The 57671-nt window shown below is 73.8% G+C and carries 48 protein-coding genes, 1 pseudogene and 1 riboswitch (2 of these 50 cut by a window edge); of the genes and pseudogenes, 31 read left to right on the top strand and 18 right to left on the bottom strand.

Annotated elements, in window-relative coordinates; all coding sequences use genetic code 11:
• Both AC067U_RS21840 and AC067U_RS21835 read right to left on the bottom strand, forming a co-directional pair.
• Window positions 1-1276, bottom strand: partial view of a hypothetical protein gene (locus AC067U_RS21840; protein WP_478831416.1) — the 5' portion only. 371 nt of this gene lie to the left of the window's left edge; 1276 of the gene's 1647 nt are visible here — the first part of the coding sequence; the start codon lies at window positions 1274-1276; the stop codon falls past the left edge of the window.
• A gap of 444 nt (window positions 1277-1720) precedes the next feature.
• Window positions 1721-2026: pseudogene (locus AC067U_RS21835) on the bottom strand (chorismate mutase); the annotation flags it as partial.
• Between the two features lie 289 nt (window positions 2027-2315).
• Between AC067U_RS21835 and guaA the strand changes: the two are divergent.
• The 4 genes from guaA to AC067U_RS21815 all read left to right on the top strand — a co-directional run bounded on the left by guaA (window position 2316) and on the right by AC067U_RS21815 (window position 6739).
• Window positions 2316-3896 (top strand): glutamine-hydrolyzing GMP synthase, encoded by a 1581-nt coding sequence (gene guaA, locus AC067U_RS21830; protein WP_478831415.1) that lies wholly within the window; start codon window positions 2316-2318, stop codon window positions 3894-3896.
• Window positions 3897-3976: 80 nt separating this feature from the next.
• Window positions 3977-4867 (top strand): class II aldolase/adducin family protein, encoded by an 891-nt coding sequence (locus AC067U_RS21825; RefSeq protein WP_478831638.1) that lies wholly within the window; start codon window positions 3977-3979, stop codon window positions 4865-4867.
• Between the two features lie 102 nt (window positions 4868-4969).
• On the top strand, window positions 4970-6235 hold the full coding sequence (locus AC067U_RS21820; RefSeq protein ID WP_478831414.1) for a hypothetical protein: 1266 nt from the start codon (window positions 4970-4972) through the stop codon (window positions 6233-6235).
• A gap of 24 nt (window positions 6236-6259) precedes the next feature.
• Complete coding sequence (locus AC067U_RS21815) at window positions 6260-6739, top strand: DoxX family protein (protein WP_478831413.1); 480 nt, start codon at window positions 6260-6262, stop codon at window positions 6737-6739.
• Here AC067U_RS21815 and AC067U_RS21810 read toward each other — a convergent pair.
• Complete coding sequence (locus AC067U_RS21810; RefSeq protein WP_478831412.1) at window positions 6685-6909, bottom strand: hypothetical protein; 225 nt, start codon at window positions 6907-6909, stop codon at window positions 6685-6687. The genes AC067U_RS21815 and AC067U_RS21810 overlap by 55 nt on opposite strands.
• On the bottom strand, window positions 6896-8206 hold the full coding sequence (locus AC067U_RS21805) for a PspC domain-containing protein (RefSeq protein ID WP_478831411.1): 1311 nt from the start codon (window positions 8204-8206) through the stop codon (window positions 6896-6898). The genes AC067U_RS21810 and AC067U_RS21805 overlap by 14 nt, the downstream gene beginning before the upstream one ends.
• Before the next feature lie 141 nt (window positions 8207-8347).
• Between AC067U_RS21805 and AC067U_RS21800 the strand changes: the two genes are divergently transcribed.
• Entirely contained in the window at window positions 8348-9646 is a 1299-nt protein-coding gene (locus tag AC067U_RS21800) for an ATP-binding protein (RefSeq protein WP_478831410.1), read from the top strand.
• A gap of 13 nt (window positions 9647-9659) precedes the next feature.
• On the top strand, window positions 9660-10343 hold the full coding sequence (locus AC067U_RS21795) for a LuxR C-terminal-related transcriptional regulator (RefSeq protein ID WP_478831409.1): 684 nt from the start codon (window positions 9660-9662) through the stop codon (window positions 10341-10343).
• A 58-nt stretch (window positions 10344-10401) separates the two neighbouring features.
• Here AC067U_RS21795 and AC067U_RS21790 read toward each other — a convergent pair whose 3' ends face one another.
• From AC067U_RS21790 to AC067U_RS21780, 3 genes are all read right to left on the bottom strand, one after another.
• Window positions 10402-10989, bottom strand: coding sequence for a hypothetical protein (locus tag AC067U_RS21790; protein ID WP_478831408.1), 588 nt, complete (start codon window positions 10987-10989; stop codon window positions 10402-10404).
• A 56-nt stretch (window positions 10990-11045) separates the two neighbouring features.
• Entirely contained in the window at window positions 11046-12143 is a 1098-nt protein-coding gene (locus AC067U_RS21785) for a C40 family peptidase (protein WP_478831407.1), read from the bottom strand.
• 118 nt (window positions 12144-12261) lie between these two features.
• Window positions 12262-12615, bottom strand: coding sequence for a hypothetical protein (locus tag AC067U_RS21780; RefSeq protein WP_478831406.1), 354 nt, complete (start codon window positions 12613-12615; stop codon window positions 12262-12264).
• A gap of 140 nt (window positions 12616-12755) precedes the next feature.
• Between AC067U_RS21780 and pcrA the strand changes: the two genes are divergently transcribed.
• On the top strand, window positions 12756-15245 hold the full coding sequence (pcrA, locus tag AC067U_RS21775) for a DNA helicase PcrA (protein WP_478831405.1): 2490 nt from the start codon (window positions 12756-12758) through the stop codon (window positions 15243-15245).
• Window positions 15246-15342: 97 nt separating this feature from the next.
• On the opposite strand, the gene AC067U_RS21770 is transcribed toward pcrA, so the two are convergent.
• Together AC067U_RS21770 and AC067U_RS21765 are read right to left on the bottom strand one after the other, a co-directional pair.
• Complete coding sequence (locus AC067U_RS21770; protein WP_478831404.1) at window positions 15343-17013, bottom strand: M23 family metallopeptidase; 1671 nt, start codon at window positions 17011-17013, stop codon at window positions 15343-15345.
• A 222-nt stretch (window positions 17014-17235) separates the two neighbouring features.
• On the bottom strand, window positions 17236-18036 hold the full coding sequence (locus AC067U_RS21765; RefSeq protein WP_478831403.1) for an esterase/lipase family protein: 801 nt from the start codon (window positions 18034-18036) through the stop codon (window positions 17236-17238).
• 197 nt (window positions 18037-18233) lie between these two features.
• Between AC067U_RS21765 and AC067U_RS21760 the strand changes: the two genes are divergently transcribed.
• A complete protein-coding gene (locus AC067U_RS21760) occupies window positions 18234-18641 on the top strand; it encodes a cobalamin B12-binding domain-containing protein (protein WP_478831402.1) in 408 nt (135 codons plus the stop codon).
• 48 nt (window positions 18642-18689) lie between these two features.
• Here the strand turns inward: AC067U_RS21760 and AC067U_RS21755 are convergent, their stop codons facing one another.
• A complete protein-coding gene (locus AC067U_RS21755) occupies window positions 18690-20246 on the bottom strand; it encodes a DUF5691 domain-containing protein (protein WP_478831637.1) in 1557 nt (518 codons plus the stop codon).
• A 221-nt stretch (window positions 20247-20467) separates the two neighbouring features.
• The gene (locus AC067U_RS21750; protein ID WP_478831401.1) at window positions 20468-21805 is read right to left on the bottom strand and encodes an SWIM zinc finger family protein; all 1338 of its coding nucleotides are present in this window, start codon (window positions 21803-21805) and stop codon (window positions 20468-20470) included.
• 134 nt (window positions 21806-21939) lie between these two features.
• On the opposite strand from AC067U_RS21750, the gene AC067U_RS21745 reads away from it, so the two are divergent.
• From AC067U_RS21745 to sucD, 5 genes are all read left to right on the top strand, one after another.
• Window positions 21940-23046, top strand: a complete 1107-nt coding sequence (locus AC067U_RS21745) for an ATP-binding protein (RefSeq protein ID WP_478831400.1) — start codon at window positions 21940-21942, stop codon at window positions 23044-23046.
• Window positions 23043-25385, top strand: a complete 2343-nt coding sequence (locus tag AC067U_RS21740; protein ID WP_478831399.1) for a DUF5682 family protein — start codon at window positions 23043-23045, stop codon at window positions 25383-25385. The genes AC067U_RS21745 and AC067U_RS21740 overlap by 4 nt, the downstream gene beginning before the upstream one ends.
• A 188-nt stretch (window positions 25386-25573) precedes the next feature.
• Complete coding sequence (locus AC067U_RS21735) at window positions 25574-26983, top strand: VWA domain-containing protein (protein WP_478831636.1); 1410 nt, start codon at window positions 25574-25576, stop codon at window positions 26981-26983.
• A gap of 212 nt (window positions 26984-27195) precedes the next feature.
• Entirely contained in the window at window positions 27196-28377 is a 1182-nt protein-coding gene (gene sucC / locus AC067U_RS21730) for an ADP-forming succinate--CoA ligase subunit beta (RefSeq protein WP_478831398.1), read from the top strand.
• 23 nt (window positions 28378-28400) lie between these two features.
• Window positions 28401-29285: a succinate--CoA ligase subunit alpha gene (gene sucD / locus AC067U_RS21725; RefSeq protein WP_478831397.1), complete on the top strand. Its 885-nt coding sequence runs from the start codon at window positions 28401-28403 to the stop codon at window positions 29283-29285.
• A gap of 91 nt (window positions 29286-29376) precedes the next feature.
• On the opposite strand, the gene AC067U_RS21720 is transcribed toward sucD, so the two are convergent.
• Window positions 29377-30960: a helix-turn-helix domain-containing protein gene (locus AC067U_RS21720; protein ID WP_478831396.1), complete on the bottom strand. Its 1584-nt coding sequence runs from the start codon at window positions 30958-30960 to the stop codon at window positions 29377-29379.
• Window positions 30961-31070: 110 nt separating this feature from the next.
• Here AC067U_RS21720 and AC067U_RS21715 point away from each other — a divergent pair, with 110 nt between their 5' ends.
• The gene (locus AC067U_RS21715; protein WP_478831395.1) at window positions 31071-33191 is read left to right on the top strand and encodes a cell division protein PerM; all 2121 of its coding nucleotides are present in this window, start codon (window positions 31071-31073) and stop codon (window positions 33189-33191) included.
• A gap of 827 nt (window positions 33192-34018) precedes the next feature.
• On the opposite strand, the gene AC067U_RS21710 is transcribed toward AC067U_RS21715, so the two are convergent.
• On the bottom strand, window positions 34019-34633 hold the full coding sequence (locus AC067U_RS21710) for a hypothetical protein (protein ID WP_478831394.1): 615 nt from the start codon (window positions 34631-34633) through the stop codon (window positions 34019-34021).
• Between the two features lie 219 nt (window positions 34634-34852).
• On the opposite strand from AC067U_RS21710, the gene purN reads away from it, so the two are divergent.
• Together purN and purH are read left to right on the top strand one after the other, a co-directional pair.
• Window positions 34853-35476 (top strand): phosphoribosylglycinamide formyltransferase, encoded by a 624-nt coding sequence (gene purN, locus AC067U_RS21705; protein WP_478831393.1) that lies wholly within the window; start codon window positions 34853-34855, stop codon window positions 35474-35476.
• Window positions 35473-37038, top strand: a complete 1566-nt coding sequence (gene purH, locus AC067U_RS21700) for a bifunctional phosphoribosylaminoimidazolecarboxamide formyltransferase/IMP cyclohydrolase (RefSeq protein ID WP_478831392.1) — start codon at window positions 35473-35475, stop codon at window positions 37036-37038. The genes purN and purH overlap by 4 nt, the downstream gene beginning before the upstream one ends.
• A 110-nt stretch (window positions 37039-37148) precedes the next feature.
• Here purH and AC067U_RS21695 read toward each other — a convergent pair whose 3' ends face one another.
• On the bottom strand, window positions 37149-37790 hold the full coding sequence (locus AC067U_RS21695; RefSeq protein ID WP_478831391.1) for a hypothetical protein: 642 nt from the start codon (window positions 37788-37790) through the stop codon (window positions 37149-37151).
• Window positions 37791-38062: 272 nt separating this feature from the next.
• Between AC067U_RS21695 and AC067U_RS21690 the strand changes: the two genes are divergently transcribed.
• The 6 genes from AC067U_RS21690 (at window position 38063) to AC067U_RS21665 (ending at window position 44294) form a co-directional block, all read left to right on the top strand.
• Window positions 38063-38923 (top strand): bifunctional methylenetetrahydrofolate dehydrogenase/methenyltetrahydrofolate cyclohydrolase, encoded by an 861-nt coding sequence (locus tag AC067U_RS21690; protein WP_478831390.1) that lies wholly within the window; start codon window positions 38063-38065, stop codon window positions 38921-38923.
• Window positions 38924-38939: 16 nt separating this feature from the next.
• Window positions 38940-39344 (top strand): DUF3017 domain-containing protein, encoded by a 405-nt coding sequence (locus tag AC067U_RS21685; protein ID WP_478831389.1) that lies wholly within the window; start codon window positions 38940-38942, stop codon window positions 39342-39344.
• A 296-nt stretch (window positions 39345-39640) separates the two neighbouring features.
• Window positions 39641-40630 carry a malate dehydrogenase gene (locus AC067U_RS21680; RefSeq protein ID WP_478831388.1) on the top strand — a complete coding sequence of 330 codons (990 nt, stop codon included), beginning with the start codon at window positions 39641-39643 and terminating at the stop codon, window positions 40628-40630.
• 117 nt (window positions 40631-40747) lie between these two features.
• Window positions 40748-42544 (top strand): hypothetical protein, encoded by a 1797-nt coding sequence (locus AC067U_RS21675; RefSeq protein WP_478831387.1) that lies wholly within the window; start codon window positions 40748-40750, stop codon window positions 42542-42544.
• A gap of 22 nt (window positions 42545-42566) precedes the next feature.
• On the top strand, window positions 42567-42965 hold the full coding sequence (locus AC067U_RS21670; RefSeq protein ID WP_478831386.1) for a hypothetical protein: 399 nt from the start codon (window positions 42567-42569) through the stop codon (window positions 42963-42965).
• Window positions 42966-43361: 396 nt separating this feature from the next.
• Window positions 43362-44294 carry a hypothetical protein gene (locus tag AC067U_RS21665; protein WP_478831385.1) on the top strand — a complete coding sequence of 311 codons (933 nt, stop codon included), beginning with the start codon at window positions 43362-43364 and terminating at the stop codon, window positions 44292-44294.
• A 17-nt stretch (window positions 44295-44311) separates the two neighbouring features.
• On the opposite strand, the gene AC067U_RS21660 is transcribed toward AC067U_RS21665, so the two are convergent.
• Window positions 44312-44764 carry a carboxymuconolactone decarboxylase family protein gene (locus tag AC067U_RS21660; RefSeq protein WP_478831635.1) on the bottom strand — a complete coding sequence of 151 codons (453 nt, stop codon included), beginning with the start codon at window positions 44762-44764 and terminating at the stop codon, window positions 44312-44314.
• A 151-nt stretch (window positions 44765-44915) separates the two neighbouring features.
• On the opposite strand from AC067U_RS21660, the gene pdxR reads away from it, so the two are divergent.
• Entirely contained in the window at window positions 44916-46319 is a 1404-nt protein-coding gene (pdxR, locus tag AC067U_RS21655) for a MocR-like pyridoxine biosynthesis transcription factor PdxR (protein ID WP_478831384.1), read from the top strand.
• Between the two features lie 997 nt (window positions 46320-47316).
• Here the strand turns inward: pdxR and AC067U_RS21650 are convergent.
• Complete coding sequence (locus tag AC067U_RS21650) at window positions 47317-48171, bottom strand: DMT family transporter (protein ID WP_478831634.1); 855 nt, start codon at window positions 48169-48171, stop codon at window positions 47317-47319.
• Between the two features lie 126 nt (window positions 48172-48297).
• Between AC067U_RS21650 and AC067U_RS21645 the strand changes: the two genes are divergently transcribed.
• Entirely contained in the window at window positions 48298-48639 is a 342-nt protein-coding gene (locus tag AC067U_RS21645) for a hypothetical protein (protein ID WP_478831383.1), read from the top strand.
• 58 nt (window positions 48640-48697) lie between these two features.
• The gene (locus tag AC067U_RS21640; RefSeq protein ID WP_478831382.1) at window positions 48698-49903 is read left to right on the top strand and encodes a glutathionylspermidine synthase family protein; all 1206 of its coding nucleotides are present in this window, start codon (window positions 48698-48700) and stop codon (window positions 49901-49903) included.
• A 104-nt stretch (window positions 49904-50007) separates the two neighbouring features.
• Here AC067U_RS21640 and rocD read toward each other — a convergent pair whose 3' ends face one another.
• Window positions 50008-51213 carry an ornithine--oxo-acid transaminase gene (rocD, locus tag AC067U_RS21635; RefSeq protein ID WP_478831381.1) on the bottom strand — a complete coding sequence of 402 codons (1206 nt, stop codon included), beginning with the start codon at window positions 51211-51213 and terminating at the stop codon, window positions 50008-50010.
• Between the two features lie 121 nt (window positions 51214-51334).
• Window positions 51335-51425: riboswitch (ZMP/ZTP riboswitch) on the top strand.
• 36 nt (window positions 51426-51461) lie between these two features.
• Here rocD and AC067U_RS21630 point away from each other — a divergent pair.
• From AC067U_RS21630 to AC067U_RS21615, 4 genes are all read left to right on the top strand, one after another.
• Window positions 51462-52739, top strand: coding sequence for a serine hydroxymethyltransferase (locus tag AC067U_RS21630; protein WP_478831380.1), 1278 nt, complete (start codon window positions 51462-51464; stop codon window positions 52737-52739).
• A 155-nt stretch (window positions 52740-52894) separates the two neighbouring features.
• Window positions 52895-53908, top strand: coding sequence for a tryptophan--tRNA ligase (trpS, locus tag AC067U_RS21625; protein ID WP_478831379.1), 1014 nt, complete (start codon window positions 52895-52897; stop codon window positions 53906-53908).
• 172 nt (window positions 53909-54080) lie between these two features.
• Window positions 54081-54668, top strand: coding sequence for a 2'-5' RNA ligase family protein (locus AC067U_RS21620; RefSeq protein WP_478831378.1), 588 nt, complete (start codon window positions 54081-54083; stop codon window positions 54666-54668).
• A gap of 136 nt (window positions 54669-54804) precedes the next feature.
• Entirely contained in the window at window positions 54805-55734 is a 930-nt protein-coding gene (locus AC067U_RS21615; RefSeq protein WP_478831377.1) for a YihY/virulence factor BrkB family protein, read from the top strand.
• Here AC067U_RS21615 and AC067U_RS21610 read toward each other — a convergent pair.
• Window positions 55685-56935 (bottom strand): D-alanyl-D-alanine carboxypeptidase family protein, encoded by a 1251-nt coding sequence (locus AC067U_RS21610; RefSeq protein ID WP_478831633.1) that lies wholly within the window; start codon window positions 56933-56935, stop codon window positions 55685-55687. The two genes, AC067U_RS21615 and AC067U_RS21610, sit on opposite strands and share 50 nt — an antisense overlap.
• A gap of 130 nt (window positions 56936-57065) precedes the next feature.
• Between AC067U_RS21610 and AC067U_RS21605 the strand changes: the two genes are divergently transcribed.
• A complete protein-coding gene (locus AC067U_RS21605) occupies window positions 57066-57338 on the top strand; it encodes an SCO4848 family membrane protein (RefSeq protein ID WP_478831376.1) in 273 nt (90 codons plus the stop codon).
• Window positions 57338-57671: the 5' end (the start) of a metallophosphoesterase gene (locus AC067U_RS21600; protein WP_478831375.1), read on the top strand. The gene runs 1142 nt beyond the window's last position; the window shows 334 of its 1476 coding nt (coding positions 1-334); the start codon lies at window positions 57338-57340; the stop codon falls past the right edge of the window. The genes AC067U_RS21605 and AC067U_RS21600 overlap by 1 nt, the downstream gene beginning before the upstream one ends.

Here is a 57671-nt window from a genome sequence, read left to right as displayed (position 1 = left end):
CCGTGAGCGAGCCCTTGGCGCCGTCGACCACCTTGTCGATCTTCAGCTCGAACGGGAAGTCGATCTTCCGTTCCCAGAAGAGCCGCTGGCCGCTCTCGCAGATGTACCGGGAGGCCGGGGCGGTGCCGGCGTACGGCGCACCCTCCTCGTCGACGGCCCGGCAGCTGTCCGGGACCTTGCCCGCCGAGACTCCCTGCGGCAGCCGCACGTCGAAGGAGGCACCGGGGAACGTCCGGTTGTCGATCTGGTTGTCGTACGGGTTCTCCATCCACCCCGGACCGTAGTTGCGGAAGCCCAGCGGGACCCGCACCGTCTCTCCGGGCCTGCCGGTGACGGCCGTGTCCTCGACCGCCAGGTCGGCCGAGTTGGCGACGGTGATCCGCTCGCGGTGGAAGTTGTCGCCGGGGGTGAGGTCGGGGGAGCGCAGGGTGCCGGAGGCCGGGCGCGGGACGAGCTTCAGCTTCGCCTTCGGCCGCTGCGGGATGTCGTACTCCATGTGATGGCCGACCTGGTAGAACAGGTGCTCCCGGAAGGCCCCCGAGTTGGCCGTGATGCCCAGCGGGGTCCCGGGTGACACCTCGTAGGTGGTCCCCGGCAGGAACTCGCCCTCCACCTGGCAGACCACCCGCCACTTCTCGTTGCGGCAGTTGCCGTAGTCGCCGTCCAGGGTCATGCCGTGCGACGTGTAGACGCCGAACTCGATCGCCTTCAGCGGCACCGTGCCGGCGTTCCTGATGACGGGCCGGATCTGCTGCCGCTCGCCGACCGCCGGGTCGGTCTTGAGCGGGAGCTTCTCCAGCGCGAGGTCGGTCCCGTTCACGGTGACCGTGGCCGTGGCGGGCGCGATGGTGCCGGCGGCCGTCCGGCCGGTCATCGTGATCCTGCCGGTCTCGTTGCCCCGCGTGCCCTTGGCGGCCGTGACCTCCAGGGAGACCACCTCGGGGCCGACGGCCCCCTTCTTCGCACAGACCACGGCGGCCTCGCCCAGGACGCAGCCCTTGTTGGCGGGCACGGCGGGCAGCGCGACGTCGGCGATGCCCTTGATCGTGCTCAGGTCCACCCGGTACGCGGCGTCGACGGGACGGCCGGTGTCTCCGCCGTGCACCCGGAAGTCGACGCGCATCGGGGTCGGCTTCCCGGCCTCCGAGTACGGACTCAGGAACAGCTCGTCGTAGGGGGTGTACAGACGGTAGTCGTACCCCGTGGCCCCGGCGGGCACTGCTGCTCCGGCGGCGATCAGTCCGACGCCGGCCAACAGTGAGAGTCGCTTTCTCATGCCCTGCGAGACCGGCGGCATTGCAGCGGAGTTGCATGTTCCGCTGTGTGATCGAGGACACACCCGGTGATCGTGCGATGCGGCACAACCATCGGGGCCGACCGCTGGTCACCTAGGTGCGATCGGCGGGGACCGCGCTCGGAGGGGGAGCGCGGTCCCGGCCCTGACCGCACCGTGGACCCCGGGGGGAGTCCGCCGCGGACCCCGGGGGGAGTCCGCGGAAGGTGACGGAACGGCCGGCCCCGGGCGTCCCCGGAGCCGGCCGTCCTTCATGAGGTGACCGGGCTGCTGTCCCCTGCCGTCCGGTCACGCGCCGCAGCGAGGTCCCACGACGCACGCTCCACGGGTCGTACGTCTCATCGCTCCGGCGGAGCCACGCGTGACACCCTCACCAACGAAGGCGCCGTGGGGCGGTCACGGTCCGGACGGGTGACGAACAGGCGCTCAGACCCGGCCGCGGCACAGCTCCAGCATGGTCATCGCGAGCGAGGTGCCCGGCTTGCCCAGGGCCTCGCTCCAGTGGCCGAGCACCTCCATCTCGCGGGACAGGTGCACCCGGCGGCCGCCGGAGGAGATCCGGGCCTCCTGGATCACGGCGGACACGGCCATCCGCTCCTGGATCAGCCCGATGATCCGGTCGTCGATCGAGTCGATCCGGGCACGGGAGTCGGCGATCAGCTGCTCGGGGGCGGTGGTGGCTGCGGTCATCGGTCTCTCCTGTGGTGTCGGTTGTGTCTGGGGTGTCGGTGTGTTCGGGGGTGTCCGACAGGAGGGGCGGAACGCGAGAGCGCCCCGGTCCTGTCGGACCGGGGCGCTCTGCGAAGTCTGCGGCTCAGGCGAGCATCACGCGGACCCATGGCGACCGGACCGACCGGTGCCATAGGTAAAGAGGAAGCCCACCTGCTTGCGCATGGAACGGATTATTACCGTGCTGCCGGCCCCGGGCCAAGCAGGTTCGGATGGTGAGACGAATCGGGCCACCCGTCCCCCGTTAGAATCGACAACACACAACACCCTCTTTCCGCCGGAAGGCCGCCCCGTGCCAGTCGCATCCCCCGCCGCACCGGACGTCGTCCTCGTTGTCGACTTCGGCGCGCAGTACGCCCAGCTCATCGCCCGCCGCGTCCGTGAGGCCCGGGTCTACAGCGAGATCGTGCCCAGCACGATGCCCGTGGCCGAGATGCTGGCCAAGAACCCCAAGGCGATCATCCTCTCCGGCGGCCCGTCGTCCGTGTACGAAGAGGGCGCCCCGCAGCTCGACCGCGCCATTTTCGAGGCCGGGGTCCCGGTCTTCGGCATGTGCTACGGCTTCCAGCTGATGGCCACCACCCTCGGCGGCACCGTGGACAACACCGGTGCCCGCGAGTACGGCCGCACCCCGCTGACCGTCACCAAGCCGGGTTCCACCCTGTTCGAGGGCACCCCCGAGCACCAGTCGGTGTGGATGTCCCACGGCGACGCCTGCTCCGCCGCCCCCGAGGGCTTCACCGTCACCGCCTCCACGAACGTCGTGCCCGTCGCCGCCTTCGAGAACGACGAGAAGAAGCTGTACGGCGTGCAGTACCACCCCGAGGTGATGCACTCCACGCACGGCCAGCAGATCCTGGAGCACTTCCTCTACCGCGGCGCCGGCCTGGCCCCCAGCTGGACCACCGGCTCCATCGTCGAAGAGCAGATCGCGGCCATCCGCGAGCAGGTCGGCGACAAGCGCGCCATCTGCGGCCTGTCCGGCGGCGTGGACTCCGCGGTCGCCGCGGCCCTGGTCCAGAAGGCCATCGGGTCCCAGCTGACCTGCGTGTACGTCGACCACGGCCTGATGCGCAAGGGCGAGACCGAGCAGGTCGAGAAGGACTTCGTCGCCGCGACCGGCGTGCAGCTCAAGGTCGTCGACGCGCAGGAGCGCTTCCTCGACGCGCTCAAGGGCGTCTCCGACCCCGAAGAGAAGCGGAAGATCATCGGCCGCGAGTTCATCCGGGTCTTCGAGCAGGCCCAGGCCGAGATCATCGCCGAGGCCCCGCACGAGACCCCGGTGGAGTTCCTGGTCCAGGGCACCCTGTACCCGGACATCGTGGAGTCCGGCGGTGGCACCGGCACCGCGAACATCAAGTCGCACCACAACGTGGGCGGCCTCCCCGAGGACCTGGAGTTCCAGCTCGTCGAGCCGCTGCGCCAGCTGTTCAAGGACGAGGTCCGCATGGTCGGCCAGGAGCTCGGCCTGCCCGAGGAGATCGTCCAGCGCCAGCCGTTCCCCGGCCCGGGCCTGGGCATCCGCATCGTCGGCGAGGTCACCAAGGACCGCCTGGACCTGCTGCGCGAGGCCGACGCCATCGCCCGCGAGGAGCTGACCTCGGCCGGTCTGGACCGCGAGATCTGGCAGTGCCCGGTCGTGCTGCTCGCCGACGTCCGCAGCGTGGGCGTCCAGGGCGACGGCCGCACCTACGGCCACCCGATCGTGCTGCGCCCGGTGTCCTCCGAGGACGCCATGACCGCGGACTGGACGCGCATGCCGTACGAGGTCCTCGCCCGGATCTCCACCCGGATCACCAACGAGGTCCCCGACGTGAACCGCGTGGTGCTGGACTGCACCAGCAAGCCGCCGGGCACGATCGAGTGGGAGTGACGCCGGAGTAGCCCTCCCGCGCCGCCGCACGCACCGCGGAAGCCGCCGTCCCCTCGCGGGGCGGCGGCTTCGCCGTTCCTCTGGTCACTTGCGCCCCCCGCCGGTACCTTGCGCGGGCCACGCCGACCGAGGAGGGGACCATGCCCGACCAGCCCGAGCCGGTGCCCGAGGAGCGACTGGCCTTCGACCTGCCGCCCGTGTCCGGCACCCCCGCCGAGGAGCGCGAGCACCGCAGGCGGAGGCTCGCCGGGGCGCTGCGCGTGTTCGGGCGGCTCGGGTACGAGGACGGGGTCGAAGGGCACATCACCGCCCGCGACCCGGAGTACGAGGACTGCTACTGGGTCAACCCCTTCGGGCGGGCCTTCGCCACGCTGACCGCCGACGACCTGCTGCTCGTGGACGGGGACGGCCGGGTGCTGCGGGGCGGGCGGCGGGTCAACCAGGCCGCCTTCGCCGCGCACGCGGCCGTGCACCGGGCCCGGCCCGAGGTGGTGGCCGTGGCCCACGCCCCCACCCCGTACGGCCGGGCGCTCGCCGCCCTCGGCGAGCTCCTCGCCCCCATCGGCCCGGAGTCCTGCGCCTTCTACGAGGACCACGCCCTGCTCGACCAGTACACGCACCTGGCCGGCGACCCCGAGGAGTGCCGCCGGATCGCGTTCGCGCTCGGCCCCCGCAAGGCCCTGATCCTCCGCAACCGCGGACTGCTCACCGTCGGCACCTCGGTGGACGCGGCCGCCTGGTGGACGCTGGCCATGGACCGGGCCGCCCGGGTGCAGCTGCTCGCGCGCGCGGCGGGGAAGCCGGTGCTCATCGACCACCGCAGCGCGGTCGCCGGCCGCGAGCGGTTCGGCACCGACCTGGCGGCCTGGGTGAGCTTCCAGCCGCTCCGCCGACCGGACGGCACGGACGTCCCGGACGACGCGCAGGACACGCGGGACAAGCGCGACACGCCGAGGGCGTCAACATCATGAACGGTTAATCACCTGCTCTGACATCGTGCGCAATCCGGAGCACTGCCGCAGTGGTGCACAATTCGCAGGCACTGCACCGTAGTTCAGAGAGGCGGCACGTTCGTGGCTGTCCAAGAGATCCACCGAACCACCCACGGCGGCGGCTGCACCTGCGACGACTGCCCGCACGGAGCGCGCGAGGGACACCGCCGCGCGGTCGAGGCCTTCCTGGAGAAGCGGGACGGGTTCGCCGCCGGCCAGGGCCTGCCCGCCGCCGTGGCCCGCTCGGCCGGCGCCTCCCGCCAGTGGGTCTCCGACGAGCTGACGCTGTCCGCCCGTACGGTCGCCGACCGGGGCCGTGAGGCCGGGCACTCCTGGCTGTACCTGCTGTCCCGGCGGGCCGTGCTCGCCGTGTGGATCGCCGCCGGGGTGCTGCTGCTGGTGCAGGTGGGCACCGCGCTGGGCACCGGCTGGTCCACCGCCCGCACCGCCGGGCTGCTGGCCGCGCTGGTGCTGGCCGCGCTGCTGACCGTCGCGGCCCGCGCCCAGACCCTGCGCGGCGGGCTGATCGCCCCGCTGGTCGGCGAGGACAACCGGCTGTCCACCTCCAAGACGGTGCCCTGCGCCTGGCTGCTGCTGATCGCGTTCGCCGCGCTGCTGCCCGCGCTCCGGCTGGCCGCCTCCGGGCCCGGTGCGGAACGGGCCGCCCTGGCCGAGGGCCTGGGCCTGTGGCGGGCCCTGCCGCTGCTGGCCGTGCTGGCGCTGACCTCGGGCGTGGCCGTGCTGGTGCGCCGGGTGGTGTCGTTGCGGATCATGCGGCAGCGGCTGCAGAAGCTGCCCGCCGACCGGCCGCGCGGGGTGGACCTGCTGACCGACGACGCGGGCCGGGGCAGCCTGCCCGACGCGCAGTACGTGCTGGTCTCCACCGTGGTGCTGGCCTACGCGGCCGTGTCACTGGCCCGGTTCCCCGACCGGCTGCCCCGGCTGCCGTGGGCGCTGGCCCTGCTGGTGGCCCTGTCGGCCACGGTGTACCTGGCCGCGAAGTACGCCGAGGGCAACCGCCCCCTCATCCTGTCGGTGGTACGGACGCGGGAGCCGGGGGACCTGGACGGCGCGGTGCGCACCGGCGACGACATCGAGATCCGGGGCGTGGGCTTCGTGCCGCCCGGCGCGCAGACCCCCGAGATGCTGGCCCGGCTGGTGGTGCGGATCGGCGCCGTCCACGTGCACGTACCGCTGGTGCCGGTCGCGGGCGGCTTCAGCAACCCCGCCGACACGGTGCTCATCGTGCCGGTGCCGGCCGAGGTGGAACCGGGCAGCACCCCGGTGCAGGTGGTCACCGCGGCCGGGGTGGAGTCCAACTGCTGCGTCATCGAGATCGCCGAATGACCGGCCCCGGGGTATGCATGGGGTGTGATCCCCACTGACCTCAGGGAGCGGGCCGCCCGCCACGCACTGCTGCCCCTGCGCCTCTTCCTCGGCGTCACCTTCGTCTACGCGGGCCTGGACAAGCTGACCGATCCCGCGTTCCTGTCCGACTCCGGGACCGGGTCGATCGGCGACCTGATGCGCGGGGTGCGGGACACCTCGGCGGTGCCGGGGCTGGTGGACCTGGCCCTGAAGTCCCCGGTCGGCTTCGCCGTGGTGCTGGCGATCGGGGAGCTCCTGGTCGGACTGGGCACGCTGGCCGGGCTGCTGGCCCGGATCGCGGCCCTCGGCGGGGCGCTGATCTCGCTCAGCCTGTGGCTCACGGTGAGCTGGCAGGTCACCCCGTACTACTACGGCAACGACCTGATCTACCTGATGGCGTGGCTGCCCCTGGTGCTGGCCGGAGCGGGCTACCCGTCGCTGGACGAGCTGATCCGGTCCCGCCGGTCCCGCCGTACCGCGTAGGTGACCAGGCCCAGCAGGGCCGCCAGGGACAGCCCGCCCATGGTCATGGGTACCACCACCCACCAGGCGAGGTCGGCCTCCCCGGTCGCGTCGAGCAGGTAGAGCAGGCCGGCGGTGAGCAGGACCAGGCCCGCGACCATCCGCCCCGGCTGGAACTCATGACGTCGCACGGGCCACCTCCACCTGTCCCACACCCGCGGTCAGGTGCAGCTCGATCGTTCCGCCGGCCTCGGTGCCGGGGGCCGGCGGCAGGGTCGCCGTCCGGTGCTGGTCGCGCACTCCCTCGATGCGGTCGGCGCGGTCGCCGGGCAGCTGCACGTCGCCGACCCGGACCGTGACGTCCGCCTCGGCGGTGACCTCGCGGGGCAGGATCACCTTGAGCCGGCCCGCCTTGATGGAGGCGTTCACGCCGAGGGTGGTGCCCTTGGCCACGTCCAGCCGGCTCAGGTCCAGGGTGGCCAGGCCGGTGCCCGCCGCGTACGAGGGCTGCACCTGGGCCACGGCCGCGGGCCGCCAGTCGACCCTCCGGAAATCGGTGCCGATGTCCCGGGGGAGGGCGGCGGACGCACCGAGCAGCGCCGCGGTCACCAGGGCCATCAGGACGGTGCCCAGGCCGGTGCGGCCGAACAGCGAGCTCACCAGCAGACCGAGGCCGAACACCGCGAGCGCGCAGGCCAGCCCGAACTGCAGGGCGTGGCCGAGCGGTTCGCCCTGCCAGTTCGCCGCGGTGCCCGCGACGCCCGCGATCAGCGCCGCGCCGAACACGTGCCCGGCGAGGCGGGTGCGCGGTCCCCGCCGCATCCGGCCCGGGCCCTCGCCCCGTGGGCCGTGCGGGCCGCCCGAACCCGGCGGCGGCGCGTCGGCGGGCTCCCCCGCGTCCGGCCCCCACAGGTAGCCGGTGCCCGGGGCCCCGGTCTTCACCAGCGGGTCCCGCCACCAGGAGGGACCGCCCGGGACGGGTGGCGCCTGCGCTTCCGGCGGGACGTCGACCCGCGGCCGGTCCCCGGCCGGCTCCGCCTCGGAGGTGCCCGGGGCGGGAGCCTGCCGGCGGCGCTGCGACCAGTGCGCGGCGCCCGCGACCGCCAGGATGACCAGCACCGAGAAGCCGCCGATGCCGCCGTTGTCCAGCATCGTCAGGAACAGCGCGCAGCCGACCAGGGCGGCCAGCACGGCCGCCAGGGTGCCGGCCTCGATCCGGCCGGTGAGCAGCTTCTTCGCCTCGCTGTCCTCGTCGCCCTCCATGGGCACGAACAGCCAGGCGAAGCCGTAGAAGACCAGGCCCAGGCCGCCGGTGAGGGCGAGCACGCCGAGCACGATCCGGAAGATCACCGGGTCGAGGTCGAAGTGCCGGCCCAGGCCGCCGCAGACGCCCGCCAGCACCTTGTCGCGCTTGGCGCGGCGCAGCGGCGGGCGGTCGGCGGCCGGGTCCCGGTCCGTCGGCGGGGAGTCCTGGGCGGCTGGGTTCATGCGTCCATGGTGACGGGCCCTCCGGGGGCCCGGTATCCGGCCCTACCCTGGCAGAACCCTGAGAATCCCCCGAGGGGGAGCCCGCCAAAACCGGGGGCTTACCCGATGTGCCGCGGGCCGTGCGCGTGTGACGATCGGGGCATGCCAGCAGTCGCCGCACCACCCGGAACCCCGCACGCCCCCGAGGAAGGGGAGCAGCCCGCGCGCAAGCTGTACCGCAGCGCCGACGGGCGGATGCTCGGCGGGGTCGCGCGCGGCCTCGCCGGGCACCTGGGGCTGCCCGTGCTGTGGGTCCGGCTGGCCTTCTTCGGCCTGTTCGTCTTCGGCGACGGGCTGGGCGTCCTGCTCTACGCCGCGTTCTGGGTGTTCGTGCCGCTCGGGGTCGGCGGCAAGCCCGCCGGCCGTTCCTTCTTCGAGACGCTGCCCGACGGCCGGCGCCGCCTGCGCACCCCGGACAAGGGACAGGTCCTCGCGCTGGTGGTGCTCGCCGCGGGCGTCGCGGCCTTCGGGGCCAAGGTGCAGGCCGGCGGCGACTCCGGCCGCTACCTGTGGCCCACACTGCTGGTCGGCGCCGGTGTGGTGCTGGTGTGGCGGCAGGCCGACAACGCCCGCCGCGCCCACTGGACGCCCGCCGGCGGGCGGAACGCCCGGCTGCTCCAGGCCGGCCGGGCCCTCGCCGGGGTCGCACTGGTCGGCGTCGGCCTGACCGTCTTCATCGTCGCGCGCGGGTCCGCCGCCCAGCTGGGCAACGTACTGACCGCGGCCCTCGCCGTCCTCGTCGGCATCGCGCTGCTCGCCGGACCGTGGCTGATCCGGATGACCCAGGACCTCTCCGAGGAACGCCTGATGCGCATCCGCGCCCAGGAGCGCGCCGAGGTGGCCGCCCACGTGCACGACTCCGTCCTGCACACCCTCACCCTGATCCAGCGGAACGCGGAGGACGTGGGCGAGGTGCGCCGGCTGGCCCGGGCGCAGGAGCGGGAGCTGCGGAACTGGCTGTACAAGCCGGAGGGCACCGGCAAGGACGAGGCGGAGGAGCCGGCCACCCTGGCGGAGGCCGTGAAGAAGACGGCGGCCGCGGTCGAGGACCACCACGGGGTCCCGATCGAGGTCGTGGTCGTCGGCGACTGCCCGCTCGACGAGAAGCTGGGCGCGCAGGTGCAGGCCGCGCGCGAGGCGATGGTGAACGCGGCCAAGTACGGTGGCGAGGGTGGGCCGGTGCAGGTCTTCGCGGAGGTGGAGGGGCGGACGGTGTTCGTGTCCGTACGGGACCGGGGGCCGGGCTTCGACGTCGACGCGGTGCCCGGTGACCGGATGGGCGTACGAGAATCGATCATCGGCCGGATGCAGCGCAACGGCGGGACCGCCCGGCTGCGGTCCGCGGCGGGCGGCGGTACGGAAGTCGAGCTGGAGATGGAGAGGGCGGCGAGCGCGCAATGACCGAGGAGACGCGATGACCGAGGAGAACGGCCAGGGCCGGCACGTGCGGGTGGTGCTCGTCGACGACCACCGCATGTTCCGCACGGGCGTGCAGGCGGAGATCGGCGAGACCGCCCGGACCGGGGTCGAGGTGGTCGGGGAGGCCGCCGACGTGGACCAGGCGGTCACCGTGATCACGGCCACCCGGCCCGAGGTGGTGCTGCTGGACGTGCACCTGCCGGGCGGCGGCGGGGTCGAGGTGCTGCGGCGCTGCGCCCCGCTGATGGCGGCGGCCGAGAACCCGGTGCGGTTCCTGGCGCTGTCGGTCTCGGACGCGGCCGAGGACGTCATCGGCGTGATCCGGGGCGGGGCCCGCGGTTACGTCACCAAGACGATCACCGGCACGGACCTGGTCGACTCGGTCTTCCGGGTGCAGGACGGGGACGCGGTGTTCTCCCCGCGGCTGGCCGGGTTCGTGCTGGACGCGTTCGCGTCCACGGACGCCCCGCCGGTGGACGAGGACCTGGACCGGCTGACCCAGCGCGAGCGGGAGGTGCTGCGGCTGATCGCGCGCGGGTACGCGTACAAGGAGATCGCCAAGCAGCTGTTCATCTCCGTGAAGACGGTCGAGTCGCACGTCTCGGCGGTGCTGCGCAAGCTCCAGCTCTCCAACCGGCACGAGCTGACGAGGTGGGCCACGGCCCGGCGCCTGGTGTGAGTCGTCCCGCGGCCCGGCGGCACCGCGGCCCGGCGGTTGACCGGGCCGCGGGCCCCGGTCAGTCGCGGGTGAGGGTCCCGTTGTCCGGGAAGCCGCGCATGGTCAGCTTCGCGGTGCGGTCGTCGGTCCGGCGCAGCGTCACCCGGCTGGTGTCGGAACAGCCTGCGCCCTGCCGTTTCTGGACGACGATGTCATCAGCGACGATCACCCGGTCCTGGGGCGTGTCCGATATCAGCACCCAGTTGGACTTGCAGTGCAGCGTCACGTACTCGGCCTTGCCGATGATCTCCTCGACGCGGCCCCCCGACAGGGTCAGGACCATCGTGTAATCCCCGTTCGGGCTGTCGATCGTGCCGCGCCAGGTGCCCTTCCAGGCGGCGTCCATGGCGGGCGGGGCCGTCGGAGTGGGTGTCGGTGTCGCAGTCGGCGTCGTGGTGGCCGTGACGGTGATGGTGGCGGTGGGTGCCGGGCTGCCCCCGGCGTCGCCGTCCGATCCGGTGGCGAGGCCGGTGACGGTCGCGGCGGCGGCCGCGCCGACGAGCAGGCCGACGACCAGCCAGATCCATCCGGGCGGGCTTTTGGCGGGTGCGGGTGCGGGTGCGGGCTCGGGCTCGGAGGCCGGTTCGGGCAACGCGGGTGTGGACATGGTCGGTTCCCCCCTGGAGACAGGGCAGGGAATCTACCCGCCGCGCCCGTGCGCGGCTACGCGGGACGGGCGGCGCCCGCCCAGGGCATGGAGTCGACCGGGGCGACCCGGACCGTGGAGCCGGGCCGGGGGGCGTGGATCATCTGCCCGTTGCCGATGTAGAGCCCCACGTGGGTGACGCCGGGATAGAAGAAGACCAGGTCGCCGGGGGCCAGCTGGCTCTTCGTGATCCGCCGGCCGGCGTTGATCTGGGTGTACGTCGTGCGGGGCAGCGAGACCCCGGCCGAGCGCCAGGCGGCCTGGGTGAGGCCCGAGCAGTCGAAGGAGCCGGGGCCCGTCGACCCCCAGACGTACGGCTTGCCGATCGCCCCGTACGCGAAGGAGACGGCCCGGGCCGCTCGGGAAGCGTCGGCGGCCGGGACGGGCCGGGCGGCCGGGGCGGACGCGGTGGTCTTCGCCGAGCCGCTGCCGGGGCCGCTGCCGGGGCCCTGCGGTGCGGCGGCGGGGCCGGAGGCGGGGTCCATGGCCTCGTAGCGGGCCCGCTCCTCGGCGGTGAGCCGGTCCAGCAGGCGGCGCGCGGCCTCGAGCTTGCCCTCGACGGTCCGCTTGTGGCGGGCGAGCTCGGCCTGCTGCCCGCGGAGCTCGGCGAGGCGGCCCGCGGCCTCGGTGCGGAGCCGGCCGACCTCGTCGAGCCGGCTGCGCACGGTGGCGAGGTCCGCGGCGCTGCGGTCCCCGGCCCGGTCCAGCAGGGCCGCACGCTCCAGGTACTCCTGCGGGTCGTCGGAGAGGGCCAGCTGCACGGCAGGGCCGAGGGCGCCGCTGCGGTACTGGGAGGCGGCGAGCGAGCCGAGGGCGTTGCGGGCGGTGTTCAGCCGGTCGGTCGTCCGGGCGGTCCGGTCGCGCAGCTCGTCGAGGGACCGCTGGGCCCGGTCGGCCTTCTCCTTCGCCCCGTTGTACTGCTCGGCCGCGGCCTCGGCCTCCTCGTAGAGCCGGTCCACCCGCTCCTTGACCTGGGCCGGGGTGGGCCGGGGCTCCGCTGCCGAGGAACCTTCGAACGCGGTCGCGGTGGCAGCGCCCGCCAGGGCGAGGGTGGCGGCCTTCCGGACGGTGCCGCCGGAGAGCGGGCGCTGCCTGGGCTTTCGATGACTGGCCACGTCACGCGTCCTTCCGTCGTCCCGTTCGTCTTGGGGGAGGACGCTAAACCCGTAGGTAACGGGCAGATGACGAGATGACCCGAAGTGACCGGATGTGATTGATCAGGGATGCGATTGATCAGGTCCAGAGAACGGCGATGAAGATATTGGCGATGGTCAGTCCGCCGACCGCACCGAACAGTCCCTTGTCCACCTGCTCCTCGTCCCGCTTCACGTAGACGAGCGCGAGGATCACGAACAGGACGGCCAGCTTCACGCCGATCTTGATGTTGTTGACGGGGTTGCCGTCCATCTCGTTGAAGCCGACCAGTAGTACGCCGGTCACCAGCATGGTCAGCGCGCCGTGCAGCATCGCGGGTGAGAAGCGGGCGGTGCCCGCGCCCATCGCCTTCATCTGGGTCAGGAAGCCGCCGAGCAGCGCGGCGATGCCGATGATGTGGAGGCCGACGAAGGCGTTGGTGAGTACGTCCATGCGCCCGAGCGTACGGGGGCCCCTTCCGGGCCCGGGAGGCGGTCCGGTTCAGGCGGTCCGGCTCCCTGCGCACCGTCCTCGTGCCCGATTTTTCGGCGCGGGAACCGGCTGTCGGCCCGGAGCCCTAAACTCGTAAAGCGATGAGCAGCCTCTTTGACGACAGCTTCCTGGCGGACCTCACTCCCTCCGATGAGGAGCCGCCCCCGCCGCCCGAGGACTACGCGTCCGCCCCGGAGGCGGGCGCGGACGACCTCTTCGAGGGCCACTTCGACGCGCCCATGAGCGGTGACCGGTACTACCGGGACGGCTCGGAGAAGCCGGTCATCGACCCGGCCACGCTGCTGGACGGGCTCAACGAACAGCAGCGCGCCGCCGTGGTGCACGCCGGTGCCCCGCTGCTCATCGTGGCCGGTGCCGGCTCCGGCAAGACCCGGGTGCTCACCCACCGCATCGGGCACCTGCTGGCCGCCCGCAACGTCCACCCCGGCCAGATCCTGGCGATCACCTTCACCAACAAGGCCGCCGGCGAGATGAAGGAGCGCGTCGAGGGCCTGGTCGGCCCCCGCGCCGGCGCCATGTGGGTGTCCACCTTCCACAGCGCCTGCGTGCGCATCCTGCGCCGCGAGTCCAAGAGGCTCGGTTTCACCTCGTCCTTCTCGATCTACGACGCGGCCGACTCCAAGCGTCTGATGGCCCTGGTCTGCCGCGACCTGGACCTGGACCCGAAGCGGTTCCCGCCGAAGTCCTTCAGCGCCAAGATCTCCAACCTGAAGAACGAGCTGATCGACGCCGAGGCCTTCGCCGACCAGGCCGCCGACGGCTTCGAGAAGACGCTCGCCCAGGCGTACGGGATGTACCAGTCGCGCCTGCGCGAGGCCAACGCGCTCGACTTCGACGACATCATCATGACCACGGTGCACCTGCTCCAGGCGTTCCCGGACGTCGCCGAGCACTACCGGCGCCGCTTCCGGCACGTGCTGGTGGACGAGTACCAGGACACCAACCACGCCCAGTACACGCTGGTGCGCGAGCTGGTCGGGGCGGGCTACCCGGACCTCCCGCCGGCCGAGCTGTGCGTCGTCGGTGACGCCGACCAGTCGATCTACGCCTTCCGCGGCGCGACCATCCGCAACATCCTCCAGTTCGAGGAGGACTACGCGGACGCGACCACGATCCTGCTGGAGCAGAACTACCGCTCCACCCAGACGATCCTCTCCGCGGCCAACGCGGTCATCGAGCGCAACGAGAACCGCCGCGCCAAGAACCTGTGGACGGACGCCGGCACGGGCGTCGGCATCACCGGCTACGTCGCCGACACCGAGCACGACGAGGCGCAGTTCGTCGCCGACGAGATCGACCGCCTCACCGACGCGGGCGACGCGAAGGCGGGCGACGTCGCCGTCTTCTACCGGACCAACGCCCAGTCCCGCGTCTTCGAAGAGATCTTCATCCGGGTCGGCCTGCCCTACAAGGTCGTCGGCGGCGTCCGCTTCTACGAGCGCAAGGAGGTCCGGGACGTCCTGGCCTACCTGCGCGTGCTGGCCAACCCCGAGGACAACGTCCCGCTGCGCCGCATCCTCAACGTGCCCAAGCGCGGCATCGGCGAACGCGCCGAGGCGATGATCGACGCGCTGGCCTCCCGCGAGCGGATCACCTTCCCGCAGGCGCTGCGGCGGGTGGACGAGGCGTACGGGATGGCCGCCCGGTCCACCAACGCGGTCAAGCGCTTCAACGCGCTGATGGAGGAGCTGCGGACGATCGCCGAATCGGGCGCCGGCCCCGCGGTGGTCCTGGAGGCCGTCCTGGAGCGCACCGGGTACCTGGCCGAGCTCCAGGCCTCCACGGACCCGCAGGACGAGACCCGCATCGAGAACCTCCAGGAACTCGCCGCCGTGGCCCTGGAGTTCGAGCAGGCCCGTGGCGAGGACAACCCCGGCACCCTGGCCGAGTTCCTGGAGCAGGTCGCCCTCGTCGCCGACTCCGACCAGATCCCCGACGAGGACGAGGAGGGCACCGGCGTCATCACGCTGATGACCCTCCACACCGCCAAGGGCCTGGAGTTCCCGGTGGTCTTCCTGACCGGCATGGAGGACGGGGTCTTCCCGCACATGCGGGCCCTGGGCCAGACCAAGGAGCTGGAGGAGGAGCGGCGGCTCGCCTACGTCGGCATCACGCGGGCGCGCGAGCGGCTGTACCTGACCCGGTCGAGCATGCGCAGCGCCTGGGGCACCCCCTCCTACAACCCGCCCTCGCGGTTCCTGGAGGAGATCCCCGACCAGTACCTGTCGTGGAAGCGGACGGGCCCGGTGCAGAAGCCGGCCGGCCCGCTGCGCGGCAGCGCCGGTGCCGGCGGCCGGGGTGGCGGGAAGGCCACGTTCGGGACCTCGCCGGAAGCGTTCCTGTCCTCCTCGCGCGCGAAGTCCGGCCCGTCCGGCTTCGCCACGCGCCGGACGGCCGACAAGCCGGTGATCTCGCTGGCGGTGGGGGACCGGGTCACCCACGACCAGTTCGGCCTGGGCACGGTCATGGAGGTCCGGGGAGCGGGCGCGGACGCGCAGGCGACGATCGACTTCGGGGACGCCAAGCCGAAGCGGCTGCTGCTGCGTTACGCGCCGGTGGAGAAGCTCTAGCGGGGCGGACGTACGAGGAGCGGCTCCCGCCGGGAGCCGCTCTCCTGGTGTGAGCCGCTCTCTTGGCGTGAGCCGCTCTCCTGGTGTGGGAGGCCCGTCAGTTGGGGTTCAGGCCGTGCTTGCGGAGCCAGGCGGACGGGTCGATCGGTCCGCCGCCACCGGGCCGGACCTCGAAGTGGAGGTGCGGGCCGGTGGAGTTGCCCGAGTTGCCCGAATACGCGATGACGTCACCGGCCTTGACCTTGCCAGACCGGATCTTGGTGCTGCTGAGGTGGCAGTACCAGGTCTCGGTGCCGTCGGGCGAGGTCACTATGGCCATGTTGCCGTAGGCGCTGTTGTACTGGGTGCGGACGACACCGTCGGTCGCGGCCATCACCGGAGTCCCGTAGGAGACCGGGAAGTCGATGCCGGTGTGCACGGACATCCACATGCCGCCGGCCTGCCCGAACCCGGCGCTGAGGCCGTGCTGTTTGACCGGGACCGCGAACTTGGGGCGGAGGGCCTCCTTGCGGGCCGCTTCCTCCGCCGCCTTCTTGCGGGCCTCCTCCTGGGCCACCCGCAGGTCGATGCGTTCCTGGGTGCGGCTGGCGCGGTCCGCGAAGTCCCCGGCGTCCGCGCTGAGCGCGGTGAGCTGGGTGTCGAGCTTGTTGTTCACGGCGACCGGCTTGACCGAGGACGGGTCGGCGGCGGCCAGCGTGGTGACGTCCTCGGCCGGCTTCTCGCCGCCGGTCAGACCGCCCACGGAGGCGGCCGCGACGCCCGCGACGCCCATCACGCAGACGGAGGGCACGGCCACGGTCAGCAGGGCGGAACGCTTCGCCGGGGTCCGGCGGCGGTTCGCCGCGGCGGCCTTGGCGTTGCCGGCCTTGGCGTTGGCCGTCTTGGGGTTGCCCTTGGCGGTGTTCCGGGAGCCGCCCTTGCCGGCGGCACGGCGCGCGGCGCGCGGTCCGGGGTCCGGGTCGGCGTCGGACTGGCGCGGCATGGCCTGCGTCTCGGCGGCGTGCACGGCCTCGTCGAATTCGCCCGATTCACCGGCCTGGTCGGCCTCGTCGGGGGACAGCGCCGCGTCCTGCGCGTCCTGCCCGTCCAGGTCGTCCTGTTCGGGGGTGACCACCTCGAACACGGCGGTGGGCTGCGGCTGCTCGTACCCGCCGGCGTACTGCGCGGACTGGTCGGCGGAGTAGTCGGCGGAATAGTCCGCGGTTTGCGGGGCCGCGTACTCCGTGCCGTACTCGACGGCGTACTCGGCCTGGGCCTGGTAGGCGTCGGTGTTCGAGACCGTGTAGGGGTCGCTGAACCCGGTGCCGTACTGGGTGCCGTACGCGGTGCCGTACTCCGTCCCGTACTCCGTGCCGTACGTGAACTGCTGCGGCAGTTCCTCCTGTACGACGGTGTTCCAGGCGGTCGCGTCGTAGGCGCCGGTCTCCGCGGCGTAGCCGGGCATCGCCCACTGGCCGGAGGCGTCGTAGGCGTAGGCCGTCTGCTGGTAGTCGGCTGCGGCGGGGGCCGCGTACCCCCACTGGCCCGTGGTGTCACCGGGCGCGGCCTGGTTCGGGATGGCTGCGGTCCAGGCGGTGGTGTCGTAGGTGCCGGTCGCCGTGCCGTAGGGGTCGTACGAGGTGAACCCGCCGGCGTATCCACCGCTCTGATCGAAGCCCTGAGCCTGCGCTTCAAAGGTGCCGTAGCTCAGATCACCGGCGAAAGTGGTGGTGGAAAGGCCGTCGTACCCGGGATCCGGGTAGTGGCCCGACGATGGGCGGTCGTTCACCAACTTCTCTTTCGCCTCGGCGGTGGGGGGCCTGGGTGGCCGGGGCTTGATGGGACCCCGGGGGGAAGCAGTGGCGTGACTGTACCCGGCGGTTCGCGGCGACGACAATCTTCGGCGGGTTTCCACCTTTCAGGAACCGGGCATTCGGCCGCCTTTCGGTCGCGCTGAGGGAGAGCCTTGGCCTTGAGTTCGAAATTCGTTCGACTTGCAGGGGGTTCTCGTTTACGCGACCGAAGCGGTGCCGGGGAGGCCCGGAAGCCCCCGGGCGGGCCCGTCGAGGACCTGCCGGACGGCGGAGATGACCGCCGGGTGGGCCGGGAGCGCGAGATGTCCGATGCCGGTGACCTGCACGTTCACCGCGTGCAGGTCCGGGTGCTCGATACGGGCGGTGCCGGTGGGGACCATGAGCGCGTCGAACTCGCTCCAGAACGCCACGAATCGGGTCCGGCAGCCCGGTGCGGGTGCACGCAACTCCGACATCACCGGCGAGTCGGGGCGCATCTGGCGGACCATCGGGTGCACGTCCATGAAGGGGGCGACCGCGGTGCCCGAGTGCGGGGTACCCAGCGTGACCAGGGTGCGGACGCGCGCGTCGCCGCCGAGGCACTGCACGTAGTACCGCGCGACCAGCCCGCCGAGGCTGTGCCCGACCAGGTCCACCCGCTCGTGCCCGGTGCGCGCGCAGAGCTCCTCGACCCGGCGGCCCAGCCGGCGGGCGGCCGTCCGCAGGTCCCGGGTGAGCGGCGAGTAGTCGTACGTCTCCACCCGGCGCAGCCCGTGCGCTCCGAGGGAGCGCCGCGGCAGGACGAAGACCGAGCGGTTGTCCGCGAACCCGTGCAGCAGCAGGGCCGGCGGGCGCTGCCCGGGATCCGCCGACGCCGCCGGCGGTGGTTCCTCCCGCATCCCGGCGGGGTAGAGGAGCAGGTGGCCGGCGAGCACGATCAGCTCGAGCGCGGCGGCCCGGAGCGCGGCCCCCGAGACGGGGCCGGAAGCGGGAACGATCAGTGCGAGCGGCAGCCCCATCGACGCCCTCCCCCGATGACGGACGCCTTCCCCGATGCCTTGCCGGCGGCGCCACGGTGCCGTGCGGCCGGCGGCACGACGGCGCCCGCGCCCCCCGTACGGTGCTTGCTCTCTGTGATTTCCCCCTCGTGGTTGACCGCGAAACGGTGTCGTGCGGGATGCTGTACTTAACGTTCGTTCACTCAGGAGGCAGTGCGATGGGTGTGACCGGTCCGATCCGTGTGGTGGTGGCCAAGCCGGGTCTCGACGGCCATGACCGCGGGGCCAAGGTGATCGCGCGCGCTCTGCGCGACGCCGGCATGGAGGTCATCTACACGGGCCTGCACCAGACGCCCGAGCAGATCGTGGACACCGCCATCCAGGAGGACGCGGACGCGATCGGTCTGTCCATCCTCTCCGGCGCCCACAACACGCTGTTCGCGCGCGTGCTGGAACTGCTGAAGGAGCGGGACGCCGAGGACATCAAGGTGTTCGGCGGCGGGATCATCCCGGAGGACGACATCGCGCCGCTGAAGGCCAAGGGCGTCGCTGCGATCTTCACCCCGGGTGCGACCACCACCTCCATCGTGGACTGGGTCCGCGAGAACGTCCGCTCCGCGGCCTGACCCCGGCCGCCGCGCAGCGTGTACCCGCGCCCCGACCCCGCCCAGGGGTCAGGGCGCGGCCGCCAGTTCGGCCAGCATCGCCTGGCGAAGCCGCAACGTCGCGGTGAGCCGCGCGAAGGCCTCCGCCCAGTACGCAGCACCCCCCTCCCCTTCCGCGACAGGTGCGTCCGCCACTTCCAGACGGCAGGCCTCCGCAGGATCGAGGCAGCGCTCCGCCAGCCCCATCACCCCGCTGAAGCTCCACGGATAGCTGCCCGCGTCCCGCGCCGACCGCAGCGCGTCGACCACGGCCCGGCCCAGTTCCTCCGCCCACGGCACCTCGCACACCCCGAGCAGCTGGAACGCCTCTGACAAGCCGTGGGCCCGGATGAACTCCGCGACCCACGCGGCCCGTTCGGCCGGGTCCAGGGTCTCCAGCAGCCTGGCCCGCTCCGCCAGCGAGGCCGTGCCCGGCCCGGCGGCCGGCGGTGCGGCGGCCGAGCCCAGCAGAGCCCGTGACCACTCCGGATCGCGCTGCCGCACGGCCGCCCGGCACCACCCCGCGTGCAGTTCCTCCGCCCAGCCCTCGGCCACCGGCGCGGCCACGATCCCGGCCGGGTCCAGGCCGCCGAAGCGCTCCCGCCAGCACGACAGCGGAGCCGCCTCCACCAGCTGGCCCAGCCACCAGGCACGCTCACCGCGCCCCGCCGGCGGCCGCCGGACCACGCCGTCCCGCTCCATGCCGGCATCGCACTCGGCGGGCGGCACCACACCGTCCGGGCCCACACAGGCCAGGGCCCGCTCCGCCATCCGTCCAGCCAGCGCCGAGCCCGGCAGTGCCGACAGCAGCTCCGCGGCGAGCACCCGTACGTTCCGGCTGCGGTCGCCCAGCGCCTCTTCCAGGAAGGGCTCGTCCGCCTCGGACAGGCCCGGCCGCAGTGAGTCCAGGAACATCAGCCGGTCCTCGGCCCGTTCGGCGGTCCAGCCGCCCGCCAGCAACGCCCGCCCGGCCGCCGGGTCGTGCGCCCGTACCGAACCCAGCAGGGCCGCCCGTTCGGCGAACAGCCCCTCCTGCCACAGCCGTTCCACCTCGGCGGTGTCCCCGGGATCGGGCAGTCCTCCGCCGCCCGCGCCGCCGCGCAGCGCGAACCGCCAGTCCGGGTTGAGCCGGGCCAGCCAGCGGCCCCGCGGGCCCGCCAGGGCCAGCGCCTGCGGGCGCAGGTCCGTCCGTGCCCGGGCGGCGTCCAGCAGGGCCGGAAGGTGGGCCGCGGGGGCCCGGTAGCCCAGCCGGCCGGCTGCGGCCAGCCATTGGGGGAGCAGCTCGGTCAGGTCCGGCGCGGCCCCCCGGCGCCCGCCGCCCGCGCCGGCCCGGCCCGCCAGCAGCTGCGCCAGCCGGCGCCGCGCCGGTTCGGGCGGCTCGGGCCGCGGATCCTCCACCGCCGGTTCCGGCCCTGCGCCCGCCCGGGCCGGCCGGAGTCCGGCCCGGCGGCGCAGCGCCTGCACCGCGGCGGCGTCCAGCAGTGCCTCGGGCGGACCGGCCTGTCTGCGGTCGGTGCCCAGCAGCGCGGTGCCGACCAGCTCCGCCCAGTCCGCGTCGGCGAACGTGCCGCCCGTGTCCCCGTCCATGTACCGGCCCGTGTCCCCGCCCATGTCCCCGCCCGTGTCCCCGTCCATGTCCCCGCCCCCGTGTCTGCTTCTGCCCGGGCCCGCGCCCGCGCCCGCACCTGCACCTGCGTACGCGCCTCCGCCTCTGCCCGTGTCCACGGGCCCGGTGACCGCCGCCATTCGCTCCCCCTCCCTCGTCTTCCCGTCCGTCATGCGTCAGGTCGCGTGGTTGTCGTTGTGCCTCACGACAGCGATACGGGCTCACCCGTCCTCTCGTCCCAGGCGGTCAGCGGGGTGAACCCCCGGTGGCCGCACTCTCCGAACACCGTCACCGGCCCGCCCCCGGACAGGGCTGCCAGCTGCCACAGCCCCGCCCGAGGCCGCCCTCCTGAGGTCCGTACCGGCAGCGCGTCCTTGCCGTCCGCGTCCGCCAGCTGCCAGCCGAGCTCTCCGGGCACCGGCACGACCGGGCCCAGCACCACCGGCCAGGACTCCAGCCAGGGGTCCTCCCGCAGCGCCGCCCCGTACCCGTCCAGTGCGGCGGCCGCGGCCACCCCGGCGGGCGGCCGGGGCGGTGTCACCGGGGCCGCGAACCGCTCGCCGAGGTCGGCCCGCAGCCCGGCCGAGCCGGGCCGGAACCGGGCCTCCGCGTCCAGCACCAGCCCCACCGGCAGCGCCAGTCGGGGCGGCCGGCCGGGCGGTCCGTAGTCCAGCACCAGGGCGGTGCGGCCGCTCCGCAGACCGCGCAGCCATATCCGCCGCGTGGTCAGCCGGCCGTCCGCCGAGACCGAGTCGTACTGCGCGAGCACCAGCCAGTGGTCCCTGACCGCGGCCGCCCCCTCCGCGGTCGCGGTCAGGCCCACCCTCGTCCGGACCGTGGCGGCCAGCGGCTCCGGCAGCCCGGACACCCCCAGCCAGGCCCGGTCCAGCAGGTGCAGCAGCGCGCACTCCTCCAGCATCCGGCCCGGCCAGCCCGCGCCGGAGCTCGATATCGTGCCCAACTCCCTCACCCGGGCGGCCAGTCCGGGTGCCTGCGCGTCGACCATCCGGGCCGCCGTCTCCTCCCACGGCCTGTATCCCGCCTGCTCCTGTCCGGCGAGGCCGCCGCGCAGCAGGTCGGCGAGCCGCTGCTCCAGCTCGGTGACGCCGGCGCCGATCCGGGCCGCCCGCCGCCCGGCCCGCTTCCGGGCCGCCTCCGCGTCCACCGGCTTCGCGGGTTCGCAGGCCGCGGCCGCCTTCGCCGCCCGTGCCGTGAGCCACGCCGCCGCCCAGTCGGGCGCTTCGGCGGTCTCGCCCGGACCTTCCGCCGCCCACAGCAGCAGCAGTCCCAGCGCGTGCTTGCACGGGAACTTCCGGCTGGGGCAGGAGCACGAGTACGCCGGTCCGCCCAGGTCCACCACCGTCCGGTACGGCGTCCTGCCGCTGCCCTTGCACAGCCCCCACACCACACCGGAAGCGGAACCTCCGGTCTGCGACCACGGACCCGCTCCGCCCAGCTCGGCCCCCGCCTTCCGTGATGCTTCGTCAGGAGCCAGAGCCAGTACCTGTTCCGCCGTCGGGCGGACCCCCTGCCCATTCATGGGAACCACCGTAGGGAACCCCACTGACAATCGCCCTGACCTGCAACAACGGTATGAGCAAGGGGTGTTGTCAGTGCGGTGGTGCACGGTGGTCGCAGCAGTCGGAAGCGGCTGCCGAGCCTGGAGGGGGATCCATGAGCACGCCCGACAACGGCACCGGAGCCGAGGTACTGCGACCGCACGCCGAGGACGCCTTCGCGGTGGAACTGAAAGCCCTGGCGGCACACGACGACCGGATCCGTCCGCCGCGCTGGAAGCTCTCCCCGTGGGCCGTCGCCACCTACCTCCTCGGCGGCACGCTCGACGACGGCACCGTGATCACCCCCAAGTACGTGGGCCCCCGCCGGATCGTCGAGGTGGCCGTCAGCACCCTGGCCACCGACCGCGCCCTGCTCCTGCTGGGCGTCCCCGGTACCGCCAAGACCTGGGTGTCGGAGCACCTCGCCGCAGCCGTCAGCGGAGACTCCACCCTGCTCGTCCAGGGCACCGCGGGCACCCCCGAGGAGGCCATCCGCTACGGCTGGAACTACGCCCGGCTGCTCGCCCACGGCCCCAGCCGCGAGGCCCTGGTCCCCAGCCCGGTCATGCGCGCCATGGCCGAGGGGATGACCGCCCGGGTCGAGGAGCTCACCCGCATCCCGGCCGACGTCCAGGACACCCTGATCACCGTCCTCTCCGAGAAGGTCCTGCCCATACCGGAGCTCGGGGAGGAGGTGCAGGCGGTCCGCGGCTTCAACCTCATCGCCACCGCCAACGACCGCGACCGGGGGGTCAACGAGCTCTCCAGCGCCCTGCGCCGCCGGTTCAACACGGTGGTCCTGCCGCTGCCCGGCACCGCCGAGGCCGAGGTGGACATCGTGGCCCGCCGGGTCGGGCAGCTGGGCCGCGCCCTGGACCTGCCGCAGGCCCCCGAGGGCCTCGACGAGATCCGCCGGGTGGTCACCGTCTTCCGGGAGCTGCGCGAGGGCGTCACCGGTGACGGCCGGACGAAGGTGAAGTCGCCGAGCGGCACCCTGTCCACCGCCGAGGCCATCTCCGTGGTCACCAGCGGCCTCTCCCTGGCCGCCCACTTCGGCGACGGGGTGCTGCGGCCCTCCGATGTGGCCGCCGGCATCCTCGGCGCCGTGGTCCGCGACCCGGCGGCCGACCGGACCGTCTGGCAGGAGTACCTGGAGACCGTCGTCCGCGAGCGGGACGGCTGGAAGGACTTCTACCGCGCCTGCCGCGAGGTGACCGCATGAGCTCCGCGGGAGCCGGGGCGGGCCCGGTGCTCCTCGGGGTGCGGCACCACGGGCCGGGCTCCGCCCGGGCGGTGCGGGCCGCACTGGACGCGGCCCGTCCGTCGGCCGTGCTGATCGAGGGCCCGCCCGAGGGGGACGCCCTGCTGCCACTGGCCGCCGACCCCGGCATGCGACCGCCGGTCGCCCTGCTGGCGCACGCGGCCGAGGACCCCGGCCGGGCCGCGTTCTGGCCGCTGGCCGCGTTCTCCCCGGAGTGGGTCGCCCTCCGCTGGGCCCAGGACGCCGGGGTGCCGGTCCGGTTCATCGACCTGCCCGCCGCGCACACACTGGCCGACGGCCCCGGCCCCGCCGACGACGCGGTGGAAGAGGGGTCCGTACGCCTGGACCCCCTGGCCGTGCTGGCCGAAGTGGCCGGGTACGACGACCCCGAGCGCTGGTGGGAGGACGTGGTCGAACACCGCGGCGCCCAGTCCGGCACTCCCGCCGGAACACCCGCCGACGCACTCGCCCCCTTCGAGGCGATCGCCGAGGCGATGGCGGCACTGCGCGAGGCCGCGGGCGACGGCGGCCACCACCGGGACCTGGTGCGCGAGGCGTACATGCGGCAGAAGATGCGCGCCGCCCGGCGGGAGTTCGGCACCGGATTCGCCGTGGTCTGCGGGGCCTGGCACGTCCCCGCGCTGCGCGCCCGGACCACCGTGGCCGCCGACCGGGCGCTGCTGGCCGGACTGCCCAAGGCGAAGGTGGAGACCGCCTGGGTGCCCTGGACCCACCGCCGGCTCGCCCGGGCCGGCGGATACGGGGCGGGCATCACCTCCCCCGGCTGGTACGCGCACCTGTTCGCCGCACCGGACCGGCCCGTCGAGCGCTGGCTGACCAAGGTGGCCGGCCTGCTGCGCGCGGAGGACCGGCAGGTGTCCCCGGGCCATGTGATCGAGGCGGTCCGGCTGGCCGGGACGCTGGCCGCGGTGCGCGGCCGTCCGCTGCCCGGCCTCTCGGAGACCATGGACGCGGTCCGGGCGGTCCTGTGCGAGGGCTCGGACGTGCCGCTCGCCCTCGTCGAGGAGCGGCTGGTCGTCGGGGACGCCCTCGGCGAGGTGCCGGACACCGCGCCGGCCGTCCCGCTGCAGCGGGACCTGACCCGGCAGCAGCGCTCGTTGCGGCTCAAGCCGGAGGCGCAGGAGCGGGAGCTCGAACTCGACCTCCGCAAGGACACCGACGCGGACCGGAGCAGGCTGCTGCACCGGCTGCGCCTGCTGGGCATCGGCTGGGGCACGCCCACGGCCTCCCGGGGCAGCACCGGGACCTTCCGCGAGACCTGGCGGCTGTGCTGGCAGCCGGAACTCTCGGTGCGGGTGGCCGAGGCAGGCGTCTGGGGGACCACGGTGGCGGCCGCCGCCACCGCCCGGGCCGAGGCCGACGCGGCCGCCGCCGGAGAGCTCGGCGAGGTCACCTCGCTCGCCGAGCAGTGCCTGCTCGCCGGGCTGTCCGAGGCCCTGCCGGCCGTCCTGGCGGCGCTCGCCGACCGGGCCGCGCTGGACACCGACGTGGCCCGGCTGGCGAAGGCCCTGCCCGCGCTGGCCCGCTCCCTGCGCTACGGCGACGTCCGCGGCACCGGCACCACCGCCCTCGGCACGGTGGCCGCGGGCCTCGCCGAGCGCATCTGCGTGGCCCTTCCGCCCGCCTGCGCGGCCGGCCTGGACCCGGACGCCGCGGCGGAGCTGCGCGCCCACCTGGACGCGGTCCACGGAGCGGTCGGCCTGCTCTGCGCCGCCTCCGGCACGACCGGCACCGGCGGCGGCCCGCGGCAGCCCGGGCTGCGGGACAGGTGGGGGGCCGTGCTGCGGGCGCTGGCCGGGCGGCAGAGCGTGCCCGGCCTGATCCGCGGCCGGGCGGTGCGGCTGCTGCTGGACGACGGACGCATGGACGCCGGGGAAACGGCCCGGCTGATGGGACTGGCGCTGTCCCCGGCTGCCACGCCCGCCGACGCGGCCGGCTGGATCGAGGGCTTCGCCGGCGGCGGCGCGGGCGGCGGCACCCTGCTCGTCCACGACGAACGGCTGCTGGGACTGATCGACGCCTGGCTGACCGGCGTACCGGCCGGCGCGTTCACCGACGTACTGCCGCTGCTGCGGCGCACCTTCGGGGCGTACGAGCCGGGCGTCCGGCGGTCCCTGGGCGAACTGGTCCGCCGCGGCCCGGCCGCCGCGAGATCAGCGACCGCCGCCGGAGCGGCCCCGGAGGGCTTCGCCCCGGACCTGGATCCGGACCGCGCGGACGCGGTGGTCCCGCTGGCCCTCCTCCTGCTCGGCACCACCCCGGCGGCGGGAGCGGGCTGACCGTGCCCCGGCTGCCGGGCCGACCGAAACGGTCCGCGGCACCGGCCTGGCCCGCGACCTGCCCGGCCGAGGAAGGGCGTGACCCGTCGTGGTCGGGCCGACGTGACGACCGAAGGACCGACGACATGGCCGACGAGATCACCGACGACATGAGCGACGACATGAGCGACGACATGGGGGACGGACGCATGACGCAGCCTCACACCAACGGGCCGGCGGGCCGCCAGGCCGATCCGGTCGGCGCCATCGGCACCACCGGGCCGGCCCCCCACGCCGAGCCGCGTCGAGGCCCCTCCGGCGGCACGGGCCCGACCGGCGGCACCCGTACGGCGGGTGGCGCCGGTGCGGCCGACACCCCCACGGACAGCCGTACGGGCACGGGGACCCGGACCGGCACCGGGACCGGCACGGATGCAGAGCCCCGGGAGCCCGCCGCAGGCGAAAGGCTGCGGCGGTGGCGGCTGGTGCTCGGCGGGGGAGAGGACGACGGGACCGGCCACCGGCTCAGCGGGCGGGACGCGGCCATGGACGCCGCGCTCGGCGCGCTCTACGGGGACGCGGCCGGGACCGGCGGGAAGGCCCGCCGGGCGGGGGAGCGCTCCGCCGGGCTGGGCGGGTCGGCGCCGTCGGTGGCCCGCTGGCTGGGGGACATCCGCACGTACTTCCCGAGTTCCGTCGTACAGGTGATGCAGCGCGACGCCATCGACCGGCTGGGGCTGGCGGCCCTGTTGCTGGAGCCGGAGATGCTGGAGGCCGTCGAACCGGACGTGCACCTGGTCGGCACCCTGCTCTCGCTCAACAAGGCGATGCCGGAGACGACCAGGGAGACGGCCCGGGCGGTGGTCCGCAAGGTGGTCGGGCAGCTGGAGGAGCAGCTGGCCGACCGTACGCGCTCCACCCTCACCGGCGCCCTGGACCGCTCGGCGCGGACCAGCCGCCCCCGGCACCGGGACATCGACTGGGACCGCACCATCCGGGCGAACCTGAAGAACTACCTTCCCGAGCACCGCACGGTCGTGCCCGAGCGGCTGATCGGCTACGGCCGGGCGGGCCGGTCGGTGCAGAAGGAGGTCATCCTCTGCATCGACCAGTCCGGCTCGATGGCCGCCTCCGTCGTCTACGCCTCCGTCTTCGGCGCCGTCCTGGCCTCCATGCGGTCCCTCGCCACCCGGCTGGTCGTCTTCGACACCTCGGTGGTGGACCTGACCGACCAGCTCGACGACCCGGTCGACGTCCTGTTCGGTACCCGGCTGGGCGGCGGCACCGACATCAACCGGGCCCTGGCCTACTGCCAGTCGAAGATCACCCGTCCCGCCGACACGATCGTCGTCCTGATCAGTGATCTCTACGAGGGCGGCATCCGCGACGAGATGCTGGGACGGGTCGCCGCGATGAAGGCCGCCGGCGTGCAGTTCACCGCCCTCCTCGCGCTCTCCGACGAGGGAGCCCCCTCATACGACCGGGACCACGCGGCCGCCCTGGCCGCCCTCGGGGCGCCCGCTTTCGCCTGTACGCCCGACCGTTTCCCGGAGGTGATGGCCGCCGCGATCGAGAAGCGGGAAGTCGTCGGATCGCACGAATTTCCGGGTTCGGGATGAGGGGATCTGTGACAGGTATCACCGCTCCGGTGTGACCTGCGATTTAGGGACCCGTGGCCCACGGGGATAACCTGCGAGACGGACATGCCGCGTCCACGGTCACCGTGTGCGCTTCCCCAGTGACAGCGCCGTCACGTTGCCCTCCGCGGCACGCCCACGCAGAAAACGCGATCACTGCGAAGCGAATTCTTCAATACAAGGGACGGACGCGCGTGGACCTGTTCGAGTACCAGGCGAGGGACCTCTTCGCCAAGCACGGTGTACCGGTGCTGGCCGGTGAAGTCATCGACACGCCTGAGGCGGCTCGCGAGGCCACCGAGCGGCTGGGCGGCAAGTCGGTCGTCAAGGCGCAGGTGAAGGTCGGCGGCCGCGGCAAGGCCGGCGGCGTCAAGCTCGCCGCCACCCCGGACGAGGCCGTCGCCCGCGCGACGGACATCCTGGGCATGGACATCAAGGGCCACACGGTCCACAAGGTGATGATCGCCGAGACCGCGCCGGAGATCCTGGAGGAGTACTACGTCTCCTACCTCCTGGACCGCACCAACCGCACCTTCCTGGCCATGGCCTCCGTCGCCGGCGGCATGGACATCGAGGAGGTCGCCGCGACGACCCCCGAGAAGCTCGCCAAGGTGCCGGTGAACGCCAACGAGGGCGTCTCCATCGAGAAGGCCCGCGAGATCGTCGCGCTGGCCCAGTTCCCGGCCGAGGTCGCCGAGAAGGTCGCCGAGGTCCTCGTGACCCTGTGGGACACCTTCGTCGCCGAGGACGCGCTCCTCGTCGAGGTCAACCCCCTCGCCAAGGTCGCCTCCGGCGAGGTCATCGCCCTCGACGGCAAGGTCTCGCTCGACGAGAACGCCGAGTTCCGCCAGCCGGGCCACGAGGAGTTCGTGGACCACGCGGCCGCGAACCCGCTCGAGGCCGCCGCCAAGGAGAAGAACCTCAACTACGTCAAGCTCGACGGTGAGGTCGGCATCATCGGCAACGGCGCGGGTCTCGTCATGAGCACCCTGGACGTCGTCGCCTACGCCGGTGAGAACCACGGCGGCGTCAAGCCCGCCAACTTCCTCGACATCGGCGGTGGCGCCTCCGCCGCCGTCATGGCCAACGGTCTCGAGATCATCCTCGGCGACCCGGACGTCAAGTCGGTCTTCGTCAACGTCTTCGGTGGCATCACCGCGTGCGACGAGGTCGCCAACGGCATCGTCCAGGCCCTCCAGCTGCTCAAGGACAAGGGCGAAGAGGTCACCAAGCCGCTCGTCGTCCGCCTCGACGGCAACAACGCCGAGCTGGGTCGCAAGATCCTGTCGGACGCCAACCACCCGCTGGTTCAGCGCGTGGACACCATGGACGGCGCGGCCGACAAGGCCGCCGAGCTCGCTGCGGCTGCGAAGTAAAGGGACGAGGTCACAGACTCACCATGGCTATCTTCCTCAACAAGGACAGCAAGGTCATCGTCCAGGGCATGACCGGTGCCACGGGCATGAAGCACACCAAGCTGATGCTCGCCGACGGCACGAACATCGTCGGCGGCGTGAACCCGCGCAAGGCCGGCACCACCGTCGACTTCGACGGCACCGAGGTCCCGGTCTTCGGCTCGGTCGCCGAGGCGATGGAGAAGACGGGCGCCAACGTCTCCGTCCTCTTCGTCCCGCCGGCCTTCGCCAAGGCCGCCGTCGTCGAGGCCATCGACGCCGAGATCCCGCTCGCCGTGGTCATCACCGAGGGCATCGCGGTCCACGACTCCGCCGCCTTCTGGGCGTACGCGACCGCCAAGGGCAACAAGACCCGGATCATCGGCCCGAACTGCCCCGGCCTGATCACCCCCGGCCAGTCCAACGCCGGCATCATCCCGGGCGACATCACCAAGCCCGGCAAGATCGGTCTCGTGTCCAAGTCCGGCACGCTGACCTACCAGATGATGTACGAGCTGCGCGACATCGGCTTCACCTCCGCCGTCGGCATCGGTGGCGACCCGGTCATCGGCACCACCCACATCGACGCCCTGGAGGCGTTCGAGGCCGACCCCGACACCGAGCTGATCGTCATGATCGGTGAGATCGGCGGCGACGCCGAGGAGCGTGCGGCGGACTTCATCGCGAAGAACGTCACCAAGCCGGTCGTCGGCTACGTCGCGGGCTTCACCGCCCCCGAGGGCAAGACCATGGGCCACGCCGGCGCCATCGTCTCCGGCTCCTCCGGCACCGCGCAGGCCAAGAAGGAGGCCCTCGAGGCCGCCGGCGTCAAGGTCGGCAAGACGCCGACCGAGACCGCGAAGCTGGCCCGCGAGATCCTGAACGGCTGATCTCCGGCCCTTCCGCACAGACGGGCGTGGCCCGCACCCCCTTCGGGTGCGGGCCACGCCCGTTTCCGTTTCCGTCTCGTTCCCGGTCGCCTCACTCGACGCGGGGGACCAGGCGCGCGGGGCCGGACAGCGGCTCGGACCGGAGCTTCTCCTGGAGCTGTCTGGCCTGCTCGGTGAGCAGCTGGGGGCCGTGGCGCGGGGGCACCCCGGGCACGGAGGCGCCGGGCGCGACCGGCGGCACGTAACGGGTGGGCGCGGTCACGACGGTGTAGGCGGTGGCGACCGCGATGGCCACGGTCAGCCCGAGGGCCGCGCGGGTCCAGAACCGCATCCGGTGCTCACCGGCCAGCCGTACGACCTGGGCCGGGCGCGGCTCCAGGCGTACGGAGGGGACCAGCGCGCCCAGCCGTTCGCGCAGCAGCGCGGACCGCCGGTCGGCCGGTACGCCGGCCAGGTCGGGCAGCCGGGCGGCGAGGCCCGCGTGTGCGTGGAGCAGCCGCTTGCCGGCGGTGGGGGTGCTGGCCTCGGTCTCGGCGGCGGCGTCGGGCAGGTCGAGTCCGATGCCGTCGTAGAGGAGCACGGTCCGCCGGTACGAGGGGGGCAGCGCGAGCATCGCGTCGAGCAGGGCGCGGTCGGCGAGGTCGGCCGGGGCCCGGTCGGGGTGCCGGTGGGCGCGGCGGAACCGGTGCCAGGGCGAGAGCGCGTGCTCGTACGCCGCCGATCGCACCCAGCCGACCGGGTCGGGGTCGGTGGCGACCTGCGGCCAGCGGTCCCAGGCGAGCTGGAAGGCGCGCTCGACGGCCTCCAGCGCGAGTGCGCGGCGGCCGGTGAGCAGGTAGACCTGCCGCAGCAAGGCGGGGGCGGTGTAGTCGTAGAGCGCCTCGAAGGCGGTGTCGGGGGTGTACCCGGCCTCCGGCGCGGGAGCCGGGGCCGGGGCGTGCGCCGGCACGAGGGGGCTGGCCGCGGCGGGGGCTTCCGGGCCGTCACCGCCGCCGTTGCTGTCACTGTCATTGTCACTGCCACCGCCACCGTCGGCGGCGGTGCCGAAGCCGACGCCGGGCGAGGGCCCTTGGGCGGGCTGTGAGCCGGCCCGGGGCGGGGCCTGGTGGGCGTGCCCGGTGAAGGTGCCCAGCCCGGTCGTCGTGCCCAGTCCGCCCGTCGTGCCGAGTCCGGAGGCCGGTCCGGACGCGGGTGGCTTCGGGGCGCGCCTGGTCGTCGGTCTGGCGGCGGCCGCGGGCGCGGCATCGGGCCGGGTGCCGGCCGGGCCGCCGGTGCCCTTGGCGAACGCCCGTACGGCGCCGGCGACCCGCGGGGCGGGCTGCCCGGAGGTCTCCGCCCCGGCCGCCGCGGTCTCCGTCGCGGCAGCTCCGCTGCCCTCGTGGCCCTCGCGCCCCTCCGTCCGCGCGTCCGAGCCCTCCTCGGCTCCGCCATCCGGCTGGTCGTCATCCTCCTCGACCTGCTTGCGGAGTTCGTCCAGAAGCTTGGCGTACGCCTGGCGCTTGCGGCCGCGGGGGTCGGCACGGCCGGTCTCCCAGGCGCGGATGGTGCTGGCGGTGACGTGGAGCGCCGCCGCGATCTCATCGTGCGTCAGTTCACCGGCCTCGCGCAGTCTGCGGCGTTCCTTGGGCGACGGGAGGGCAGACGGCTCGGCGGCCGCGTCCACGCTCTGGGTCATGCCACACCCCGGCAGGTCTGGGCGAAAAAGTACATAACCGTATATTGGGCGACACCACGGGTATTCGCCTGTTACGCGACCTCGGCGCGTGTCGTTGGGACCATGGCGGGGTGACCCAAGTGACCGAACGCGGGACGCCGTTGCCGACTCCTCCGTGGGCGGGCCGGCGCCGCCGTACGCCTGCGGCCGCCGCCTGCGTACTGGGCGGTGCGATGGCCGCCGGGCTGGGGCTCGGTTCCCTGGCCGTACTCGTCATGGTGCTGTGGATCAGCTCGCCGTACCCCGACAGCGGGCCGGGCGGCGCGCTGCACGTGGCGGCCGGGCTGTGGCTGCTCGCCCACGGCGCCGAGCTGATCAGGTACGACACGCTGTCCGGGGTGCCGGCGCCGGTGGGGCTGACGCCCCTTCTGCTGGTGTCCCTGCCCGTGCTGTTGATCCGGCGGGCGGCCCGGCTCGCGGTGGAGGACGGGGGGTTGCCGGGCAGTGCCGTGTTCTCCGCGGTGACCTGTGGCTACCTGGTGGTGGGAGCGGGTGCGACCGCGTACGCGGCGGGCGGGCCGCTGCCGGCCGATCCGCTGAGCGCGGCCTGGCACGTGCCGCTGGTGGCGGTGGCCGCGGCGGCCTGGGGGGTGTGGGCGGCGTTGCCGTCGCGGTGGCCGGGGTGGTTGCCGGGATGGTTGCCGGGGGGCGTGCGGAGGGAGCTCGCGCGCTCCCGGTACGCGCTGGCTCTGCGCGCGGGGGGCGCGGGGGCGTTCGTCTTGCTCGGTGGCGGGGCACTGGTGGTGGGTGCGTCGCTGGTGTGGCACGGGGCGGCGGTCCAGCAGTCCTTCCTCCAGCTGACGGGGGTGTGGTCGGGGCGGTTCGCGGTGCTCCTGCTGGCGCTGGCGCTGGTGCCGAACGCGGTGGTGTGGGGGGCGGCGTACGGGCTCGGGCCGGGGTTCGCGCTGGGTGCGGGGGCGACGGCGACGCCCCTGGCCTTCGCGGGGTCGCCGGCGCTGCCGCGCTTCCCGCTGCTGGCGGCGCTGCCGTCGGCCGGGCCGGGGTCAGTGCTGACGGGGTTGGTGCTGGTGGTGCCGGTGGTGGCCGGGGTGGTGGTGGGGTGGTTCGCGGTGCGGCGGGGGCGCGAGGTGCCCTACGGCGAGGCGGCGCTGACGGCGGCACTGGGCGGGCTGGTGTGCGGGGTGCTCATGGCCGCGCTGGCGGTGGCGGCCGGGGGGCCGCTGGGGACGGGGGCGCTGGCGGAGTTCGGGCCGGTGTGGTGGGAGACGGGCGCGGCGGGGGCGGCGTGGACGGCGGCGGTGGGCGTACCGGTCGCGGTCGCGGTACGGGGATGGCGCGGGCGGTTCGGCGGGGTCGAACCGGAGGGCGGCGAGGAATGGCACGTGGCGGGTGTGCGGGAACTGCGCTGGGCGGCCCTCCGCGACGCGATCACCCCCGCGGACCCGCAGGCCCCTACGGCGGCGGCCCCGCCACCGGCCTGGGCGGCCGCTGCGGCCCCCGGCGCGGCGGCACCGACCCCGGCCCCGGCGGCCCCCGGGGCGGCGGCCCCGGCCCCAGCCCCGGCCCCGGCGGCACCTGCGTCGGCCGATGCCGCGCCGACGGCTCCGACACCGGCCGCTGCCCCGCCGACGGCTCCGACACCGGCCGCTGCGGCCCCCGGGGCCCCTCCTCCGGCCGCTACCTCGGTCTCTGCCCCAGCGGCCTCCGGGTCGGCCCCGGCGACCCCCGCCCCGGCCTCGGCGGCACCTGCGTCGGCCCCGGCGGTACCTGCGTCGGTCTCCGCCCCAGCCGCCTCCGGGCCGGCCCCGGCGGCCCCTGTCCCGGCACCCTCGCCCCCGGCCCCGCCGACGGCCCCGACGACGTCGGCCGCGGACCAGGGGAGGGCCTCGGCCCCAGCGGCCCCCGCCCCTGCCGCCGCTGCGGCGGCCCCTGGCCCTGCCACTGCCCCGCCGACGCGCGCCGGGGCGACACCTGCCCCGGGCCCGGTCGGGCCCCTGGCCCCTGCCGCTCCGGCCGCTGCCGGGCATCCGGCGACGGTGGCGTCCGCGGGTGGGCCTTCGCCCGCCGGCGAGCCCCCGGCGCCGACTCCTGCTGCCCTCGGGACTCCGCCCCAGGGCGGGGACACGGAGCGGCAGACTCCGCTGCCCGGAGGTGCTCCGCCAGAGCCGCCACGGCTGGCGCCGGGTGTGTCGGGGGCGCGGGTCCTGACCCGGCGGGACCGGCTGGCGTAGCCGGGCCCTGCGGGCAATTCGCCACCCCGTCCCCCCGGACTCCGTCCGGGGGGACCCCACCCCGAAACGCCTCGAACGCCGGCGCGGCTCCCCCACCACGGCGCCTCCGGCGCTGCCGCCCCGCCGCCTTCCGGCGGCAGAGGCCCGAAGGGCTTCCCTCCGTTGGCGAGAGGTCGCCGTGTCGCGGAGGCGGAACCGGCCCGGCTCGCGCCGGCGCCTGCGAGGCCTGGGCAGGGGACGGGGGCCGCCCTCGGTGTGACTGGTGCCAGTGGCGGGCGCCCGGGAGGACCGTCCCGCCGTGCCTCCAGCGGGCCGGGTGAGCCGGCCGCGACCTCTTCGTTCGCGCCCACGGGCGTGGCCGTCCCGCCGCCCTGAGATGCCGCGGGCTCCGGCGGGAGCGGCGTGCGGGGTTCGTGCCTGCGGCGCAGGTGGTCGACCGGTTGCGGCGGTGGAGGGGTGTGGTGTGGCCTCCCGCCTACGCGCCTGCGGCGGGGTCGGCCTGCCGCTTTGCGGTGCTGAGGGGTTCGGCCGTGGCTCAGCCCGGCCATGGCTCCGGCGGGAGCGGCGTGCGGGGTTCGCGCCTGGGGCGTGGCCGTTTCGCTGCCTGGTGCCGACGGGGCGGACGCGGGGCTCAGTGCCCGAGATGCCCCCGGTGGGGCGGGGTGGGGGAGCGGGCGCGCCCTCGCCCCCCGTCGGCGCGCGCGGTGCGGGCGATCGCCCCCCTCCGGGTGTGGAGGGCGCGGCTCGCCCGGCACCGCGCCTCCGGCGCCGGGGAGGGGGCTGACGGGGAGGGCGGGCCGTGGGGAACCGTCAAAGGCCCCGCAGGGTCATCGCTTGACGCCGATCAGTTCGCGCAGCGGCTTCGGGAGTTCGTCGTTGCACTTCAGTTCCGCGGTGCGGGTCAGGGCGTCGTCGCGGCAGACGTAGAAGTCCTTGTACGCGATCTGCAGGGTGTACGAGGACGCCGCCACCAACAGGGCCAGGGACGCCGTGATCAGACCGCCGACCGCCGCGGTGCGCTGGGGCTTGGCGTACGCCGCGGGGACGGGGGCCGGGGCCGGGGCGGGGGTGGTGCCCCCGGTCGCGTCCGGCGCCTTCGGCGTTCCGCGCAGCGCGCTCACGCCCCAGTACAGGGCCAGCGCGCCCAGCAGGAGGCCCATGGACGGGATGCCGAAGAGGCCGAAGAAGAAGCCCCACATGCCGGCCAGCAGGGCGTAGCGGGCCCGCCGCTGGACCGGGTCGGTCGGGTCCCAGCGGGCCGGGCCGCCGCCCATGCCGGTGCCGGGGCCGCCGCCGGGCCCGCCCTCCTGGCGCTGGTGCTCGTCCGCGCCGTGGCGGGGCTGCCACGGCTGGTCGGGCCGCCCCTCCGGGGGCGCCGCGAACGGGTTGTCGTCGTCCTTGGGCGTGGGGGTCGGGGCGGAGGACTGAGGGCGGTCCGGCATCGGGTGCGTTTCTTCCCCTGGGTCGAATGGGTCGAGTGAACAGAGCGGTTGTCCTTGTCAATGCCAGACGCTACCGCCCGGGGCTGGGACCGTCCCTCGGGGGCCGTCCGCTCTGCCGGTATCGTTGCAGGCGGTCGGTCGCTTCGTAGGGTCCCCCGTATACGAGGGGTTCCGATTTTCGTGCGATCGCACAAGATGTAGTCGCGAGAAAGGGCCCCCATGGCCGCCTCCCGCCTGGTCGTGCTGGTCTCCGGTTCCGGCACCAACCTCCAGGCCCTGCTCGATGCCATCGACTCCCACCCCGGCGGGCCCGAGGGTTTCGGCGCGCGCGTCGTCGCCGTGGGCGCCGACCGGCACGGCATCGCCGGGCTGGAGCGGGCCGAGAAGGCCGGCATCCCGACCTTCGTGTGCCCGGTCAAGGAGTACGGCAGTCGCGAGGAGTGGGACCGGGCGCTCGCCGGGGCCACCGCCGCGTACGAACCCGACCTCGTCGTGTCCGCCGGGTTCATGAAGATCGTGGGCAAGGAGTTCCTGGAGCGGTTCGGGGGACGGTTCGTCAACACCCACCCCGCCCTGCTGCCCGCCTTCCCCGGCGCGCACGGCGTCCGCGACGCGCTCGCCTACGGGGCGAAGGTCACCGGCTGCACCGTCCACTTCGTGGACGACGGCGTGGACACCGGACCGATCATCGCCCAGGGTGTGGTCGAGGTCCGTGACGAGGACGACGAAGCCGCTCTCCACGAGCGCATCAAGGAAGTCGAGCGCAGGCTGCTCGTCGAGGTCGTGGGGCGACTGGCCCGGCACGGCTACCGCATTGAGGGACGAAAGGTAACGATCCAGTGACCACCACGCAGCGGGCGATCCGCCGGGCGCTGATCAGCGTGTACGACAAGACCGGACTGGAGGAGCTCGCCCGCGGGCTGCACGAGGCGGGCGTCTCGCTGGTCTCCACCGGGTCGACCGCCTCGAAGATCGCCGCCGCGGGCGTCCCGGTCACCAAGGTCGAGGAGCTCACCGGCTTCCCCGAGTGCCTGGACGGCCGGGTCAAGACCCTGCACCCCCGCGTGCACGCCGGCATCCTCGCCGACCTGCGCCTGGACAGCCACCGCGAGCAGCTCGCCGAGCTCGGTGTCGAGCCCTTCGACCTGGTCGTGGTGAACCTCTACCCGTTCCGGGAGACCGTCGCCTCCGGCGCCACCCCCGACGAGTGCGTGGAGCAGATCGACATCGGCGGCCCGTCGATGGTCCGCGCCGCGGCCAAGAACCACCCCTCCGTCGCCGTGGTCACCAGCCCGGCCCGCTACGCCGACGTCCTCGCGGCCGTCCAGGCCGGCGGCTTCGAGCTGTCCGCCCGCAAGCGGCTGGCCGCCGAGGCCTTCCAGCACACCGCGGCCTACGACGTGGCCGTGGCCTCCTGGTTCACGAATGCGTACGCGCCCGAGAGCGAGCAGGAGGGGGACCTGCCCGAGTTCCTCGCCGGGGCCTGGGAGCGCAAGGCCGGCCTGCGCTACGGCGAGAACCCGCACCAGGCGGCCGCCCTCTACTCCGACGGGCAGCCGGGCGGGCTCGCCAACGCCGAGCAGCTGCACGGCAAGGAGATGTCCTTCAACAACTACGTGGACACCGAGGCCGCCCGCCGGGCCGCCTACGACCACGACGAGCCCTGCGTCGCGATCATCAAGCACGCCAACCCGTGCGGCATCGCGATCGGCGCGGACGTCGCCGAGGCCCACCGCAAGGCCCACGCCTGCGACCCGCTGTCCGCCTTCGGCGGCGTGATCGCCGTGAACCGCCCGGTCACCGTGGCGATGGCCGAGCAGGTGGCGGAGATCTTCACCGAGGTCATCGCGGCCCCGGCGTACGAGGACGGGGCCGTCGAGGTCCTCGCCCGGAAGAAGAACATCCGCGTGCTGAAGGTGGACGGCACCCCGCACCAGCCGGGCGACCTGAAGCCGATCAGCGGCGGTGTGCTGCTCCAGCAGTCCGACGTGCTCCAGGCCGAGGGCGACGACCCGGCGAACTGGACCCTGGCGACGGGCGAGGCCCTGTCTGCTGCGGACCTGGCCGAGCTGGCCTTCGCCTGGAAGGCGTGCCGCGCGGTGAAGTCGAACGCGATCCTGCTGGCCAAGGACGGTGCCTCGGTCGGCGTCGGCATGGGCCAGGTCAACCGGGTGGACTCGGCCAAGCTCGCGGTCGAGCGGGCCGGCGCGGAGCGCGCGCAGGGCTCGTACGCCGCGTCCGACGCCTTCTTCCCGTTCCCGGACGGGCTGGAGATCCTGACCGGCGCGGGCGTCAAGGCGGTCGTCCAGCCGGGCGGTTCGGTCCGTGACGAGCAGGTCATCGAGGCGGCCGAGGCGGCCGGCGTGACCATGTACTTCACCGGGACCCGGCACTTCTTCCACTGAGTTCCTGGGGCCCTGGGGCCCTGAGTTCCTGGGGCCCTGGGCGCCGCACGGCGAAGGCCCCCGTTCCGCACGGTGTGCGGGGCGGGGGCCTTCGCCGTGGCGGGAGCGGGTTACGGGCGCTTGAAGTAGGCGCCCGCGGCCGAGTTGGACAGGCCCGCGATGGTCCAGATGCCCAGCGCCAGCGAGATCAGCGTCAGGATGACGGAGAACACGATGCCGCCGGCCGCGGCGTCCGCTTCCGACAGCGCGACCAGGTTGACCAGCAGGCTGATCGCGGCGAACAGCGCCTGCAGCGAGCCGTAGATGATGCCGGAGACGCGGACGCCGCCGCGGCCCTTGCCCAGCTTGGCGGCGGTCAGGATCGGCCACAGCGAGAAGGCGATCAGGGCGAGGCCCACGACCACGGCGACGCCGCCGGCCAGCGCGCCCAGGTCCTGCGCCTCGGAGGAGCTGGAGTCGCTGCTGGCCGCGGCGAAGATCCCGCCGACGAGCAGCACGATCACGCCGCCGAGGGCCTGCAGGCCGCCCTGGATGAACAGGATCACGCGGGCCGCGACCACGCCGCCGGGCATTCCGACCGGCATGCCCGCGGGGTAGCCGGCGCCCGGTCCCGCCGGGTAGCCGTAGCCCGCCTGCTGCGGGTAGCCGTACGCGGCCTGCTGCGGAATGCCCTGCGGGGCCTGCTGCGGGTAGCCGTACTGGGGCTGACCCTGTGGGGCCCCGTACGGGTTGTTCGGGTCGCCGAAGCTCATGGTGGGGTGTTCCTCCGTGGGTGGGGACGCGCGGCCCGCGCGGAGGAAACACAGAGACTGAGCGGTCCGCCCCCCGGCACTGTCCGCGGTATTTTCCGGCCATCGTGGTGGTACGCCCGGTGACTTGTCCAGCTGACCGGGCAGTTGTACGGCGAGTTGTTGTGCAAGTGCAACCCGTTGCGCACACCTTCGGGACAACTGCGGCACACCGCCGTCGCGCCGCCCGGTCGGCCGACTGGAACCGGGGCGGGTCCATCCGGAAGGATGGGTACATGACCGCCCAGATTCTCGACGGCAAGGCCACCGCAGCCGCGATCAAGTCCGAACTCACCACCCGCGTCGAGGCGCTCAGGGCCCGGGGCGTGGTCCCCGGTCTCGGCACCCTGCTGGTCGGCGACGACCCGGGCAGCCGCTGGTACGTCAACGGCAAGCACAAGGACTGTGCCGAGGTCGGCATCGAGTCCATCCGGCGCGAACTGCCCGCGACGGCCACCCAGGAAGAGATCGAGGCGGTCGTCCACGAGCTCAACGAGGACCCGGCCTGCACCGGCTACATCGTGCAACTGCCACTCCCCAAGGGCATCGACACCAACCGGGTCCTGATGTTGATGGACCCGGCCAAGGACGCCGACGGCCTGCACCCGACCTCGCTCGGGCACCTGGTGCTCAACGAGCCGGGTCCGCTGCCCTGCACCCCGTACGGCATCGTGCAGCTGCTGCGCCACCACGGCGTGGAGATCAACGGCGCGCACGTCGTGGTCCTCGGGCGCGGCATCACCGTGGGCCGCTCCATCGGCCTGCTGCTCACCCGCAAGTCGGAGAACGCGACCGTCACCCTCTGCCACACCGGCACCCGCGACCTGTCCGGGCTGCTGCGGCAGGCGGACATCATCGTGGCCGCGGCCGGCGTCCCGCACCTGGTCAAGCCGGAGGACGTCAAGCCGGGCGCGGCGGTGCTCGACGTCGGCGTCAGCCGCGACGAGGCCGGGAAGATCGTCGGCGACGTGCACCCGGGCGTGGAGCAGGTGGCCGCCTGGATCTCCCCGAACCCCGGCGGAGTGGGCCCGATGACCCGGGCCCAGCTGCTGGTGAACGTGGTCGAGGCGGCGGAACGGGCGGCCAGTGCGGGCTGAGCAGGGAGAACGACCGGTGGTTGACCACGGCGAGCGGAAGTCACGGCGCTTCCCCTCCGTCACCCAGGACACCGCCCGCCCCGAGGGCGGCGGCCGCGCGGCACCGGGCGACGCGCCCGCACCGGCCCGCCAGTGGCCCATGCTCAGCGTGCTGGCGGCGACCGCGGCCGGACTGCTGTTCACCGCCTTCGGGCATCCCCGGGTCGGCTGCCTGATCATCGGGGTGGTGCTGATCGCGGCCGCCGTGCTGCGCCAGGTGCTGCCGTCGGTGGGCATGCTCGCGGTCCGGTCCCGCTTCACGGACGTGGTGATGTACGGGCTGCTCGGCGGGGCGATCACGATGCTCGCGCTGATGATCGAGCCCGATTCGCTGGTGGAGGTCCCCTTCCTGGAGGACAGCGTCCGGTTCATCGTCCGCTGACGGGGCGAAGCAACAGGATGAAGCAAGAGGGTGAAGCAATAGGGTGAAGCGCCGGACTGGAGCAACAGGGTGAAGACCGGCCGGTGTCCCCGCTGACGGGGTGAGCACCGGCCGGCTGCCCCCGGCGGCCGGATCTGTCGCATCGACCAAGGTCGAACGCCGTTCGCGCCTTCAAACCACCGGCGCCGTGTGCCACGTACCACAGGTACCCGGGAGTCGGCCCCTGTCGAGGTCGGATAGCCTGCGCACATGGGGCAGGGACACGCCCCACCGCCAGCTGTCTAACGGAGAAGGCCATGACCCGCACTCCCGTGAATGTCACCGTGACCGGCGCCGCCGGCCAGATCGGCTACGCGCTGCTCTTCCGCATCGCGTCCGGCCACCTGCTCGGCGCGGACGTGCCGGTCAACCTGCGCCTCCTTGAGATCCCGCAGGGCCTCAAGGCCGCCGAGGGCACCGCCATGGAGCTCGACGACTGCGCCTTCCCGCTGCTGCGCGGCATCGAGATCACCGACGACGCCAACAAGGCGTTCGACGGCGCGAACGTCGCCCTGCTGGTCGGCGCCCGCCCCCGCACCGCGGGCATGGAGCGCGGTGACCTGCTCTCCGCCAACGGCGGCATCTTCAAGCCGCAGGGCAAGGCCATCAACGACAACGCCGCGGACGACATCAAGGTCCTGGTCGTCGGCAACCCGGCCAACACCAACGCCCTGATCGCCCAGGCCGCCGCCCCGGACGTACCGGCGGAGCGCTTCACCGCGATGACCCGCCTGGACCACAACCGCGCGATCTCGCAGCTGGCCGCCAAGACCGGTGCCGCCGTCTCCGACATCAAGCGCCTGACCATCTGGGGCAACCACTCCGCCACCCAGTACCCGGACATCTTCCACGCGGAGATCGCCGGCAAGAACGCCGCCGAGGTCGTGAACGACGAGGCGTGGCTGGCCGACACCTTCATCCCGACCGTCGCCAAGCGCGGCGCCGCGATCATCGAGGCCCGTGGCGCGTCCTCGGCCGCCTCCGCCGCGAACGCCGCCATCGACCACGTCCACACCTGGGTCAACGGCACCGCCGCGGGCGACTGGACCTCCATGGGCATCCCGTCGGACGGCTCCTACGGCGTCCCGGAGGGTCTGATCTCCTCCTTCCCGGTCGTCTGCAAGGACGGCAAGTACGAGATCGTCCAGGGCCTGGACATCAACGAGTTCTCCCGCACCCGCATCGACGCCTCGGTCGCCGAGCTCGCCGAGGAGCGCGACGCGGTCCGCGAGCTCGGCCTGATCTGATCCGGCCCCGAGCCGCACGCGCGGTTTTGTCCTGAAAGAGCCCCGGCCAAACCAGGCCGGGGCTCTTTGGCGCAAAACCGCCTGTCGATCCATGTAGGCCGAAAATAAAGTCGGCCGGTGACCGACTCCCCCATCCCTCCGCAGTCCACCGGCGACGGCTGGGACGACCCACGGAACGGCCGCCCGCCGGTCCACCCCTCCCTCAGCGAAGCAGGCCGACTGCTGTGCGCGGGGACGTACATCGACGCGGTCTTCCGCGACCGGGTCATCCACGAGCTCTACGTCCACGAGGAGCGGCTCGCCGCCCCCTCCCACGGCTACGACGCCACCCGGGTGCTTGCCCACGCGCTGCGCGCGCGCCGCGCCGAGCTCGGCTGGGCCGCCGCCGTCCTCCTCACCTGGCTGGTCGGCTTCCTGCTCACCGACTGGCTGCTGCTCCTGCTGTTCGTCCCCTTCCTGGTCTTCGCCCTGGCCCGCTGGCTGGGCTCCCGGGGCTCGGCCCTGCTGAGGGTCGTCGGCGTGCTGCTGCGGGTCTACGCCGTCCTCTTCCTGGTCACACTGCTGCTCCTGGTGATCGGCCTGGGCGGGGACGTGACCGACCTCCTGCTGGAGGTGTTCGGCGCGGACGGCTCTTCGTCCGGCTCCTGGTCCGGTTCCTGGTCCGGTTCCGACTACGGTCCCTACGGGCCGTCCTACGACTCCCCGTACGACTCCGCGCGCGGCTCCGATCTCGACCTGTCGAGCTCCCTGGAGCTCTGGGGGGTGCTCGGCCTCTTCGCCGGCCTGGTCACCCTGGTCGCCCTGCAGCGGGGACACGTCGCCCGGACCATCGCGGGCGACCTCAACCCGACCCGGTACGCCGACCACGCGCACGACCCCGCCGAGGCCTCGCCCGGCGCCCGCCACGAGCGGATCCGCCGGCGCATCCGCAACGAGCAGTGGTCACCCCTGGTCGTCTACGACGTCAACGACCCGCTGTGCGGCTCCGGCGAGCCCTTCCGGCCCTGGCACCTCTCCGTGGAGCTCCGCCCGCGCGCCGACCTCGGCCCGGACCGCAAGCCGGTCCCGCCCACCAACGCCGACCTGCTCGGCAGGATCGTCCCCCGGCTGCAGCAGCTGCGGGTGCCGTCCCCGCACGGCTCCCGGCAGGTGCAGGAACTGGTCCGGGACCGCCTGCGCGAGCTGGTCATCGAAGAGGTCGTCCACCTGCCGGCCGACGGGCTGGCGCACCGCGACAACGCCCCGGTCCAGGCGGAGGCGTTCGCGGAGCACCGGGCCGCCTCCATCGAGGAGGGCGGCGAGCGCCGCCGCCACTTCCTGCGGGTCCGGGTCGGCGGCTGGGACGAGAACCTGGTGGTCACCGTGTTCGTACGGGTGCACACCCAGGGCGGCATGCTGATGCTGGAGGTCGCCCCGCACGTGCTGCTCCCGCTGCCGGTCGCCTTCCTGAACGCGGACGCCGACGCCCACCGCCACCTGCGGAACAACTGGATCGGCAAGGCGGCCTGGGCCCTGGTGCACACGCCTCGGTCCTTCACGGCCTCGGTCGTCACCCTGGGCCGTGGCGTGGCGAGCTGGTGGCGGATCGTCACCGGCGGCCACGGCGGGGCGCGTCCGGAGGGGGCCTGGGCGTCGGTGCGCGAACTGGCCTCGCAGGACAACGGGACGATCTTCCACCTGATGGACCTCGACCGGTACCGGAAGACCATCGAGGACCGGGTGGTGGCAGGGGTGACCGAGGCCCTGCACGAAGCCGGCTGGCACACCGAGGAGTTCGCGCAGCGGGCCGCGGTCATCGTCAACTCGGGCGGGACGTACATCCGGGAGGCGAACCACAGCGCGTTCAGCGTGGGAGGCTCCGGACACACCATCAGCGCCGGACACACCGGCAGGGGGAACGGCAGTGGCAGGTAACGCGAACGACGGGAGCGGCGGCGTGGGTGCCGGGAGCGGCGTGGGCGGCGGGAACGGCGCGGGCGACCGGCCGGCGGTGGTGCTGGGCGACGTCAGCGGCAGCGCCTTCAGCATCGGCGGCAGCAACCACACGATCAGCGTGACGCATCATTACGGCGGGGACACCGGCCCCGGGCCGGAGGAACTGCTGGAGGCCGTACGGGAGCTGCGGGCCGCCCTGGTCCGGCTGCCCCGCAGCGCCGACCGTACGGCCCTGGACGGTGAACTCGACGAGGCGGCCGGGGACCTGGAGGAGGCGGAGGAGATCCGCCCCGGGGTCCTGGCGCGGCTGCGCGGCGCACTGGACCGCTGGGCTCCGCTGGTGGAGTCGGTCAGCGCGGCGGCCGCACTGGCCGGCCTGCTGACCGCGTTGGGCGGCTGAGCGATGGCCTCCTCCACGCCCCGCTGGGACCCGGTGACCCAGCGCTGGACCACCTCCGGAGATCCCGCGGCCCCGGCGCCGGGAGTTCCGGAGTACGGCCCGGAGCCCTCCGGCCCGGCAGACCCGGCCCCGGCTCCGGCTCCGGCTCCGGCTCCGGCTCCGGACAACGGTCCGCAACCGGCCGACCCGGCGGAGCAGGCCCCGGGGGAGCCGTCGGCGGGGGCTCCGGTCCCGGCCACGGCCCCGTCGCCGTCCCCGAACCCCGCCCCGGGCGAGTGGTGGGCAGGTCCGGCCGCGTCCGAGGCCGTCACGGCCGCGGGCCCGGGGTGGCCGGGCGCTGCCCCGAACCACGGCCCGACGCCGACGCCGCCGCCGAACCCGGCCCAGGCATGGCCGGTGCCGCGGCAGGGAGGTCCGGCCCCGGCGGACGCGTCGCCGCCCGCGGGGCCGGGGTGGCCCGTCCCGCCGCAGGTCTGGTCCGGGCCCGGTCCCGCCGCGCCGCCGCTCCCGCCCCTGCCCCCGGCGGCCTACGCACCCCTGCCGCCGGCGCCGCACGACCCCCGTACGCGCGGCCGGCTGGTCCCGGTGACGGCGGGCATCGCCGTCGCGGCGGTGGCGCTGGGCGCGGCCGCCGTGTGGTTCGTACAGCGGGACGACTCCGGGGCGAAGCCGGAGCTGCACGGTCCGGTGGTGCCGTCCGGCAGTGCCTCGGCCGCTCCGTCCGCGCCGGAGACGCCGCTGCCGTCGGCCGACACGCCCTCGGGGGCCCCGTCCGGGACCCCGTCCCCGATGCCGTCCGGGACTCCGTCCGCGACGGGCTCCCCCTCGGCCGGCGCCTCCGGTCCCCCGTCGGATCCGTCGGCCCCGTCGGCCCCGTCCGATCCCACGGGATCGCACCGCACGGTCCGGGACGCCGACGGCTTCACCGTCGCCGTCCCCCAGGGATGGAACCGGGAGAAGAGCGGGAACGGCGTGTTCTACCGTTCGCCCGACCGGAGCGCGCTGCTCCAGGTCTTCCGGGTGACCGAGGCGGACCTGAGCCCGCTCGACGCCGTACGGGCCGCCTCCGGGCACCTGCGCAGCCAGCCCAACACACCGAACTACGTGGAGATCAGCCTCGGCACGGTCGGTGGCGGAACGGACGCCGCGGAGCTGGTCTACGCCTACGACAGCGCGGAGTCCCGGGGCCGCCGGCACGGCATCGAACGGGTCTTCCTCGCCGCCGACGGCTCCAAGTGGGCCGTGCTGGCCGCCGGCCCGGCCACCGCGCCGGACACCGTGCGGCAGAACCTGGCGGCGGCGCTGGCCGCGTTCAGGCCCGGCGGGTGACCGGGACGCGGTGCGGCTCAGTGCTTGAACATGCCGGGCTTGTAGTGGCCCGGCACCGAGCGGGTGGTGACGCCGAACCGGTTCCAGGCGTTGATCGTCGTGATCACGGCGATCAGCCGGGCCAGTTCGGCCTCCTCGAACTGCTCGGCCGCCCGCGCGTACACCTCGTCCGGGACGAACCCGTCCGTGAGGACGGTGACCGCCTCGGTCAGCTCCAGCGCGGCCAGCTCCTTCTCGGTGTAGAAGTGCCGGGATTCCCGCCAGGCGCTCAGCTGGATCAGCCGCTCGGCGGTCTCGCCCGCTGCGAGGGCGTCCTTGGCGTGCATGTCGAGGCAGAAGGCGCACTGGTTGACCTGTGAGGCGCGGGTCTTGACCAGCTCGACCAGGACCGGGTCGAGGTCCTTCTTGGCGGCGATCTCCAGGTTGACCATCGCCTTGTAGACGTCCGGCGCGAGGCTGTGCCACTGCATCCGGGCCCGCTCTTCGGGGGCGAAGCGCTGGTCAGGGGCGGGCTGAGCGTGTTGGGCGGTCTGGGTCTGGACGGTCTGGGTGGTCTGCTCCGTGTTGATCGTCATGTGTCCACCGTACGAGCCGAACGACCCACCGATATGGTCCATGTCCATGAGGGATTCCTGGGCCAATTCGGGCGGGTTCGGCGCCGATCTGCATATCGATCCGACCGCCGGCCGAGGCCTGAAGGCCGGTCTCGCGGAGGCCCTGCGCGAAGCCGTGCGGAGCGGCCGGCTGACGCCCGGCACCCGGCTGCCGGCCTCGCGGACGCTCAGCGCGGACCTCGGCATCGCCCGGAACACGGTCGCCGAGGCGTACGCCGAACTGGTCGCGGAGGGCTGGCTGACCGCCCGTCAGGGCTCGGGCACCCGGGTCGCGCCGCGGGCCGAGCCGCGCCGGTCCGCGCCCGCGCCGGTCCGCCGGCCGGTCCGGCAGGGCGGCGCGGCGTACAGCCTGCTGCCCGGCTCCCCGGACCTGGGCGGGTTCCCGCGCGCGGCCTGGATCGCCGCCACCCGCAAGGCCGTCTCCGAGGCGCCGAACGAGGCGTTCGGGTACGGGGATCCGCGAGGCCGGGTGGAGCTGCGGGAGGCACTGGCCGGCTATCTCGCGCGGGCCCGCGGGGTGCACGCGGACCCGGAGCGGATCGTGCTGTGCGCGGGCTTCGTGCACGGGCTGATGCTGCTGGCGAAGGTGCTGCGGGCCCGGCGGGTGCGGGAGGTCGCGGTGGAGTCGTACAGCCTGGACGTCCACCGGAACCTGCTGGCGGCGGCGGGCCTGCGCACCCGGCCGCTGCTCGTGGACGCGGCGGGGGCGGACACCCCCGCGCTGGCCGGACTGCCGGTGGGGGCGGTGCTGATGACGCCCGCGCACCAGTTCCCGACCGGGGTGGCGCTCACCCCGGACCGGCGGGCGGCGGCGGTGGACTGGGCACGGTCCTCGGGCGGGCTGGTCCTGGAGGACGACTACGACGGGGAGTTCCGCTACGACCGGCAGCCGGTGGGCGCGCTCCAGGGGCTGGACCCCGACCGGGTGGTCTATCTGGGCACGGCCAGCAAGTCCCTCGCGCCGGGGCTGCGGATGGGCTGGATGGTGGTGCCGCCGGAGCTCCTGGACGAGGTCCTCGCGGTCCGCGGGCCGGTCGACTGGACGTGCAGCGCGCTGGAGCAGCTGACCCTGGCCCAGTTCATCTCCTCGGGGGCGTACGACCGGCACGTACGCGGCATGCGGCTGCGGTACCGGCGGCGGCGGGACCAGCTCGTGGCGGCGCTCGGCGGGCGGGTGGCGGTGTCCGGGATCGCGGCCGGGCTGCACGCGGTGCTGGACCTCGGGCCGGGGTCGGAGCGGGCCGTCCTGCAGTCCGCGGCGCGGCACGACCTCGCGCTGGACGGGCTGGCGGTGTTCCGGCACCCGGAGGCGGAGCTGCCGCCGCGTGACGCGCTGGTGGTGGGCTACGGCACGCCATCGGACAGTGCGTGGGCGCCTACGCTCGCGGCGCTGTGCGCGGCGCTCCCCTAGCGCGCGGCGTTGCCCTTGCGGGCGGCGTTGCCCTTGCGGGCCGGTGCTGCCCTGGCGGCCGGCCGGCCGCCGCGACCGTGCGGGTGCCGGCCGTTGCCACGGCCGTGCGGGGCCGGCGGTCGCACGCCGTGCTGTGCGGGTGCCGGCCGTTGCTTCGGCCGTGGGGGCAGGGCGGCCGGATGCGCCCGGCCGTGTGGGCAGTCGTGCCGCAGGGCGGCACGGGTGGGCACACGGCACCCCGGTCCCGCGAGGGCTCGCGCAGCCTCCCCGCGCCCCGGTCCGGCTGCGGTCCGGACCCCGTCCGGGCGGAGCTCCGCTCCTGGCGGTGCCGGGCCCGGCGAAGCCACCGCCCTGCCCGGGCGGCGCTGCGGCGAAGCGCGCCATGGCTTCGGTGGGGCGGGAGCGAGCCCGCTGGGCGGCGTTCCGGTGTGCCCACCCGTTCCGCCCTGCGGAACGCCTGCCCACACCTCAGCGGAGCTGCCTGCCCACACCTCAGCGGAGGTGCCTGCCTGCACCTCGGCGGAGGTGCCCGCCCACACCTCGGCGGAGGCCGCCCACACCTCGGTGGGGCCTGCCCACACCTCGGCGGAGGTGCCCGCCCACACCTCGGCGGAGGCCGCCCACACCTCGGCGGGGCCTGCCCGAGCCTCGGCGGAGGTGCCCGCCCACACCTCGGCGGAGGCCGCCCGTACCTCCGGCGGAGGCAGGCCGCACCTCTGGCGGAGGGCGAGGGAGGGCGCAGCCCTGGGGAACGCGTGCCCGCCCCTCCGGCGGAGGGTGTGGGAGGGCGCAGCTCTGCGGGACGCCTGCTCACACCTCGGCGGAGGCCGCGCACACCTTGGCGGAGGCGGCGTCGCGCACACCCTCGGCGGGCGCGGCGCCCGGACCCCGGCGGGCGCGGCGCCCGGACCTCGGCGGAGGCCGCGCGCAGACCCCGGCGGAGGCGGCGTCGCCCCGGCCTCGGCGGAGGCGGCGCCAAGGCCAACGCGGAAGCCGGTCATGGCTCCGGCGGAGCCGGTTCGCCGAAGCGGGAGAGGGCGAGCGCGCCGGCCACGGCGACGGCGAAGCCGAGGACGGCGAGCCAGGTGAGGCCGGGGCGGGTGCGGTCGCCCAGACAGAGGACGCCCACCAGGGCCGGGCCGACCGTTTCGCCCAGGACCAGGCCCGCCGTCGCGGTCGTGACCGAGCCGCGGGCCAGCGCGGAGGTGAGGAGCAGGAAGGCCGCCCCGCCGCCGGTCAGCAGGGCGTAGAAGGCCGGGTTCGTCAGGAGCGCGGCCGGCGCGAGGTCGTCGATCAGGCGGACCGAGACCTCCACCACCCCGAAGCCCGTGCCCGCGGCCAGGCCCAGCACCAGTGCCCGCGGCCCCTGCGGCAGCCGGGGGCCCAGCACGGCGCCGAGCAGCAGGATGCCCGCCGCCACCCCGAGCATGGCGTAGCGCAGGGCGTCGGAGCCCTCCTCCGTGCCCTCCGCGCCCGAGGCGAGCCCGAGTATCGCCAGCCCGGCGCAGACGGTGGCGACCGCCGCCCACTCCGCCCGGCTCAGCCGGACCCGCAGCAGCCGTGCCGCCACCACCGCGGTGACCGCGAGGCTCGCCGCCAGCGCGGCGCTCACCGCGTAGATCGGGATGCGCCGCAGCGCGATGATCTGGAGCACGAAACCCGCCCCGTCGAGCGTCAGACCGAGCAGATACCGCCACTGCCGTACCGCCCGGAGGAACAGGGCCGCGTCCACCCCCGATCCCGCCCCGCCGGTCCCGTCCGCCCCGCCGGTCGCCGCCGCGGCGCGGGCCGCCACGGCCTGCAGCACCGAGGCCGTACCGAAGCAGACCGCCGCACCCAGCGCGCAAACCATCCCAATCAGCACAAACAGAATGTAGTGCAGCCCTCACCCGGGGTCTCTGCGACGGCCGGATTCCATCCCCAGCGCGGCCACCCCTAGTCTGTCCGCAGCACGCCACCGGTAGGGGGAGCATCAGACATGGAAAGCAGCAGCATCGAGCCCGGCACCGTCAGTGCCGTCAGTGCCGTGAGTGCCGTGACCCGGCGGCGCATGCGCTCCGGCGGGGTCGCGCTCGGCGGCATGGGCCTGCTCGCGGCCACCCTGGTCGCCTGCGGCAGCGATTCCGAGCCGGACCGCCGCTGCGCCGACCGCGTCACCCTCGACCAGCTCAACATGGAGGAGTGCAAGAAGGGCGGCCGCGGCGCCTGGTACTACGGCGGCTACGTCCCCTCGGGCAACAAGGTCACCGGCGGCAGCTTCGACAAGAGCGCCGTCAAGCGGGGCGGCATCGGCGGCGGCTCCAGCTCCAGCGGCGGCTGAGCGCCACCGCCCGGCGCCACCCGGCACAGCGCAGAACCCAGGACGACAAGGACCGGACGTGAAGCGGCACACCATCGATCCCCGCCCCGACTGGCAGAAGACCGTCGAGGAGCAGGGGCTGATCTACCCGCTCACCCGCTACCCCGACGACTCCCTGCGCCCGTACTGGGACGAGAGCGCGTACTACTCCTTCAGCCTCCCCGAGGTGGAGGCGCTGGAGGACGTCGTCGAGGACCTGCACGCCATGTGCCTGGCGGCGGCCGCGCACATCGTGGAGCACGAGCGCTACGCGGACCTGGGGATCACCGACCCCGGGCTGCAGCGGCTGATCGCCGAGTCCTGGCGGCGCCGCGCCGAACAGCCCTCCCTCTACGGCCGGTTCGACCTCCGCTACGACGGCACCGGCCCGGCCAAGATGCTGGAGTACAACGCCGACACCCCCACCTCGCTGGTGGAGGCGGCCAGCCCGCAGTGGTTCTGGATGGAGGAGCGCTTCCCCGGCGCCGACCAGTGGAACTCCCTGCACGAGCGCCTGGTCGACGCCTGGCGCCGGCAGGCCGAACTGCTCCCGCCCGGCCCGGTCCACTTCGCGCACTCCGAGGCCGACGAGCTCGGCGAGGACCTGATGACCGTCGCCTACCTCCAGGAGACCGCCGAACAGGCCGGCCTGGAGACGGTCGCGCTGTCCGTCGAGAAGATCGGCTGGGACCGGCTGTCCGGCCGGTTCGTGGACGAGAAGCTGAAGTTCATCCGCAGCTGCTTCAAGCTCTACCCGTGGGAGTGGCTGGCCGAGGACGAGTTCGGCCCGCAGGTCCTCGACACCCTGGACACCGGCGGAGGCACCGGCAGCACCTGCTGGATCGAGCCCGTCTGGAAGATGCTGCTCTCCAACAAGGCGCTGCTGGCGGTCCTCTGGGAGCTGTTCCCGGAGCACCCGAACCTGCTGCCCGCCTACCTCGACGGGCCGCGCGAGCTCGCCGAGGACGGCGGCCCCGGCTATGTGGCCAAGCCGCTGCTGGGCCGCGAGGGCGCCGGGGTCACCGTGCACCCGCCCGGCGGCGCCCCGTACGTGCCGGCGCAGCCGGGGGAGCCCCGGGAACCGGTGTGTTTCCAGGCCCTCGCCCCGCTGCCGGACTTCGACGGCAACCGGGTGGTGCTCGGCGCGTGGGTCGTCGAGGAGGAGGCGGCCGGGCTCGGCATCCGCGAGTCCGCGGGGCTGATCACGGACGAGTACGCCCGCTTCCTGCCCCACGTGATCCTCTGACGGAAGCAGCGGAAGCAGCGGAAGCTGCGGAAGGGCCCGCGGACGCCGGTGACCCGGCGCACGCCCGCCGCCCGCTGCCCGCCGCCCGCCGTGCGCCGGTCGCGCTACGCGGACAGCACCGCCCGCAGCTGGTCCAGCCCCCAGTCCAGGTCCTCCTTGCTGATCACCAGAGGCGGCGCGATCCGGATCGTGGCCCCGTGGGTGTCCTTCACCAGCACCCCGCGTTCCATGAGCCGCTCGGACACCTCCCGCCCGGAGCCGTGCCCGGGCGCGATGTCCACGCCAGCCCACAGGCCCCGCCCGCGTACGGCGGTCACCGCGCCCCCGCCCACCAGCAGGCCCAGTTCCTGGTGCAGGTGGTCGCCGAGCTCGGCGGCCCGCTGCTGGTACTCGCCGCTGCGCAGGATCGCGACGACCTCCAGGGCCACCGCGCAGGCGAGGGGGTTCCCGCCGAAGGTGGAGCCGTGCTCGCCCGGCCGGAACACGCCGAGCACGTCCCGGTCGGCGACCACCGCCGACACCGGGACCACGCCGCCGCCCAGCGCCTTGCCCAGGATGTAGACGTCCGGGACGACGTCCTCGTGGTCGCAGGCGAAGGTGCGCCCGGTCCGGCCGAGCCCGGACTGGATCTCGTCCGCCATGAACAGCACGTTCCGCTGCCGGGTCAACTCCCGTACGCCGCGCAGGTATCCCGGCGGCGGCACCAGTACGCCCGCCTCGCCCTGGACCGGCTCCAGCAGCACCGCCACCGTGTTCGCGGTGACCGCGTCCGCCAGCGCCGTCAGGTCGCCGTACGGGACGATCTCGAAGCCGGGGGTGTAGGGGCCGTAGTGGTCGCGGGCCTCGTGGTCGGTGGAGAAGGACACGATGGTCGTGGTCCGGCCGTGGAAGTTGTTCGCGGCCACCACGATCTTGGCCTGGCCGTCGGGCACCCCCTTGACCTCGTAGCCCCACTTGCGGGCGGTCTTGACGGCCGTCTCGACCGCCTCCGCGCCCGTGTTCATGGGCAGCACCATCTCCTTGCCGCACAGCCCGGCGAGCTCCGCGCAGAACTCGGAGAACCGGTCGTGGTGGAAGGCGCGGGAGGTCAGCGTGACCCGCTCCAGCTGCGCTCTGGCGGCGTCGAGGAGGCGCCGGTTGCCGTGGCCGAAATTGAGCGCCGAGTAGCCGGCCAGCATGTCGAGGTAACGCTTGCCCTCGATGTCCGTCATCCAGGCGCCCTCCGCGGAGGCGATGACGACGGGGAGGGGATGGTAGTTGTGCGCGCTGTGCGCTTCTGCGGAGCGGATGGCATCAGCGGTAGTCGACACGGGGTCTCCGTTCGTCCGTCCTGCGCCCGGTAGGGCTGTGACAGCGTGTGGCGTCTGTTCTATCCTCGCCGCTCGCCGCGGACAGCGAAAGCGTGCCGGTGTCGTGGCCGGTTATGGTGGGGGCACGCACGGCGACTGGCGTACGGAGAACCAACTCCGGGGGAGCCGCGCGCGCATGTCCGCACACACGGCCGCCCGCCTGGGCCTCCGCGGGGTACGAAACGACACTCGACCCCGGAGGAGCCGCGATGACCGCGCGCCAGCCCGTCCCGCATCCCGCCCTGTTGTCCACCGATCCCGAACTCGCCGCGCTGGTCGCCGCGGAGGAGCGGCTGCAGGCGGACACCCTGCGGCTGATCCCCAGCGAGAACTACGTGTCCGCGGCCGTGCTGGAGGCCTCCGGCACCGTCCTGCAGAACAAGTACAGCGAGGGCTACCCGGGCCGCCGGTACTACGAAGGCCAGCAGAACATCGACCGGATCGAGGCCCTGGCCATCGAGCGGGCCAAGGGGCTGTTCGGCGTGGACCACGCCAACGTGCAGCCGTACTCCGGCTCGCCGGCCAACCTGGCCGTGTACCTGGCCTTCGCCGAGCCCGGCGACACCGTGATGGGCATGGCCCTGCCGATGGGAGGCCACCTGACGCACGGGTGGGGCGTCTCGGCGACCGGCAGCTGGTTCCGCGGCGTGCAGTACGGCGTCCGCGCGGACACCGGGCGGATCGACTACGACGCGGTGCGGGACCTCGCCCTCGCCGAACGCCCGAAGATCATCTTCTGTGGCGGTACCGCCCTGCCGCGCACGATCGACTTCGAGTCCTTCGCCTCGATCGCGAAGGAGGCCGGCGCGGTCCTGGTCGCGGACGTGGCGCACATCGCGGGCCTGATCGCGGGCGGCGCGCACCCCTCGCCGGTGCCGTACGCCGACGTGGTGTCGACCACCACCCACAAGACCCTGCGGGGGCCGCGCGGCGCGATGCTGATGTGCCGGGCCGAGCACGCCAAGGCGATCGACAAGGCGGTCTTCCCCGGTCTGCAGGGCGGCCCGCACAACCAGACCACGGCGGGCATCGCGGTGGCCCTCCACGAGGCGGCGCAGCCCTCCTTCACGGCGTACGCGCACCAGGTCGTGGCCAACGCGAAGGCGCTGGCCGCGGAGCTCCTCGACCGGGGCCTCGACCTGGTCTCGGGCGGCACCGACAACCACCTGATCCTGATCGACCTCACCCGCCGGGAGGTCCCGGGCAAGGTGGCGGCGCAGGCGCTGGACCGGGCGGGGATCGTGGTGAACTACAACACGGTGCCCTTCGACCCGCGCAAGCCGTTCGACCCGTCCGGCATCCGCATCGGCACGCCCTCCCTCACCTCCCGCGGCCTGCGGGCCGAGCACATGCCGGCCGTGGCCGACTGGATCTCCCGCGCCGTCACCGCGGCGGCCTCCGGCGACGAGCCGGCCCTCGCCCGCATCCGCGCCGAGGTCACCGCCCTCCTCGCCGACCACCCTGCCCCGGGCCTCCCGGTGTCCTAGCCCTGCCGGCCCCGACGCCGCCGGCGGGTCGGATCCCGTCGGCTCCGGCGCTACCTGCCGGTAGCGTCGGAGCCCCGCGCGGCAGACAGCAGCGGAGGCCGCGATTCCGGGCGATCGCGGCCATGGGCCGCCCCCGCACCTGCGAGAATGGCCCCATGGCCTCTGACCGTCCTCGCGCGCTCTCCGGTATCCAGCCCACCTCCGGCTCGTTCCACCTCGGGAACTACCTGGGCGCCATCCGCCAGTACGTTGCCCTGCAGGAGACCCACGACGCCTTCTACATGGTGGTCGACCTGCACGCCATCACCATGCCGCAGGATCCGAAGGACCTCCGCGCGAACACCCGGCTGTCCGCCGCCCAGCTGCTCGCGGCCGGCCTGGACCCGGAGCGCTGCACGCTCTTCGTCCAGAGCCACGTCCCCGAGCACGCGCAGCTCGGCTGGGTCATGAACTGCATCACCGGGTTCGGCGAGGCCAGCCGGATGACCCAGTTCAAGGACAAGTCCGCCAAGGGCGGCGTGAACAACGCCACCGTCGGCCTGTTCACGTACCCGATCCTGCAGGTCGCCGACATCCTCCTGTACCAGGCGGACTCCGTCCCGGTCGGCGAGGACCAGCGCCAGCACATCGAGCTGACCCGCGACCTCGCCGAGCGCTTCAACCAGCGCTTCGGCCAGACCTTCACCCTCCCGCAGGCGCACATCGTCAAGGAGGTCGCGAAGATCTACGACCTCCAGGACCCGGCGATCAAGATGTCGAAGTCGGCGTCCAGCCCCAAGGGCCTGGTCAACCTCCTCGACGAGCCCAAGGCCACCGAGAAGAAGATCAAGAGCGCGGTCACCGACACCGGCACCGAGATCCGCTTCGACGCCGAGAACAAGCCCGGCGTCAGCAACCTGCTGACCATCTACTCCACCCTCACCGGCACCGCCGTCCCGGTCCTGGAGGAGAAGTACGAGGGCAAGGGCTACGGCGCGCTGAAGACCGACCTCGCCGCCGTGATGGTCGATTTCGTCACACCCTTCAAGCAGCGCACCCAGGAGTACCTGGACGACCCGGCCGAGCTGGACGCCGTGCTGGCCAGGGGCGCGGAGAAGGCCCGTACCGTCGCCGCCGAGACCCTCGCCCGGGCCTACGACCGCATCGGGTTCCTCCCGGCGCAGCACTGATCAAGCCCCGGGCGCGCACTCGGGCACGGGCGGCTCTGGCCGTGAGGGGGGTGTCGGCCGCACACTGGGGCCAGCACCCCGACCACGGCCTGCAGACGGACACCCGGCCGCCCGGCCGACACCCGGCCGCCCGGCCACCACCCAGTCACACACCAGACGCGAGGAGACATACGTGGGGACCGTTACGCTCGGCGTTTCGATCGCGGTCCCGGAGCCGCACGGCAGCCAGCTCCAGCAGCTGCGCGCCGGCTTCGGGGACGCCGCCGCGTACGGCATCCCCACGCACGTCACCCTCGTCCCGCCCACCGAGGCCGAGACGGAGCGGCTGCCGGAGATCCGGGCCCACCTCGCCGAGGTGGCCGCGGCCTTCCGCCCGTTCCCGATGCGGCTGGCCGGCACCGGCACCTTCCGCCCGCTCTCGCCGGTGGTCTTCGTCAAGGTCGTCGAGGGCACGGTGGGCTGCACCCGGCTGCAGAGCCAGGTCCGCGCCCCCGACGGGCCGGTCAGCCGTGAGCTGGCCTTCCCGTACCACCCGCACGTCACCGTCGCCCACGGGATCTCCGAGGAGGCGATGGACCGCGCCTTCGCCGAGCTCGCGGACTACGCGGCCGCCTGGGTCTGCGACGGGTTCGCGCTCTACGAGCAGGGCTCAGACGGGGTCTGGCGCAAGCTGTGCGAGTACCCCTTCGGCACCGGCCCGACCGGTGTCCCGGCACAGCTGGGCTCACCCGTCGACGAGCCGACCGTACGCCGCCCCTGAGGCAGCACGCGGACAGCCAGGTACCTGAGCCTGCGCAGAACCAGAACATGCATCGGGCGAAAAGTCACAGTGGACGACCGTAGCGCCCAAAAGCGGCAATCCTGACTATTTGCATGCGCTCAATTACGGTGACGGCATGGACTGGCTGAAGAACCTGCCCGTGATCGGCCCACTGGTGGCCCGCCTCATGCGGACCCACCTCTGGCACTCCTACGAGCGTCTCGACCGGGTGCACTGGACCAGACTCGCCGCCGCCATCACCTTCATCAGCTTCCTGGCCCTCTTCCCGCTGCTCACCGTCGGCGCGGCCATCGGCGCCGCCCTGCTCAGCGAGGAGCAGCTGAAGAAGCTGGAGGACGGCCTCGCCGAGCAGGTGCCCGGGATCTCCGACCAGCTGAACATCACCGGCCTGGTCGACAACGCCGGCACCGTGGGTCTGGTCGCGGGCGCGATCCTGCTCCTCACCGGCATCAGCTGGATCGGCTCCATGCGCGACTGCCTGCGCGCCGTCTGGGAGAAGGACGACGAGGAGGAGGGCAACCCGGTCGTCCGCAAGGGCAAGGACGCGGCGATCCTCTTCGGCCTCGGCGGGGCGGCCCTGGTCTCGGCCCTCGCCTCCATCCTCGGCTCGACCGCGGTCGGCCGGTTCGGGGAGTGGCTCGGCATCCCCGAGCGGGGCGCCGGCGGCGTCGTGCTGCGCACCGGCGCCTTCGGGGTCGGCGTGGTCGCCGCCTTCCTGATGCTGCTCTACCTGCTGACCCTGCTGCCCGGGGTCCGCCCGCCGCGCCGGCGGCTGCTGCTCGCGGCACTGATCGGCGCGGTCGGTTTCGAACTGCTGAAGCTGCTGCTCAGCGGCTATATGCGGGAGGTCGCCGCGAAGAGCATGTACGGCGCTTTCGGCGTGCCCATCGCCCTGCTGCTGTGGATCAACTTCACCGCCAAGCTGCTGTTGTTCTGCGCCGCCTGGACCGCCGCCGACGGCCCGGAGGACGCCGCGGAGGATTCCGCGGCGGAATTCACTCCTGAGGGCGACGCCCCCGCTGCGCGCGGGGCCAGCGGCGGTTGACCAGGTACACCCCGCCGGCCAGCACCGCGAGCACGCCGCCGATGACGGCGACGGCCGTGGTCAGCCCGCCGGACTCCCCTCCGGCGGCGGCCGGGGTGTTCTCGTGCGACTGGGCGGGCGAGCCGAGCGGGCGGGTGTCGGCGCTCTTGGGCGGCACCAGCTCGCCGACCGGTTTGACCTTCCCGGCCGCCGCGAAGCCCCAGTCGAACAGCGCCCGGGTCTCCTCGTAGACGACGTTGCCGCCGCCCGCGGCCGGGTTCATCACGGTGACCAGCAGCTTCTTGTTCCCGCGCTGCGCGATGCCGGTGAAGGTGGAGCCCGCCTGGGTGGTGGTGCCGTTCTTCACGCCGGCGATCCCCGGGTACTGGGACAGGCCGTGAGAGCCGGCCAGCAGGCGGTTGGTGTTCTGGACCTGGAAGGTCTCGCGGGGCTTGCCCGGCTCCTGCTTGCCGGGGAAGTCCGCCGAGGCGGTGCCCGCGTACTCCCGGAAGTCCTTCTTCTGCATGCCCGAACGGGCGAACAGGGTGAGGTCGTAGGCGCTGGAGACCTGGCCGGGGGAGTCGTACCCGTCCGGGGACACCACGTGCGTGTCCAGGGCCTGCAGCTCCTCGGCGTGCGCCTGCATGTCCTTGACCGTCTTGTCGACGCCGCCGTTCATGGCGGACAGCACGTGCACCGCGTCGTTCCCCGAGGCCAGGAACACCCCGATCCACAGGTCGTGGACCGTGTAGTCGAGATGCTCCTTCAGGCCGACCACGCTGCTGCCCGGCCCGACGTCCTCCAGCTCCTCCGGCTCGACCTTGTGGACCTTGTCCTTGGGCAGCGTGGGCAGCACGGTGTCCGCGAAGAGCATCTTCAGCGTGGAGGCCGGGGGCAGCCGCCAGTGCGCGTTGTTGGCGGCCAGCACCTCGCCCGACTCGGCGTCGGCCACGATCCAGGACCGTCCGCTGAGGTCGGTGGGGAGCTGGGGTGCGCCCGGCAGCAGGTTCACCTGGGTGCCGGGCTGCCCCAGCCGGGCACCGCCGACGGTGGACATCTGCGGCGGCGGTACGGCCGCCGGCTTCGCGGGGGCCTTCGCGGGCGCTTGGGAGGGGGGCTTGCCGCCCGGCTTCGGGTCGTCGGCGTGCGCGGGCGCGGCGAACACCGCCGGCAGCACCAGTGCGCTCGCCAGCACCATCGCCGTGGTCTTCGGGGCCTTCATGGCAGACACGAACGTGAACGTACCTTCATTTTGTCGTTTCATCACATCCGTTCGGCCAACCCGCCGCACGGACCGCCGGGACAGCCCACCCCGACGCGTCCGTCCCGGGGACGGGCCGGATACTGGGCCCATGAAACTTGGCCGCGCCGCCTCCTGGTTCCTGCTCGCCTTCGGGGTGTGGAGCTGGTTCATCTGGGTGTCCTTCGTCCGCAACCTGTGGAAGGACGCCAGCGGTCTCGCCTTCACCGACGCGGGTGACCCCACGGCGTACTTCTGGGTCCACCTGACGCTCGCGATCACGTCCTTCCTTCTGGGGACGGCCGTCGGCCTCATCGGGTTGCGCGGTGTCCTGGCGCTGCGCCGGGCAGCGCGCGAGGACGCCGGCCGGGGCGGAGCCCTCTGATGGCCGTGGTGCTGTTCGCCCTGGTCGCCGTCCTCGTCCTGACCCTGCTCGCCCTCGTCCACCGCTGGCTGTGGATCCGGCTGGTCCGCGACACCACCACCGCGGGCTCCCGGCCGCGCCGCGCGCTCACCGCCGCGCTGTGGGTGCTGCCGCTGCTCTCGGTGGCCGCGCTGGTCTCCGGCCGTGCGGGCGCCCCGTTCTGGCTCCAGCAGACCGTCGCCTGGCCGGGGTACCTGTGGCTGCCGGTGCTGCTCTACCTGACGCTGGCCCTCCTCGTGGCGGAACCGATCCGCTACGCCCTCCTCCGCCGGACGCCCGCGCCGGCCCTATCGC

It is taken from the genome of Streptomyces sp. NPDC043853, from assembly GCF_056436025.1.
Note: the sequence above shows the minus strand (reverse complement) of the source record. Positions and strands in the feature narration are given on the sequence as shown.

Coding starts and splice junctions, on each gene's coding strand:
- AC067U_RS21805 (WP_478831411.1), bottom strand. CDS start 8,206: ATGAACCCAGCCGCCCAGGACTCCCCGCCGACGGACCGGGACCCGGCC.
- AC067U_RS21800 (WP_478831410.1), top strand. CDS start 8,348: ATGCCAGCAGTCGCCGCACCACCCGGAACCCCGCACGCCCCCGAGGAA.
- AC067U_RS21795 (WP_478831409.1), top strand. CDS start 9,660: ATGACCGAGGAGAACGGCCAGGGCCGGCACGTGCGGGTGGTGCTCGTC.
- AC067U_RS21790 (WP_478831408.1), bottom strand. CDS start 10,989: ATGTCCACACCCGCGTTGCCCGAACCGGCCTCCGAGCCCGAGCCCGCA.
- AC067U_RS21780 (WP_478831406.1), bottom strand. CDS start 12,615: ATGGACGTACTCACCAACGCCTTCGTCGGCCTCCACATCATCGGCATC.
- pcrA (WP_478831405.1), top strand. CDS start 12,756: ATGAGCAGCCTCTTTGACGACAGCTTCCTGGCGGACCTCACTCCCTCC.
- AC067U_RS21765 (WP_478831403.1), bottom strand. CDS start 18,036: ATGGGGCTGCCGCTCGCACTGATCGTTCCCGCTTCCGGCCCCGTCTCG.
- AC067U_RS21760 (WP_478831402.1), top strand. CDS start 18,234: ATGGGTGTGACCGGTCCGATCCGTGTGGTGGTGGCCAAGCCGGGTCTC.
- AC067U_RS21755 (WP_478831637.1), bottom strand. CDS start 20,246: ATGGACGGGGACACGGGCGGCACGTTCGCCGACGCGGACTGGGCGGAG.
- AC067U_RS21750 (WP_478831401.1), bottom strand. CDS start 21,805: ATGAATGGGCAGGGGGTCCGCCCGACGGCGGAACAGGTACTGGCTCTG.
- AC067U_RS21745 (WP_478831400.1), top strand. CDS start 21,940: ATGAGCACGCCCGACAACGGCACCGGAGCCGAGGTACTGCGACCGCAC.
- AC067U_RS21740 (WP_478831399.1), top strand. CDS start 23,043: ATGAGCTCCGCGGGAGCCGGGGCGGGCCCGGTGCTCCTCGGGGTGCGG.
- AC067U_RS21735 (WP_478831636.1), top strand. CDS start 25,574: ATGACGCAGCCTCACACCAACGGGCCGGCGGGCCGCCAGGCCGATCCG.
- sucD (WP_478831397.1), top strand. CDS start 28,401: ATGGCTATCTTCCTCAACAAGGACAGCAAGGTCATCGTCCAGGGCATG.
- AC067U_RS21720 (WP_478831396.1), bottom strand. CDS start 30,960: ATGACCCAGAGCGTGGACGCGGCCGCCGAGCCGTCTGCCCTCCCGTCG.
- AC067U_RS21710 (WP_478831394.1), bottom strand. CDS start 34,633: ATGCCGGACCGCCCTCAGTCCTCCGCCCCGACCCCCACGCCCAAGGAC.
- purN (WP_478831393.1), top strand. CDS start 34,853: ATGGCCGCCTCCCGCCTGGTCGTGCTGGTCTCCGGTTCCGGCACCAAC.
- AC067U_RS21695 (WP_478831391.1), bottom strand. CDS start 37,790: ATGAGCTTCGGCGACCCGAACAACCCGTACGGGGCCCCACAGGGTCAG.
- AC067U_RS21690 (WP_478831390.1), top strand. CDS start 38,063: ATGACCGCCCAGATTCTCGACGGCAAGGCCACCGCAGCCGCGATCAAG.
- AC067U_RS21680 (WP_478831388.1), top strand. CDS start 39,641: ATGACCCGCACTCCCGTGAATGTCACCGTGACCGGCGCCGCCGGCCAG.
- AC067U_RS21660 (WP_478831635.1), bottom strand. CDS start 44,764: ATGCAGTGGCACAGCCTCGCGCCGGACGTCTACAAGGCGATGGTCAAC.
- pdxR (WP_478831384.1), top strand. CDS start 44,916: ATGAGGGATTCCTGGGCCAATTCGGGCGGGTTCGGCGCCGATCTGCAT.
- AC067U_RS21650 (WP_478831634.1), bottom strand. CDS start 48,171: ATGGTTTGCGCGCTGGGTGCGGCGGTCTGCTTCGGTACGGCCTCGGTG.
- AC067U_RS21645 (WP_478831383.1), top strand. CDS start 48,298: ATGGAAAGCAGCAGCATCGAGCCCGGCACCGTCAGTGCCGTCAGTGCC.
- AC067U_RS21630 (WP_478831380.1), top strand. CDS start 51,462: ATGACCGCGCGCCAGCCCGTCCCGCATCCCGCCCTGTTGTCCACCGAT.
- trpS (WP_478831379.1), top strand. CDS start 52,895: ATGGCCTCTGACCGTCCTCGCGCGCTCTCCGGTATCCAGCCCACCTCC.
- AC067U_RS21615 (WP_478831377.1), top strand. CDS start 54,805: ATGGACTGGCTGAAGAACCTGCCCGTGATCGGCCCACTGGTGGCCCGC.
- AC067U_RS21610 (WP_478831633.1), bottom strand. CDS start 56,935: ATGAAGGCCCCGAAGACCACGGCGATGGTGCTGGCGAGCGCACTGGTG.
- AC067U_RS21605 (WP_478831376.1), top strand. CDS start 57,066: ATGAAACTTGGCCGCGCCGCCTCCTGGTTCCTGCTCGCCTTCGGGGTG.